At 47.0% G+C, this 57,671-nt stretch carries 52 protein-coding genes (2 of these 52 cut by a window edge); 36 read left to right on the forward strand and 16 right to left on the reverse strand.

Annotation, left to right across the window (positions count from 1 at the left end):
* Positions 1-1,012: the 3' portion of a high-affinity branched-chain amino acid ABC transporter substrate-binding protein gene (locus JHL22_RS08140; RefSeq protein ID WP_200235819.1), read on the forward strand. The gene continues 107 nt to the left of window position 1, outside the view; the window shows 1,012 of its 1,119 coding nt (coding positions 108-1,119); its start codon lies beyond the left edge, outside the window; the stop codon is at positions 1,010-1,012.
* Positions 1,013-1,147: 135 nt separating this feature from the next.
* Here the strand turns inward: JHL22_RS08140 and JHL22_RS08145 are convergent, their stop codons facing one another.
* The 4 genes from JHL22_RS08145 to ugpB all read right to left on the reverse strand — a co-directional run bounded on the left by JHL22_RS08145 (position 1,148) and on the right by ugpB (position 5,394).
* Positions 1,148-2,239 carry a sn-glycerol-3-phosphate import ATP-binding protein UgpC gene (locus JHL22_RS08145; protein ID WP_200235821.1) on the reverse strand — a complete coding sequence of 364 codons (1,092 nt, stop codon included), beginning with the start codon at positions 2,237-2,239 and terminating at the stop codon, positions 1,148-1,150.
* 16 nt (positions 2,240-2,255) lie between these two features.
* The gene (gene ugpE / locus JHL22_RS08150) at positions 2,256-3,101 is read right to left on the reverse strand and encodes a sn-glycerol-3-phosphate ABC transporter permease UgpE (protein ID WP_200235823.1); all 846 of its coding nucleotides are present in this window, start codon (positions 3,099-3,101) and stop codon (positions 2,256-2,258) included.
* Positions 3,102-3,124: 23 nt separating this feature from the next.
* Positions 3,125-4,006 carry a sn-glycerol-3-phosphate ABC transporter permease UgpA gene (gene ugpA, locus JHL22_RS08155; protein ID WP_200235826.1) on the reverse strand — a complete coding sequence of 294 codons (882 nt, stop codon included), beginning with the start codon at positions 4,004-4,006 and terminating at the stop codon, positions 3,125-3,127.
* A 77-nt stretch (positions 4,007-4,083) separates the two neighbouring features.
* The gene (gene ugpB / locus JHL22_RS08160) at positions 4,084-5,394 is read right to left on the reverse strand and encodes a sn-glycerol-3-phosphate ABC transporter substrate-binding protein UgpB (RefSeq protein WP_200235828.1); all 1,311 of its coding nucleotides are present in this window, start codon (positions 5,392-5,394) and stop codon (positions 4,084-4,086) included.
* A 369-nt stretch (positions 5,395-5,763) separates the two neighbouring features.
* Here ugpB and proC point away from each other — a divergent pair, with 369 nt between their 5' ends.
* The 6 genes from proC to JHL22_RS08190 all read left to right on the forward strand — a co-directional run bounded on the left by proC (position 5,764) and on the right by JHL22_RS08190 (position 10,877).
* Positions 5,764-6,600 (forward strand): pyrroline-5-carboxylate reductase, encoded by an 837-nt coding sequence (proC, locus tag JHL22_RS08165; RefSeq protein WP_200235830.1) that lies wholly within the window; start codon positions 5,764-5,766, stop codon positions 6,598-6,600.
* The gene (locus tag JHL22_RS08170; protein ID WP_200235832.1) at positions 6,600-7,163 is read left to right on the forward strand and encodes a queuosine precursor transporter; all 564 of its coding nucleotides are present in this window, start codon (positions 6,600-6,602) and stop codon (positions 7,161-7,163) included. Before proC ends, JHL22_RS08170 begins: the two co-directional genes overlap by 1 nt.
* A 90-nt stretch (positions 7,164-7,253) precedes the next feature.
* Complete coding sequence (livH, locus tag JHL22_RS08175; protein ID WP_200235834.1) at positions 7,254-8,183, forward strand: high-affinity branched-chain amino acid ABC transporter permease LivH; 930 nt, start codon at positions 7,254-7,256, stop codon at positions 8,181-8,183.
* Positions 8,183-9,415 carry a high-affinity branched-chain amino acid ABC transporter permease LivM gene (locus tag JHL22_RS08180; RefSeq protein ID WP_200235837.1) on the forward strand — a complete coding sequence of 411 codons (1,233 nt, stop codon included), beginning with the start codon at positions 8,183-8,185 and terminating at the stop codon, positions 9,413-9,415. Before livH ends, JHL22_RS08180 begins: the two co-directional genes overlap by 1 nt.
* Positions 9,408-10,175: a high-affinity branched-chain amino acid ABC transporter ATP-binding protein LivG gene (livG, locus tag JHL22_RS08185; protein ID WP_200235839.1), complete on the forward strand. Its 768-nt coding sequence runs from the start codon at positions 9,408-9,410 to the stop codon at positions 10,173-10,175. Before JHL22_RS08180 ends, livG begins: the two co-directional genes overlap by 8 nt.
* Positions 10,176-10,877, forward strand: a complete 702-nt coding sequence (locus JHL22_RS08190) for an ABC transporter ATP-binding protein (RefSeq protein ID WP_200235841.1) — start codon at positions 10,176-10,178, stop codon at positions 10,875-10,877.
* 172 nt (positions 10,878-11,049) lie between these two features.
* On the opposite strand, the gene JHL22_RS08195 is transcribed toward JHL22_RS08190, so the two are convergent.
* Genes JHL22_RS08195 through JHL22_RS08220 form a run of 6 tightly spaced genes read right to left on the reverse strand, consistent with a single transcriptional unit; the run spans position 11,050 to position 17,830 of the window.
* A complete protein-coding gene (locus tag JHL22_RS08195; protein ID WP_200235843.1) occupies positions 11,050-11,874 on the reverse strand; it encodes a glutathione S-transferase family protein in 825 nt (274 codons plus the stop codon).
* A gap of 22 nt (positions 11,875-11,896) precedes the next feature.
* Positions 11,897-12,514, reverse strand: a complete 618-nt coding sequence (locus JHL22_RS08200) for an SCO family protein (protein WP_200235845.1) — start codon at positions 12,512-12,514, stop codon at positions 11,897-11,899.
* Between the two features lie 22 nt (positions 12,515-12,536).
* The gene (locus JHL22_RS08205; RefSeq protein WP_200235847.1) at positions 12,537-14,591 is read right to left on the reverse strand and encodes a M3 family metallopeptidase; all 2,055 of its coding nucleotides are present in this window, start codon (positions 14,589-14,591) and stop codon (positions 12,537-12,539) included.
* A gap of 13 nt (positions 14,592-14,604) precedes the next feature.
* A complete protein-coding gene (folD, locus tag JHL22_RS08210) occupies positions 14,605-15,453 on the reverse strand; it encodes a bifunctional methylenetetrahydrofolate dehydrogenase/methenyltetrahydrofolate cyclohydrolase FolD (RefSeq protein WP_200235849.1) in 849 nt (282 codons plus the stop codon).
* Between the two features lie 21 nt (positions 15,454-15,474).
* Entirely contained in the window at positions 15,475-16,080 is a 606-nt protein-coding gene (locus JHL22_RS08215; RefSeq protein WP_200235851.1) for a response regulator transcription factor, read from the reverse strand.
* Between the two features lie 16 nt (positions 16,081-16,096).
* The gene (locus JHL22_RS08220) at positions 16,097-17,830 is read right to left on the reverse strand and encodes a PAS domain-containing sensor histidine kinase (RefSeq protein ID WP_200235853.1); all 1,734 of its coding nucleotides are present in this window, start codon (positions 17,828-17,830) and stop codon (positions 16,097-16,099) included.
* 336 nt (positions 17,831-18,166) lie between these two features.
* Between JHL22_RS08220 and aceE the strand changes: the two genes are divergently transcribed.
* The 7 genes from aceE to purF all read left to right on the forward strand — a co-directional run bounded on the left by aceE (position 18,167) and on the right by purF (position 28,770).
* On the forward strand, positions 18,167-20,875 hold the full coding sequence (gene aceE, locus JHL22_RS08225) for a pyruvate dehydrogenase (acetyl-transferring), homodimeric type (RefSeq protein ID WP_200235856.1): 2,709 nt from the start codon (positions 18,167-18,169) through the stop codon (positions 20,873-20,875).
* Between the two features lie 11 nt (positions 20,876-20,886).
* Positions 20,887-22,581, forward strand: a complete 1,695-nt coding sequence (gene aceF, locus JHL22_RS08230) for a dihydrolipoyllysine-residue acetyltransferase (protein ID WP_200235858.1) — start codon at positions 20,887-20,889, stop codon at positions 22,579-22,581.
* A 15-nt stretch (positions 22,582-22,596) separates the two neighbouring features.
* Positions 22,597-24,342: a dihydrolipoyl dehydrogenase gene (gene lpdA, locus JHL22_RS08235; protein ID WP_200235860.1), complete on the forward strand. Its 1,746-nt coding sequence runs from the start codon at positions 22,597-22,599 to the stop codon at positions 24,340-24,342.
* Positions 24,343-24,462: 120 nt separating this feature from the next.
* Entirely contained in the window at positions 24,463-25,758 is a 1,296-nt protein-coding gene (gene folC / locus JHL22_RS08240; protein WP_200235862.1) for a bifunctional tetrahydrofolate synthase/dihydrofolate synthase, read from the forward strand.
* Between the two features lie 35 nt (positions 25,759-25,793).
* Complete coding sequence (locus tag JHL22_RS15950; RefSeq protein WP_234041197.1) at positions 25,794-26,711, forward strand: SPOR domain-containing protein; 918 nt, start codon at positions 25,794-25,796, stop codon at positions 26,709-26,711.
* Between the two features lie 4 nt (positions 26,712-26,715).
* Positions 26,716-27,207: a CvpA family protein gene (locus tag JHL22_RS08250; protein WP_200235864.1), complete on the forward strand. Its 492-nt coding sequence runs from the start codon at positions 26,716-26,718 to the stop codon at positions 27,205-27,207.
* A 30-nt stretch (positions 27,208-27,237) separates the two neighbouring features.
* Positions 27,238-28,770, forward strand: a complete 1,533-nt coding sequence (purF, locus tag JHL22_RS08255; protein WP_200235866.1) for an amidophosphoribosyltransferase — start codon at positions 27,238-27,240, stop codon at positions 28,768-28,770.
* Positions 28,771-28,777: 7 nt separating this feature from the next.
* Here the strand turns inward: purF and JHL22_RS08260 are convergent, their stop codons facing one another.
* The 4 genes from JHL22_RS08260 to map are packed head-to-tail and all read right to left on the reverse strand — an operon-like array spanning position 28,778 to position 33,395.
* Entirely contained in the window at positions 28,778-29,260 is a 483-nt protein-coding gene (locus JHL22_RS08260) for a disulfide bond formation protein B (protein WP_200235868.1), read from the reverse strand.
* Positions 29,261-29,274: 14 nt separating this feature from the next.
* Positions 29,275-29,976: a MarC family protein gene (locus JHL22_RS08265; protein WP_200235870.1), complete on the reverse strand. Its 702-nt coding sequence runs from the start codon at positions 29,974-29,976 to the stop codon at positions 29,275-29,277.
* Complete coding sequence (locus JHL22_RS08270; RefSeq protein WP_200235872.1) at positions 29,973-32,591, reverse strand: [protein-PII] uridylyltransferase; 2,619 nt, start codon at positions 32,589-32,591, stop codon at positions 29,973-29,975. The genes JHL22_RS08265 and JHL22_RS08270 overlap by 4 nt, the downstream gene beginning before the upstream one ends.
* Positions 32,592-32,594: 3 nt before the next feature.
* On the reverse strand, positions 32,595-33,395 hold the full coding sequence (map, locus tag JHL22_RS08275) for a type I methionyl aminopeptidase (protein ID WP_200235874.1): 801 nt from the start codon (positions 33,393-33,395) through the stop codon (positions 32,595-32,597).
* A gap of 209 nt (positions 33,396-33,604) precedes the next feature.
* On the opposite strand from map, the gene rpsB reads away from it, so the two are divergent.
* From rpsB to JHL22_RS08360, 17 genes are all read left to right on the forward strand, one after another.
* On the forward strand, positions 33,605-34,360 hold the full coding sequence (gene rpsB, locus JHL22_RS08280) for a 30S ribosomal protein S2 (RefSeq protein WP_200235876.1): 756 nt from the start codon (positions 33,605-33,607) through the stop codon (positions 34,358-34,360).
* A 139-nt stretch (positions 34,361-34,499) separates the two neighbouring features.
* The gene (tsf, locus tag JHL22_RS08285) at positions 34,500-35,372 is read left to right on the forward strand and encodes a translation elongation factor Ts (protein WP_200235877.1); all 873 of its coding nucleotides are present in this window, start codon (positions 34,500-34,502) and stop codon (positions 35,370-35,372) included.
* A 120-nt stretch (positions 35,373-35,492) separates the two neighbouring features.
* Positions 35,493-36,209, forward strand: coding sequence for a UMP kinase (pyrH, locus tag JHL22_RS08290; protein ID WP_200235880.1), 717 nt, complete (start codon positions 35,493-35,495; stop codon positions 36,207-36,209).
* A gap of 10 nt (positions 36,210-36,219) precedes the next feature.
* A complete protein-coding gene (gene frr / locus JHL22_RS08295; protein ID WP_200235882.1) occupies positions 36,220-36,780 on the forward strand; it encodes a ribosome recycling factor in 561 nt (186 codons plus the stop codon).
* 46 nt (positions 36,781-36,826) lie between these two features.
* Positions 36,827-37,582, forward strand: coding sequence for a polyprenyl diphosphate synthase (gene uppS, locus JHL22_RS08300; protein WP_200235884.1), 756 nt, complete (start codon positions 36,827-36,829; stop codon positions 37,580-37,582).
* 12 nt (positions 37,583-37,594) lie between these two features.
* On the forward strand, positions 37,595-38,467 hold the full coding sequence (locus tag JHL22_RS08305; protein ID WP_200235886.1) for a phosphatidate cytidylyltransferase: 873 nt from the start codon (positions 37,595-37,597) through the stop codon (positions 38,465-38,467).
* 6 nt (positions 38,468-38,473) lie between these two features.
* On the forward strand, positions 38,474-39,649 hold the full coding sequence (locus JHL22_RS08310) for a 1-deoxy-D-xylulose-5-phosphate reductoisomerase (RefSeq protein WP_200235888.1): 1,176 nt from the start codon (positions 38,474-38,476) through the stop codon (positions 39,647-39,649).
* Positions 39,650-39,666: 17 nt separating this feature from the next.
* Positions 39,667-40,998, forward strand: coding sequence for an RIP metalloprotease RseP (gene rseP / locus JHL22_RS08315; protein ID WP_200235890.1), 1,332 nt, complete (start codon positions 39,667-39,669; stop codon positions 40,996-40,998).
* Positions 40,999-41,101: 103 nt separating this feature from the next.
* Complete coding sequence (gene bamA / locus JHL22_RS08320) at positions 41,102-43,471, forward strand: outer membrane protein assembly factor BamA (RefSeq protein ID WP_200235892.1); 2,370 nt, start codon at positions 41,102-41,104, stop codon at positions 43,469-43,471.
* Between the two features lie 105 nt (positions 43,472-43,576).
* Positions 43,577-44,182, forward strand: a complete 606-nt coding sequence (locus tag JHL22_RS08325) for an OmpH/Skp family outer membrane protein (protein ID WP_200235894.1) — start codon at positions 43,577-43,579, stop codon at positions 44,180-44,182.
* Between the two features lie 2 nt (positions 44,183-44,184).
* Entirely contained in the window at positions 44,185-45,270 is a 1,086-nt protein-coding gene (gene lpxD / locus JHL22_RS08330; RefSeq protein ID WP_200235896.1) for a UDP-3-O-(3-hydroxymyristoyl)glucosamine N-acyltransferase, read from the forward strand.
* A gap of 80 nt (positions 45,271-45,350) precedes the next feature.
* Positions 45,351-45,800, forward strand: coding sequence for a 3-hydroxyacyl-ACP dehydratase FabZ (gene fabZ / locus JHL22_RS08335; RefSeq protein ID WP_200235899.1), 450 nt, complete (start codon positions 45,351-45,353; stop codon positions 45,798-45,800).
* Between the two features lie 2 nt (positions 45,801-45,802).
* Entirely contained in the window at positions 45,803-46,594 is a 792-nt protein-coding gene (gene lpxA, locus JHL22_RS08340; RefSeq protein WP_200235901.1) for an acyl-ACP--UDP-N-acetylglucosamine O-acyltransferase, read from the forward strand.
* The gene (gene lpxB / locus JHL22_RS08345) at positions 46,594-47,769 is read left to right on the forward strand and encodes a lipid-A-disaccharide synthase (protein WP_200235903.1); all 1,176 of its coding nucleotides are present in this window, start codon (positions 46,594-46,596) and stop codon (positions 47,767-47,769) included. Before lpxA ends, lpxB begins: the two co-directional genes overlap by 1 nt.
* Before the next feature lie 4 nt (positions 47,770-47,773).
* On the forward strand, positions 47,774-48,379 hold the full coding sequence (gene rnhB, locus JHL22_RS08350; protein WP_200235905.1) for a ribonuclease HII: 606 nt from the start codon (positions 47,774-47,776) through the stop codon (positions 48,377-48,379).
* A gap of 139 nt (positions 48,380-48,518) precedes the next feature.
* On the forward strand, positions 48,519-49,592 hold the full coding sequence (locus JHL22_RS08355; RefSeq protein ID WP_200235907.1) for a fatty acid desaturase: 1,074 nt from the start codon (positions 48,519-48,521) through the stop codon (positions 49,590-49,592).
* A gap of 65 nt (positions 49,593-49,657) precedes the next feature.
* The gene (locus JHL22_RS08360) at positions 49,658-50,524 is read left to right on the forward strand and encodes a TrmH family RNA methyltransferase (RefSeq protein WP_200235908.1); all 867 of its coding nucleotides are present in this window, start codon (positions 49,658-49,660) and stop codon (positions 50,522-50,524) included.
* A 90-nt stretch (positions 50,525-50,614) separates the two neighbouring features.
* Here the strand turns inward: JHL22_RS08360 and ppsR are convergent, their stop codons facing one another.
* Positions 50,615-51,445: a posphoenolpyruvate synthetase regulatory kinase/phosphorylase PpsR gene (gene ppsR / locus JHL22_RS08365; protein WP_200235910.1), complete on the reverse strand. Its 831-nt coding sequence runs from the start codon at positions 51,443-51,445 to the stop codon at positions 50,615-50,617.
* A gap of 166 nt (positions 51,446-51,611) precedes the next feature.
* Here ppsR and ppsA point away from each other — a divergent pair, with 166 nt between their 5' ends.
* The 5 genes from ppsA to mdlC all read left to right on the forward strand — a co-directional run bounded on the left by ppsA (position 51,612) and on the right by mdlC (position 57,571).
* A complete protein-coding gene (gene ppsA / locus JHL22_RS08370; RefSeq protein WP_200235912.1) occupies positions 51,612-53,984 on the forward strand; it encodes a phosphoenolpyruvate synthase in 2,373 nt (790 codons plus the stop codon).
* Positions 53,985-54,167: 183 nt separating this feature from the next.
* Positions 54,168-54,497: an FKBP-type peptidyl-prolyl cis-trans isomerase gene (locus JHL22_RS08375; RefSeq protein ID WP_200235914.1), complete on the forward strand. Its 330-nt coding sequence runs from the start codon at positions 54,168-54,170 to the stop codon at positions 54,495-54,497.
* A gap of 38 nt (positions 54,498-54,535) precedes the next feature.
* Entirely contained in the window at positions 54,536-54,994 is a 459-nt protein-coding gene (locus tag JHL22_RS08380) for an NfeD family protein (protein WP_200235916.1), read from the forward strand.
* 10 nt (positions 54,995-55,004) lie between these two features.
* Positions 55,005-55,943 carry an SPFH domain-containing protein gene (locus JHL22_RS08385; RefSeq protein ID WP_329610655.1) on the forward strand — a complete coding sequence of 313 codons (939 nt, stop codon included), beginning with the start codon at positions 55,005-55,007 and terminating at the stop codon, positions 55,941-55,943.
* Entirely contained in the window at positions 55,940-57,571 is a 1,632-nt protein-coding gene (mdlC, locus tag JHL22_RS08390) for a benzoylformate decarboxylase (protein WP_200235920.1), read from the forward strand. Before JHL22_RS08385 ends, mdlC begins: the two co-directional genes overlap by 4 nt.
* 71 nt (positions 57,572-57,642) lie before the next feature.
* On the opposite strand, the gene smpB is transcribed toward mdlC, so the two are convergent.
* Positions 57,643-57,671, reverse strand: partial view of an SsrA-binding protein SmpB gene (gene smpB / locus JHL22_RS08395; protein WP_200235922.1) — the 3' portion only. 427 nt of this gene lie beyond the right edge of the window; the window shows 29 of its 456 coding nt (coding positions 428-456); the start codon falls outside the window, past its right edge — the gene reads right to left on this strand; the stop codon is at positions 57,643-57,645.

Here is a 57,671-nt window from a genome sequence, read left to right on the forward strand (position 1 = left end):
AACGGGTCCCGTTACGCAATATGGTGATATGGTACGTGAGGGTGTCAGGACCGCTGTTGAAATTACCAATGCCGCTGGTGGTGTTAATGGCAAGCAAATTCAATTGATTGAAGTTGATGATGCCTGCGAACCCAAGCAGGGGCCCATTGCCGCGAACAGTGTTGTCAACCAGGAAATCGGTTTTGTGGTGGGCCCGGTTTGTTCGGGTGCAACCGTTGGCGGAGCCGCAGTTTATGATGAGCAGGGCGTGGTCATGGTTACGCCTTCTGCCACGGCACCTAACGTAACCGATGGCAAGAATTTCACCTTTGTTTTCCGCACAATCGGGCGTGATGACCAGCAAGGTCCGGCTGCCGCCAAATACATTATTGACACTGTCAAACCTAAAAAAGTGGCTATTTTGCATGACAAGCAATCTTACGGCCAGGGTATTGCCAGCTCAGTTCAGGATAACCTTAAAAAAGCCAATGTAGAAGTATCCTTGTTCGAGGGTATTAATGCCGGTGAATCTGATTACTCTTCGGTTATTACCAAAATGAAATCCCAAGGGGTTGATTTTGTATATTATGGTGGCTATCACCCCGAGATGGGCCTGTTAATGCGTCAGGCGGCCGAGCAAGGCCTTGGTGTGACCTTCATGGGCCCAGAAGGCTCTGGTAACCCGGAAATTAACGCGATTGCTGGTGATGCGGTTGAGGGTATGCTGTTAACATTGCCCGCCGACTATTCCAGTCTGCCAGAAAACCAGGATATTGTTAAAGCCTTTACAGAAAAAGGCCGCAATGCAGCCGGTGCGTTCCAGTTAACCTCTTATGCGGCTACCCAGGCTATTATCAAAGCGATGCTTGAAACCAATAGCACCGATCCTGAGAAAGTGGCTGAATATCTGCATGCCAACTCTGTGCCCACTGTTATTGGTGACCTAAGCTGGAATGAGCAAGGCGATCTTAAAGATTTTAAATTTGATATTTATACCTGGCATAAAGACGGCAGTAAAACGGCTGTGAAATAATCCAGACATATTCCTTTAAACACGAAAAACGCTATCTACATCAGGTAGCGTTTTTTAATGCATTTTCAATTTAAATGGTTTTTACTGAATTTATGCATTGGCTTAAAAACTGGCTTTGCAATGCAGTCAACGGGTTTAATTTAAACGGTGGGTTGTTTCAGGGTCAAACCAATGCAAGGCATGATTTCCATCCGGGCGTACATAAATGATATTGCCGGGTTTAAGCGGTGCTTGTGCAGGTACATGGGCATGAACGTTTTGCCGGATAATAATATTTGTTTGATCAATCAAACCATGAATAAGCTGTTCAGATCCCAGTATTTCAACCATTTCAACTTTTACCGGTATCCCAGTCTCATGAAGCAGGCAATGTTCGGGTCTGAATCCCATAATGGCACGGTTTCTTCCTTTTATTGATGCCGGAATCTGGATGCCATTGACAGGCAAGTCTGTGCCATCTTCAGTCGTTATTTTTCCTTCATTATTAATATTGACATTAAGTAAATTCATGGGCGGAGAGCCAATGAAGCTGGCAACAAAGGTGGAGGCAGGGCGTTCGAATACTTCCATGGGGGTGCCGATTTGCTCTGCAATGCCTTTGTTCATCACAATCATGCGTTGTGCCAGGGTCATGGCTTCTACCTGATCGTGGGTGACATACAGGCTGGTTGTGTTAAGTCGGTGGTGCAGTTTTTGTATTTCAAGTCGCATTTGTACGCGTAATTTGGCGTCCAGGTTGGACAATGGCTCATCAAACAGGAAAACTTTTGGTTCGCGAACAATGGCCCTGCCCATGGCCACCCGCTGACGCTGGCCCCCTGACAATTGCTTGGGGCGACGGTCAAGCAAGTGGTCCAGTTCAAGTATTTCCGCCGTTTGCTGAACCCGCTCCTTGATTTGTTCTTTTGACATTTTACGTATTTTCAGGCCATAGGCCATATTGTCAAAGACCGACATATGTGGGTAAAGCGCGTAGTTCTGGAATACCATGGCAATATCCCGCTGTGCCGGTTCAAGTTGCTTGATACTGTGCGCATCGATCTGGATATCGCCTTCGGTTACCGTTTCAAGGCCAGCGACCATGCGCATCAGGGTTGATTTACCGCAGCCTGAAGGACCAACAATAACAATAAATTCTCCGTCTTTGATATCTATGCTAATGCCGTGGATAACGGCCACATTGCCCGGATAGGTTTTTTTGACATTTTTAAAGCTGAGTGTTGCCATTGTGAATAATCCTTTTCTATTTTTCTGAATCTACCAGGCCTTTAACAAACCATTTTTGCATGAGTACAACCACCAGACCAGGTGGAATCATGGCAAGCAGGGCGGTTGCCATAACCAGGTTCCATTCGGTAACGCTATCACCACCACCAATCATGGTTTTGATGCCCACCACAATGGGCGTCATGTCTTCAGAGGTTTTCATGACCAGTGGCCATAAGTACTGGTTCCAGCCATAGGTAAACTGAATGACGAAAAGCGCGGCAATGCTGGTTTTGGACAAGGGAAACAGAATGTCCTTGAAAAAACGGATGGGGCCGGCGCCATCAATGCGGGCGGCCTCGACCAGTTCGTCGGGGATAGTAAGGAAAAACTGCCTGAACAGGAAAGTCGCGGTGGCAGAGGCAATAAGCGGTAGGGTTAGCCCGGCGTAAGAGTTGGTGAGCCCTAATCCGGCAACCACTTCAAAGGTGGGGGAAATACGAACTTCTACAGGCAGCATCAGGGTGATGAAAATCATCCAGAAACAAAGCATGCGAAACGGGAAACGGAAATACACCACGGCAAATGCCGAGAGCATGGAAATGCTGATTTTTCCAATAGAGATAATCATGGCTATCACAAACGACACCCATAGCATGTTGCCAACCGGTGTGGTTTGTACTGAACTGCCCGTAAATAGTACTTGCGCGTAGTTTTCAAGGAAGTGTGTGCCAGGAAGCAGGGAAATGGGGGCACTAGTCACTTCCCGGGCGGTTTGGGTAGAGGCAACAAAAGCAATGTAAAGCGGGAAGGCAACAATAATCAAACCAATAAGCAGGATCAGGTGCGCCAGTAAATCAAGCCAGGGACGACGTTCAATCATAATGAATTCCTTTTTGGGCAGGACTAATATTGCACTTTGCGATCAACATAACGGAATTGCACAATGGTTAATAAAATAACAATAAACATCAGAATGACGGATTGCGCACCGGAAGAACCATAATCAAATGATTTGAACGCGGTTTTATAAACGTTGTAAACCAGAATATTGGTTGAGTTGCCTGGGCCGCCTTGCGTGGTGGTGTCAATAATGGCGAAGGTTTCAAAAAAAGCATAGACCATGTTAATAACCAGCAAAAAGAAGGTTGTTGGTGATAACAATGGAAAAATGATGGTCCAGAAACGACGGGCTGGTGAGGCCCCATCAATGGCAGCCGCTTCAATAAGTGATCGGGGAATGGATTGCAGGCCAGCCAGAAAGAACAGGAAATTGTAGGAGATCTGTTTCCAGACGGCCGCCATCGTCACCAGAATCATGGCATCGGTAGAGTCCAGTCGCGGGTTCCAGTCCAGGCCCATTTCGGTAAGGTAAACAGCCAATGTACCCACCGAAGGTGAAAACAGGAATGCCCACAGTACACCGACGACGGCAGGCGCCACCGCGTAAGGCCAGATCAGCATGGTTTTGTAAAGCATGGCCCCTTTAATCACCCGGTCGGCCATAACAGCCAGCATCAGTGATATTGACAAACCAATAACAGCAACGGCTATAGAAAAAACAAAGGTGACCTTGAATGAGTCGTAATAGTAAGAATCATTGAAGAGTGCAGTGTAATTGTCTAGCCCAACAAACTGTTGGTCACCGCCAAAAGCGGATTCGATGAAAAATGATTGCCAGATTGCCTGACCGGCAGGCAGGAAAAAAAATATCACCGTAATCAGAAGTTGGGGTGCAAGCAGGAGGTAGGGCAATAACTTATGATTAAAAACGACGCGTTTTTCCATTATGCCTCTTGATAAAAAATAGCGATAAACAGCGGGCAACTATGGTTTTGCCCGCTGTTTAAGCAGGTGGGCGCTAATTATTTATTGCTGTTTTCAAAGCGTTGCAGCAGTTCGTTGGCACGCTTTTGCATGTTTTCCAGACCTTCTTCAACAGAGACTTTCTGGGCAAAGATGTTTTCCATTTCAGCGTCCTGGATGTCGCGGATTTGCGGCAGGAAGCCTAAACGTACACCACGGGACTCGTCAGTGGTTTCAACGTTTAGCTGAATGAAAGGAACATCGGTACCCGGGTTTTTGTCATAGAAACCCGACTCTTTGGTAAGGTCATAGGCCGCTTTGACCACAGGAACATAACCGGTGTCCTGGTGCCATTTGGCAGCCACTTCGGGTGATGAGATATATTGGAAGAATTCAGTTATGCCTTTGTTGACATCGGGCGATTTATTATTGAATACCCACAAGGAAGCACCACCAATGACGCTGTTTTGGGGGGCACCGGGCACGTCGTCATAGTAGGGTAGGGTGGAAATGCCAAATTTGAATGGCGCGTTTTTGCTGAAATTGGCGCGTGATCCGCTTGATCCGGTAAACATGGCACATTTACCTGAGGAAAACAGGGCGTTGGCGGCATCACCACGGCCACCGTAAGTAAATGTACCGTCTTTGGCCATTTCGTTCAGGAAAGTGAAATGTTTGACAAAGCCGTCTTTGTTTAACTCAATACGGGCATCAAGACCATCGAAACCGTTATTTTTGCTGGCATAGGGCAAATTATGCAAGGCAGAGAAGTTTTCAACCAATACCCATGAGGGCCAGGCGGTTGTATACCCGCACTCAATACCGGCGTCTTTAAGCTTTTTGGCTGCTTCATGGATTTGGGTATAGGTTTTAGGAGGAGCATTTGGGTCAAGACCTGCTTTTTCAAAGAGGTCTTTGTTGTAATAGAAAACGGGCGTAGAGCTGTTAAAAGGCATGGAAGCCAGTTTTCCGTTTGGCTCGGAGTAATAACCTGCAATACCGGGAACAAAGTTTTTCGGGTCAATCGGGTTGCCGACTTCTTCTGACATTTCCTGAATGGGTTTAATGGCACCTTTGGAGAACATCATGGTTGCCGTACCTACTTCAAAGACCTGAATAATATCCGGAGCCTGGCCAGCCCGGTAGGCGGCAATGCCTGCATTCATGGATTCGCCATAGGCGCCTTTATAGGTAGGGTTTATTTTGTAATCGGATTGTTGTTGATTGAAATCGTTAACAATTTCGTTAACCCGTTCTCCAAGGGGGCCTTCCATGGAGTGCCAGAAATTGATGTCTGTTGCAGCATGAGCGCTGAAGCTGGCCAAGGTAAAAACGCTGCCCAGGATCATTGCCGATTTTTTGACTCGCATGTTACTTTCTCCGGTTATTTAATAACTACATTTTTTTGAATAGTTACTTCAGAAGTAAAGCAAAGATATTATGACTTGTTTATTACGATACGATGAATTTATAACCATTACTGAAGTTTTGCAAGCGCTTTAACTTCTTATCTTCGCTTAAATCGGGGGGGATTTTTCCTGTGAGAAACTCAAGCCCGGGCGCAAGCGTGTTCTTGGCGTCATTGGTATCCCTGCTAGAGCGTCGTATTACAGGTATGACTGAGCGGGATTTTATGGCTGATATGATAGAATCACACCATCTTATTTTTGCTTGGCCAGCGCTGGTTTTAGTTTGGATACTTTTTAAAACCGGGCTTTTCTCATAGAGTAAATTTTTTTATGAAACAAAATACCAAAATCGCCTTTATAGGCGGAGGCAATATGGCCATGGCCATGGCCAGCGGCATGATTGGCACAGTCTGCCAGGCCGAAGATATTCTGGTGATAGACATCAATACAGCTGGGCATGATCGCTGGCTTCAAAAGGGTGTTAAAACAAGTAGCCAGGTTAGCACCGACCTTGCGCAATGCAAGGTCTGGATTTACGCCGTCAAGCCACAAAACATACATGAAGCCATTGAAGGCAGCAAAATTCATTTACAGTCCGATACCCTGGTTATTAGTATTGCAGCGGGCTTGAATACACAATCCCTGTCCGCCTGGCTGGGGTCTCAGGATAATCCATGGCCTGGTTTGGTTCGGGTTATGCCCAATACGCCTGCTTTAATAGGCAAAGGGGTTACCGGTTTATATGCAATGGCATCACTGGGGGAAAAAGACGTTTTGCTGGCAGAACAAATTCTGACCTCAATTGGTTCAGTGGTTCGAGTTCACGATGAAAGCCTGCTTGATGCCGTAACCGCACTTTCAGGCAGTGGTCCGGCCTATGTGTTTTTATTAATAGAATCCCTGGTGGGCGGCGCCATGGCATTAGGCCTTGATGACAAGCAGGCCAAGAAACTGGCGATTGAAACCATTTTGGGTTCGGCAGAGCTTGCTGCTGTGTCAGACCAGGAACCCGCTGCCCTGCGTGAGAATGTCACCTCCAAAGGCGGCACAACGGCCGCTGCGCTGGCAGTGTTCGAGCAGCACAATTTCAGGGAAACGGTTAAACAGGCCATGCAGGCCGCTTCTGACAGGGCTATTGAAATGGCTGGGGAATTGGGTAAATCTTAATGAAACGAAGTGGTTACTTTGATCAAATATCGTCTTTGCAGGCTTTGCTTGCCATTGTGCTAATGAGCCTTATTGTGGTGGCTTCCAACGTACTGGTCCAGCCACAGTTTCATATTAATGAATGGCTTACCTGGGGAGCATTAACCTATCCGGTATCTTTTCTGGTTACTGATTTACTTAATCGCCGTTTTGGTCCGCAAGTGGCCAGAAAAATAGTACTGGTGGGTTTTGTAGTTGCGATTATCGTTTCATATTTACTGGCCGATGCCCGTATTGCCATCGCTTCAGGCAGTGCATTTTTATTTGCCCAGTTAGGTGATATTTTTATTTTCGACAAAATGCGGTCGCTAAGCTGGTGGAAAGCGCCATTTATAGCGGGTGTTTTGGCGTCAGTTACTGACACCTTTCTGTTCTTTGCCCTGGCGTTTGCCGGTACTGTAGTGCCTTGGGTGTCACTGGCATTGGGTGATATGGTGGTAAAACTGCTGGTCAGTACCTGTTTACTGCTCCCGTTCAGAATGCTGATGTGGAACATCGGGAAACCCAAAAATTGTACGGTTTAAGGCGGTTCTAATGGTTTTCAGGGCTTTACCCACCAACAGATTTTGTCTATCCTTTTGGGACTTACTTTTATTGGTATAACGAGAAAAAAAATGCAAGAATTCTTACCTCAGTTTATCCAGCAGCTGTTTAACGGCTTGTCGCTGGGTGCCATCTATGCATTGATTGCGATTGGCTACACTATGGTGTATGGCATCATTGGCATGATCAACTTTGCCCATGGTGAAATTTACATGATTGGCGGTTACGTAGGGCTGGTAACGCTGTCGGCGATTGGCGTCAATAGCGGCCTGCCTATTGCCGTTATTATTCTTTGCATGGTTCTGGTTGCCGTGGCCGTAACGGCTGTTTACGGTTATTCGGTAGAAAGAATCGCTTACCGGCCTGTACGGGGTGGCCCAAGGTTGGTGGCACTTATTACGGCTATTGGTATGTCCATTTTTTTGCAAAACTGGGTGGCAATTGGCCAGGGATCGCGAGATATGGCCGTTCCCAACCTTATTCCAGGCGCCTTGCAGTTTACCGTTGGGGCCTCTGATTTTACCGTAACGGTCACTTACGCCAGGCTTCTTATTATCACCACGGTTTTCTTCCTGATGGTTGGCCTTACTTTTTATATCAAGAACTCCAGAATGGGCCGGGCCTCGCGTGCCTGTTCCCAGGATATGCATATGGCCAACCTGTTAGGTATTGATACCAACAAGGTTATTTCCTTTACGTTTATTCTGGGTGCCATGCTGGCTGCCGTTGGAGGGGTGCTTATTGCCTTAACCATTGGCAAGCTTAATCCATTTATTGGCTTTATTGCCGGTATCAAGGCATTTACGGCTGCGGTACTGGGTGGAATTGGCAGTATTCCCGGGGCTATCCTGGGTGGGCTTTTATTAGGCGTGGCTGAAACAATGGCCGCGGCTTATTTGTCTTCCCAATACAAGGACATTGTTGCCTTTGGCCTGCTGATTTTCATTTTGCTGTTCAGGCCTAGTGGTTTGTTGGGTAAACCCGAAGTGGAAAAAGTGTAATGAATAATATAAAAAGTGCATTTTTTGCGGCCTTTTTAACAGGCATCATGATTGTTCCCATATTTGGGCTAAAACTTGAACGTAAGGGTATCAGCACTGAAATTGTTCCTCACTGGAGCATTGTGCTGTGGGGCATGTCCATTGTATTTGTGGTGCAATTGTTAAAACCTTATCTATTCAAAAAAAGACCGGGTGTACGTTTTAACTTGCCCCAACTGCCTTCACTTAATCCAAAGTCCAGTGCCCTGTTGTTGGGGCTGGTTTTTGTGGTGGCCGTGATCTGGCCATTTTTCAGTGGGCGCGGCCAGGTTGATATTGCCACCCTGGTGCTCATTTACGTCATGCTTGCGCTTGGCCTTAATATTGTGGTGGGTTTTGCCGGCTTGCTGGATTTGGGCTTCGTGGGTTTTTATGCGGTAGGCGCTTATACTTATGCTTTGCTATTCCATTGGGCAGGCTGGGGTTTTTGGGAAGCCTTGCCGGTGGCGGGTATTGTGTCGGCCTTTTTCGGGTTTTTGCTGGGCTTTCCGGTTTTGCGTCTGCGGGGCGATTACCTGGCTATTGTTACCTTGGGCTTTGGGGAAATCATCCGCCTGCTGTTAATCAATCTGTATGGGTTTACCGGTGGCCCCGATGGTATTTCAGGCATACCTAAACCCACTTTTTTTGGTTATGAATTAACGCGCCGGGCGTCTGTTGAAGGCGCCCAAACTTTCCACCAGCTAATGGGCTGGAAGTTCAGTACCATGGATGTGATTATTTACCTGTACTTGATGGCATTGGTACTGGCATTTATTACCCTTATTATATCCAACCGGCTGGTTCGCATGCCAATTGGGCGCGCCTGGGAAGCCTTGCGCGAAGATGAAATCGCCTGTCGTTCATTGGGCCTGAACCCTACCCGAATCAAATTGTCCGCCTTTACCCTGGGCGCAACCTTTGCCGGTCTGGGTGGTGCGTTTTTTGCTGCACGTCAAGGGTTGGTTAACCCCGAATCATTTACCTTTATTGAGTCGGCGCTTATTCTGGCTATTGTGGTGCTGGGTGGCATGGGCTCACAAATAGGTGTGATTCTGGCTGCCATTATTTTAACGGTGCTGCCAGAGCTGGCGCGTCAGTTTGCCGAATACCGGATGCTGATTTTTGGGTTGGTCATGGTATTAATGATGGTATGGCGCCCGCAGGGCTTGCTGCCGGTAAAACGTCCGCAAGTGGAGATTCCGAATGAGTAAGAAAATATTAAGCGTTGATGGCTTGATGATGCAGTTTGGCGGATTGCTGGCGGTTGACTCGGTAAGTTTTGATGTAAGCAAAAATGAGATTTTTGCTATTATTGGTCCTAACGGAGCAGGTAAAACAACTGTATTTAATTGTGTAAGCGGTTTTTATAAACCGACGGCAGGCAGCATTACGCTAAACGGCAAGTCCATTGCCGGTTATCCAAGTCATAAAGTTGCCCAGCATGGTCTGGTACGCACTTTCCAGAATGTGCGCCTGTTCAAGCATCTTACCGTTCTGGAAAACCTGCTGGTGGCACAGCATACCCAAATTAAATCCAGCCTGTTACCCGGTTTGCTTAATTTGCCATCGTATCGTCGCTCCGAAAAGGAAGCCTTGAGTAATGCGGTAAAGTGGCTGGATTTCATGGGCTTGAGGCAATTTGCCAATCGTGAGGCGGGTAATTTGGCCTATGGACACCAGCGTCGCCTGGAAATTGCGCGTTGCATGATTACCAACCCGTGTTTGCTACTGCTTGATGAACCTGCCGCCGGCTTGAACCCGCAAGAGAAAAAAGATCTGGCCGACTTAATTAACCAGCTGCGCAATGAGTTTGATATGTCTGTGCTGTTAATTGAACATGACATGAGCCTGATCATGGGTATTTCCGACCGTATTCTGGTGATGGAGCATGGCAAGCCTATTGTGACCGATAAACCCGAAACCGTCAGAACTGATCCGCGTGTCATTAAAGCCTATCTGGGAGAAGAATAAGTGTTAAAACTGGAAAAGGTGAGTACCTATTACGGTGCTATCCAGGCATTGGATGAAGTCAGTGTTGAAGTGAATCAGGGTGAAATCGTGACGCTGATTGGGGCCAACGGAGCCGGTAAAACGACCCTGCTCATGTCGGTTTGCGGCAATCCGCGTGCCAGAAGTGGTTCTATCACATTTCTTGATGAAGATATTACCAACGAATCTACCCATAAAATCATGCAAAAAGGTATTGCCATTTCGCCGGAAGGCCGGCGGGTTTTTCCTGATATGACGGTGGCAGAAAACTTGAAAATGGGAGGCTTTTACCTGAAGCCTCATGACATTGAAGAAGGGCTGGATCACGTCTTCAAATTGTTTCCCCGTCTTAAAGAACGTGCCAGTCAGCGTTCGGGAACCATGTCCGGGGGAGAGCAGCAAATGCTGGCAATTGGTCGGGCATTAATGAGTAAGCCACGCTTGTTGCTGCTTGATGAACCCACACTGGGTTTGGCGCCTTTAATTATTGCCCAGATTTTTGAAATTATCAGAACCATTCGCGATGAAGGGGTAACCGTTTTCCTGGTAGAGCAAAATGCCAATAAGGCATTGCAGCTTGCTGACCGGGGTTACGTGCTTGAAACCGGCAAAGTGGTGCTTTCCGATACGGGTGCCAATCTATTGGTTAATGATGATGTGCGCAAGGCTTATTTGGGGCACTAATAAAAAAATATGGCGGTTTGAAACGCATTATCTGGTTTGGCTAAAAAAATCCTGGTGCCGTTTTTTACGGTTGCCAGGATTTTTTTGTTTATACCATTTAATAAATATTGGCTGTTATTTTTTGAGCTGGTATTGCCTGAAACAATATTAACAGGACCGGTGTTTAAATAATTCAGTTTTTAACGTCGACACTGGACTTTTCGGCCTGTTGGTCTTCTTGATCATGCGTATTTTCATGATTATTATTGTTTGCCTGGTTGAGATCAGCAGACCCGTTTTTGGCATCGTTATTATCATCGGTTTCATGCTGCTCAGCGACCGAATGATCCAAAGACAAGGTGAGATGGCCAGATTTTTCTTTGGCGATTCTATAAGCAGGTCTTTCCTGTACCGCGCTTAGAAAGGATTGGATATTTTGCATATCTGCGGTAATGCAGCCACGGGCTTCTGCCAGTTCCAGCGGATAACACATCTGGATGTCTGCTGCGGTAAACTGGCTGCCACAGAACCAGCCATGTTGACCCAGTTCGGTATCAATATAATTGAGCTTTTTCTCAATTTCAGGAACAACGTTTGCGTTGATGGTGCCGTTGACGGCTTTTTTAAGGATGGAACGGGCAAAAAAGGGTACACGAGTGGTACCCATTTTTAATAAAGCCTGGTGTTTGGACAATGCAGGCATAAGAGAACCTTCTGCAAAATGCATCCACATGGAATATTGGTTGTAATCAGCAGAGGCGATGGGTGGGCGCAAGCCACTGCGATCATAGTGATTCAGCAGATATTCAATAATTGCGCCTGATTCTATTAGGGTCAGGCCATTATCATTAAGTACGGGTGCCACACCCAAGGGGTGTATGTCGTGCAGGGAAGTATCCGCCTTTGAGGTTTCTGCGTTTCTGCGATGATGCTTTATTTGGTATGAAAGCCCCAACTCTTCTAAAAGCCAGACAATACGAAAAGATCTTGAAGACTCCAGGAGATGAATAGTAAGCATAATAAGACTCCGGTTTTGAAAATTAAGAGGACGATGGCAGAATATCGCGGATTTTGCCTACTAGCATTTCAGGTTCTTCGCTGTCAGAAGCCAAAAACTGGACTTTGCCATTGGCATCAAAGACGTAGATCCCACGTGCGTGCATAACTTCATAATTATTGGGATCGCTGCCGGGCTGGGGTTTTTCTATTTGGTAAGCAACACGATAGCGCCGTGCAATATCAGCAATTTGTTTTTCAGTGCCCGTCAGGCCAATAGCGCCATTATCGAAGGCATCAACGTAAGCTTGCAGAACTTCTGGCGTGTCCCGGTGTGGGTCGACACTGAGAAATATAATCTGGATATTATCGGCGTTTTCGCCGAGTATGCTTTTGACCGCAGTCAATTGCGCCATGGTGGTGGGGCAAATGTCGGGGCAGCTGGCGTAGCCAAAAAACAAAAGCACGACTTTACCCCTGACATCCTTTTCTGTAATGGTTTTGTCTTGAGCACCGTTTAAACTAAATTTTAAGTCGGGCAGCCGGCCTGTTATTTTATAAATAACACTGGGCTTGGCCAAGTCCTGTTCCTGCGCTTGGGCAGGAACAGAATGTATCAAAGCCACCGCCAATATAGATGAAAGCAGGGTTTTCTTGATCATTAAGCGAGATACCAAAATTTTATCAGGCTACTTCGGTCATGCCGCAATGCCGTAATAATGCATCGGGGCTGGGTTCACGGCCACGGAAAGCCTTGAAGGATTCTGCAGCAGGACGGGAGCCGCCAACCGCCAGGATTTCTTGCCTGAATTTGTTACCGATGATAGGGTTAAGCGTACCATGATTATCAAGGGTATTTTCTTCAAACAGGCTATAAGCATCAGATGAAAGCACTTCTGCCCATTTATAACTGTAATAACCGGCCCCATAGCCACCGGCAAATAAATGGGAAAAATTGTGTGGAAAGCGGTGCCATGCCGGAGGAATAATAACCGCTACCTCTTGACGCACTTCATTGAGGAGCGCAAGGACATCGGCAATGGAAGTTTGGCTGGTACGTTGGTGCAAAAGCATGTCAAACAGGGAAAATTCTATCTGACGCACGGTTTGCATGCCGCTTTGATAATTTTTTGCTGCCAGCATTTTCTGGTAAAGGGATTCAGGCAACGGTTCCTGGGTTTCCCAATGGCCAGACAACTTTTGCAGAACAGACCATTCCCAGCAGAAGTTTTCCATGAACTGGGAAGGCAATTCTATGGCATCCCACTCTACACTTGCAAACGGCGAGGCTGCCGGCTCATTGACCTTGGAAAGCAGCGCATGCAGGGCATGTCCTGATTCATGGAACAGGGTGATGACGTCGTCATGGGTGAGCAGGGCGGGTTTGTTGTCTTGTGGCGGGGGGAAGTTACAGGTTAGGTAAACCACCGGCGTATGCAGATTGTCGCCATGCAGGTGACGGGTGCGTTCGCTGTCTACCCAGGCACCACTTTGTTTGCCGGCACGGGCATATAGGTCAGTGTATAGATAACCAATAAGGTTATTGTTTTCTTTAACGGCATAGACAGCCACGCTTTCGTGCCAGACAGGTGCCTTGAATGGCTCAAGCTCAACATTGAACAGGGTACCAATGACATAAAACAACCCGTCAATAACTTTGGGTTCTGGCAGATACTGCTTTACTTCTTCATCGGAGTAAGCATAACGGGACTGGCGCAATTGTTCGGATACATAGGCATAGTCCCAGGGTTGGAGATCATCCATGCCTAATGACTGGCTGGCAAATTGCTTAAGCGCATCGACATCGTTTTGAGCAAAGGGTTTGGCTTTTGCGGCAAGGTTGCGCAGGAAGTCCACAACCTGAGTGGCATTGTCTGCCATGCGGGTTTCGAGGCGCATCTGGGCAAAGTCGCCGTAACCCAGCAAGTGAGCCTCTTCGGTTCTGAGTGCCAGCAGTTTTTCAATGTTTGATGAGTTGTCGAATTGGGCGTCACCTTGCTCTGATGCAATGGTGGCGTAGCCACGATAGAGTCTTTCACGCAAGGCCTGGCTTTTGGCGTATTGCATAACAGGCAGGTACGAAGGCATTTTAAGCGTGAACTTCCAGCCTTCCTTGTTTTCTGCCTGGGCGGCTTGTCTGGCGGCATTAATTGCATCTTGAGGCAAGCCTTCAAGCTCTTTTTCATCAGATACGATTAACTCCCAGGAGTCAACGGCATCCAGGGAGTTTTCGGAAAATTTTTGTGAGGTTAAGGCAATTTTTTCACTAATTTTGGCATAGCGCTCTTTGTTTTCACCTTCAAGTTCTACACCGCTAAGGCGGAAGTTTCTTAGTGCCAGTTCGATAATGCGTTTGCGGGTTGGCGTAAAATGGTTAAAGGCTTCGCATTGTGAGAGTTTGAGGTATTGCTGGTACAGTTCTTTGTTAAGGCCGATCCAGGTTGAAAATTCGGTTATTTTGGGCAGCATGGCATTGTATGCATCGCGCAACTCTGGTGTGTTAACAACCGAATTCAAATGACCGGCTACCGACCATGCCCGCCATAAGCGGGCAGAGTCGTATTCCAAAGGCTCTATGAAAGAATCCCAGGTTGGCTCTTTAACCTTTTCAACAATTTCATTAATGGCAAGACGGGTCTCGTCAAGCAGACTGTTTAATGCCGGGGCCAGATGTTCCGGCTTGATGGCACTGTAATCGATGAGTTCGGATAAGGGGGCTAATAAGGGATTGCTATTCATGGATTCTTTTAAGTTAAAGTTTACGTTCTGCGGCTTCGATGGTGTTAACCAGCAGCATGACAATGGTCATGGGGCCAACGCCACCTGGGACAGGTGTGATTGCGCCGGCAACATTCTTGGCAGAAGAAAATTCTACATCACCCTTGAGTTTACCATCTGCGCCACGGTTGATACCAACGTCGATGACAATGGCACCCGGTTTAATCATGTCACCGGTAACCATGCCAGGACGTCCGGTGGCAACCACCAGGATATCAGCGCGTTTGGTATGTGCAGCCAGATCTTTGGTTTTGGAGTTGCAAATGGTAACGGTGGCACCCGCTTTTTGCAAGAGCAGTGCCATGGGTTTGCCTACGATGTTGCTGGCCCCAATGACGACTGCTTCGGCACCGCGCAGTTCAACATTTTCAGATTCAAGCATTTTCATGACGCCATAAGGCGTGCATGGAATGAACAGGGGACGGCCAGTCATTAATGCACCCGCATTGCTGATATGAAATCCATCAACATCTTTTTCGGGGCTGATGGTTTCAATGACCTTGTTGGCGTCAAGGTTGGCAGGCAAGGGCAGTTGAACCAATATACCGTGAACGGAAGGGTCGTTATTAAGTTCTCGAATCCGGTCGCACAGGGCTTCTTCGCTTAAGCTTGCCGGGTATTGTTCGACCGATGAGTTAAGACCTAACTTGGTAAATGTATTAGCCTTGTTCCTGACATAAACCTGGGAGGCCGGGTCATCACCAACCAGAATCACGGTAAGGCCGGGAATAATATCCTTTTCTTTCAGTGCGTTGATGCGATCCGCCAGATTCAGTTTGATTGTTTCGGCGAGTTTTTTTCCGTCAATAATGCGAGCAGTCATTCAAGTGTCCTTGCGTTTCAATTACTTAGCCAGTGCCACTTTCATTAAGTCAGCGACAGTGGTTACTTCGAGTTTTTCCATAATATTGGCACGATGGGCCTCAACGGTTTTAATGCTGATATTGAGGTCATCGGCAATTTGCTTGTTAAGCCGGCCAGCGACAATTCGACCCAGTACCTGTTGTTCGCGTGATGTCAGCCGGGCAAGAAGTGCCTGATGGTTCTTTTGTTGTTCGGCAATAGAAGCCTTGTCTTGGGCCTGCACCACCATATGGGCAATGACTTCACGCAAATCGGCTTCATTGAAGGGTTTTTCCAGGAAGTCGACAGCCCCTTTTTTCATGGTTGATACTGCCATGGGCACATCACCGTGACCGGTAATAAAGACAATCGGAAGTGGGACATCCCGTTTGATGAGTTCTTCCTGCAGTTCCAGCCCTGTCATGCCAGGCATGCGAACGTCCGCAATCAGCACGCTGATGATTGACGGGTCATAGCTGTCGAGAAATTTCTCTCCACTTTCAAACGCCTGGACCTGATAGCCATTGGCTTCCAGTAACCAGCGCAGCGAATCCCTGACTGCCTCGTCATCGTCCACGATAAAAATTGTGCAATTGGTTGTTGTCATAGTTTGCTTCCTTTAATCATTGTTCTTGGTTTTGCTCTTTTGGAGCACAGGGGAGTAAGAAGCGGAATATAGTTCCGCCTTCGGGGTTTGCTTCAGCCCAGAGCCTTCCATGGTGGGATTCAATAATTGTTCTGCAAATATTGAGCCCCATGCCAAGCCCCTCTGACTTTGTGCTGAAGAATGGTTCAAATAAACGTTCCGGCTCTTTCAGGCCGTGCCCACGGTCAACAACGCGTACTTCAATTTGCTTGTCATGCAGGTAGGCATTAACGTAAAGTGAATCGACTTCACTGTTGGTCATGGCCTCGAGGCCATTTTTTACCAGATTAAGCAATACCTGTTCGATAAGAATGGGGTCAGCCAATACATTGGGCAGATTATCGGGTACGTTGGCCTCGATTTTTATGCCGCGTTTGCGGGCGTCAATATCGGCAAGATCCAGTGTATTGTCGATAATATCGGAGACGGACGTGCTTTGACGACGAGGTTCGCTTCGTTTGACGAATTCACGTATGCGGCTGATGATTTTACCGGCCCGTTCAGCCTGGTTGGCTGACTTTTCAAGGGCGGACAGGAGCTTTTCCTGGGATATATTGCCTGATTTGATCATGGCTACAATGGCCATATTGTAATTGGCAATGGCGGTTAGGGGCTGGTTTAGTTCGTGTGCCAGCGAAGAGGCCATTTCCCCCATGGTGGTAAGCCGGCTGGTAAGCTGGATTTTTTCCTGCTGGATCCGGGAGTCTTCTTCGTGTTTCCGTCTTTCGGTAATATCCCGGGCAACCTGCATGCGTACTTTTCTGCCGTCGGTCCAGATTAGCATGCGGTGGTGCACTTCAAACCAGCAGTCTGCCGACGGGGCGTACTGCTCAATAGTTATGCCACTGAAACGGCCACGGCGACCGCCCATCAGTTCGCTGTGGCCGTTTGGTTGGGAACCAAAAAGACGACGGTAGGTGCGGTTTGCAAATAACAGTTCAAGCCCGGCTGGTGTGTCTGCCACAACGGAAATGGCATCATCAAGTCCTTCAAGTACCGTCATGAAGCGTTCATGGGCGGCAGTCAGGGCCTCACGAACCCGTTTGGGCTCTGTGATGTCGGTCATGGAGGTCATCCAGCCAATTTGTTCTCCGTTGGGGTCCCGTAGGGGGGATACATACATGCGGGAAGTAAATCGTGAACCATCGCGTCGTTGGGCTTCGACTTCCAGCCCGGTACTGGGTGTTTTTCCCGACATGAGGGTGTCCAGAATACGCTGGTGTTCGTCATATTTGCCGGGTACCCAGTAGGGATAAGGAATACTTTTGCCTAATAAGTCGGCTTCGTTCCAGCCCATCATGCGACAGAAAGCCGGATTGACATAGGCAATGCGGCCTTGCATGTCCAGGACGCGCATGCCTGTAGACATGGAGTTTTCCATGGCGCGACGAAAACTGGTTTCCGCCAATAGTGCGGCTTCTGCATTTGAGCGAAAACGCGTATAGCGCCATAAAGCCAGTAAGCTGATAATAATAATAAGGGAAAGCGCCATGACAAAGAACAGCAGGCGTTCCTGTTTGGTTTCTTCATCGACGGTAACAAACATGACGCTTTCTTTGTGTATTTGCTGGAGCCAGAAGAAGCCGGTCATGACAAGCAGATACAAGACAAGCACGAATACAGGCGTAATCCAATAAAGGCCTTTTTTTGTTATTTTTGCATTGTCGTAAAACGACGAAGCCAGCAGGGATTTATTGGGCAAGTCAGACATTGATGTTACAGAAATTCTTGAAAATAAATGGGTATTGTAATAGAGACATTTACCTATGATACTGGTTTTAGGCTATCAGGTAAATTTTAATGATAGTTGTAAAAATCTCAGATAATTTCACAATATGAAAAGTTATACCATTATATAAAATTTAGCTTGTGCGAATGGTGTCAGTCTCTTAGAATGTAAGTCGCATTATTTATATTTGGCTGCCGGTAAATTGGTAGTTTGCATTGCCGTATTCTGCTTTTAAGGTACAGTGTGCTTTAATTGGGGCAGAACAATATTAGAAAATAAGTGATTTGCGTATAAAGCAAATCTTCACAGGAGAAAACGATGTCATCGCCTGATCTCAAACAGCAAATTGCACAACTCGCTGATGTTGATACAGTTGAAACGCAAGAATGGCTTGAAGCGCTTGAAGCCGTATTGGACCGGGAAGGTCCTGACAGGGCGCACTTTTTACTGGAAAAATTGATTGATTTGGCCCGTCGTTCAGGATCGAATATTCCGTTTTCTCCACATACAGCTTATGTAAATACCATTCCTCCCGGATTGGAACCACCAAACCCAGGTAATTTGGCTCTTGAAGAGCGCATCCGTTCGTATGTTCGCTGGAATGCGATGGCAATGGTGGTTAAAGCCAATAGCCATGAGCCGGTTGATGGTGGTGATTTAGGTGGTCACATTGCATCGTTTGCTTCGCTTGCTACCATGATCGGATGTGGCCAGAACCACTTCTGGCACGGTGAAACCGCCGAGCATGGTGGTGACCTGGTGTATTTCCAGGGTCACTCTTCACCGGGTGTTTACGGTCGCGCTTACCTTGAAGGTCGCCTCACCGAAGAGCAACTGGATAATTTCCGCCAGGAAGTGGGTGGCAAGGGCTTGTCTTCCTATCCTCACCCTAAATTGATGCCGAATTTCTGGCAGTTTCCAACGGTTTCAATGGGCCTTGGCCCGTTGATGGCCATTTATCAGGCACGTTTCCTGAAATACCTGCACGCACGCGGTATTGCAGATACCAGCAATCGTAAGGTATGGGTATTTTGCGGTGATGGTGAAATGGATGAGCCGGAATCCCTGGGCGCCATCAGCCTGGCTTCCCGCGAAAAACTGGATAATCTTGTTTTTGTGATTAACTGCAACCTGCAGCGCCTGGACGGCCCTGTTCGCGGTAACGGTAAAATCATCCAGGAACTGGAAGGTGATTTTCGCGGTAGTGGCTGGAACGTCATTAAACTGATTTGGGGTAGTTACTGGGATCCGCTACTGGCACGTGATAAAGAAGGTATTTTACGCCGTGTCATGGAAGAAACCGTTGATGGTGAATATCAGGCTTACAAAGCCAATGATGGCGCCTATGTGCGTGAACATTTCTTTGGTAAAGACCCCAAATTGCTGGAGATGGTCAGCCGACTGAGCGATCAGGAAATCTGGCGCCTGAACCGTGGTGGCCATGATCCCAATAAGGTATACGCTGCCTTTGATGCTGCGGTGAAAACCAAGGGACAACCCACTGTGATTCTGGCCAAAACCATCAAGGGTTACGGCCTGGGTCATGTTGCACAAGGCAAAAACCCTGCCCATCAGCAGAAAAAACTGGATCTGGATTCCATTCGCGAATTCCGTGACCGTTTCAATATTCCAATTCCCGATGACAAACTTGCCGATTTGCCATACTTCAAACCTTCTGAAGATTCAGCAGAAATGAAGTACCTCAGGGAGCAGCGCCAGAAACTGGGTGGCTATTTGCCAGCCCGAAGAGCAGTGGCAGAAGAAAAGCTGAAAGTCCCTGATCTGGATAAATTTAATGCGATCCTTGAGCCAACGGCAGAAGGACGTGAAATTTCAACCACACAGGCTTTTGTGCGTTTCCTGAATCAGTTGCTCCGTGACAAGAGTATCAGTGACCGTATTGTGCCCATTCTGGCTGATGAGTCACGTACTTTCGGTATGGAAGGGCTATTCCGCCAAATTGGTATTTATGCGCCAGAAGGTCAAAAATACACCCCTGTCGATAAGAGTCAGGTGATGTATTACAAGGAAACCGCCAACGGGCAGCTATTGCAGGAAGGCATTAACGAAGCGGGTGCATTTGCGTCATGGATTGCCGCAGCTACTTCATATTCCACCAACAACCGCATCATGATTCCATTCTTCATCTACTACTCGATGTTTGGATTCCAGCGGATTGGCGACCTTGCCTGGGCTGCTGGCGACATGCAGGCCCGTGGTTTCCTGTTGGGCGGTACCGCCGGCCGCACCACGCTTAATGGTGAAGGTTTGCAGCACGAAGACGGGCACAGCCATATTATGTCTTCCACTATCCCCAATTGTGTTTCTTATGATCCGGCTTTTGCACATGAACTGGTTGTCATTATGCAAGACGGCCTGAAACGCATGGTTGAAAACCAGGAAAACGTTTATTACTACCTGACTGTCATGAACGAGAATTATGTTCAACCTGGCTTGCAGGTAGGTGACGAAGAAGGCATTATCAAGGGTATTTACAAATTCCGCTCTACCGATAAGGGTGAACTTCGCGTACAGTTACTGGGTTCTGGCACAATTTTGCTTGAAGTGATTGAGGCACAGAAACTCCTTGAACAGGATTGGGGTATCGCCTCTGATGTCTGGAGTGTTACCAGCTTTACAGAACTTCGTCGTGATGGTCTGGATTGCAATCGCTACAACTTGCTTAACCCAACCGCCAAGAAACAAAAAGTTCCTTATGTCACCCGCAAGCTGCAGGAGTCAGATGGCCCGATTATCGCTTCCACTGATTACATGAAGCTTTTTGCTGACCAGATTCGTGAGTTTATTCCAACTGACCGTGCCTATAAAGTGCTGGGTACCGATGGTTTTGGACGCTCCGACTTCCGGTTCAAGTTAAGAGAGCACTTTGAAGTTGATCGTCATTTTGTGGTGTTGTCTGCATTGAAGGCGCTTGCTGATGAAGGCAAGATTCCTGCTACCAAACTTGCCGAGGCCATCAAGAAATATGATGTTAATCCAGGCAAATCCAATCCCCATCACGCATAAGGTCTTTCGATATGAGTAAATTGTTAGAAATTAAAGTGCCGGATATCGGAGATTTCAGCGAAGTCGAGGTCATTGAGTTGCTGGTTGCTGTTGGAGATCGGGTAGAGGCTGAACAAAGCCTTATCACGGTTGAATCAGACAAGGCTTCAATGGAAATCCCGTCTTCTGATGCAGGTGTTGTTAAAAGCCTGAAAATTAAACTTGGTGACAAGGTCAAGGAAGGTAGTGTTATTCTTGAGCTTGAGGTTGCTGGTGACGTGGCCGAGCAGGCAGCACCAGTTACTGCTGCTGCCCAGACATCAGCGGCAGTCAGCCAGGAGCCTGCTGACGCTCCTGGGGCAGAGCAAGCGGTGCCTGTGGCGGCAGGTGGCACGGTAAGTGTTGTTGTGCCCGATATCGGTGACTTCAGTGAAGTTGAAGTTATTGAGGTGTTGGTGGCGGTTGGCGATAAGGTGGAAGTGGAGTCAAGCCTGATTACGGTAGAGTCCGATAAGGCCTCTATGGAAATCCCGTCATCTCATGCCGGTACAGTAACTGCAGTGGCGGTAAAAGTAGGTGACAAGGTTGCCAAAGGATCACTGGTTCTTGAGTTAAGCACCATTGGTGCCCAAGCCAGTACTGCGCCCGTGGCGGCACCTGCACAGGCACAGCAGGCAGGGCAAGCGGCTGAAACCATGGTAAAACTGCCAAGCTCGGACCGTATTGATGAAACAGCAACGATTCCCTCCGAGTTCAGGGTTTCACCCACGGCTTCCTATGCGCCTACCGCACTGCCAAGCCGTAACTTGCCTCATGCTTCTCCTTCGGTTCGCAAGTTTGCACGTGAACTGGGTGTGGATCTTGCGCAAGTGACCGGTACTGGTGATAAACACCGGATTACGCAGGATGATGTCCGCAAGTATGTGAAGGCAGCCCTAACGGCAGCCATGAGTACGCGTTCCACCACCACCAGCACAAGTGTTGGCGGTAGTGGTTTGTCTGTGCTGGGTTGGCCAAAAGTGGATTTTGCCAAATTTGGCCCGATCGAGGCCAAGCCCTTGTCACGCATCAAGAAAATTTCCGGCGCCAACCTGCATCGTAACTGGGTCATGATTCCTCATGTGACCAATAATGACGAGGCAGATATTACCGAGTTGGAAGCGCTTCGTGTGAAGTTGAACAAAGAGAATGAGAAATCCGGTATCAAGTTCACCATGCTGGCTTTCATTATCAAGGCAGTGGTTGCTGCCCTGAAAAAATTTCCTGAATTCAATGCATCGCTTGATGGTGATCAACTGGTTCTGAAAAAGTATTTTCATATCGGTTTTGCTGCCGATACGCCAAATGGGCTGGTTGTTCCTGTTCTCAAAGATGCAGACAAAAAGTCCATTTCCAACATTGCCAAAGAAACGTCTGAACTGGCCAAGCTGGCTCGGGATGGAAAACTTGCTCCTTCACAGATGCAGGGTGGGTGCTTTACCATTTCTTCATTGGGTGGTATCGGTGGTACAACTTTCACACCGATTATCAATGCGCCTGAAGTGGCTATTCTGGGTGTATGCCGCTCTTCATATAAACCGGTATGGAACGGGCAAACCTTTGAGCCACGCCTTATTATACCTCTGTCATTGTCGTACGATCACCGGGTGATTGATGGTGCCCTGGCGGCTCGTTTTAACGCCTATTTGGGTTCATTGCTGGCGGACTTCCGTCGGGTATTAATCTAAGGGTAGGGGTTAAAAATGAGTCAAATTGAAATTAAAGTGCCTGATATTGGTGATTTTGAAAGCGTTGAAGTAATTGAGATCTTGGTGGCCCCCGGTGATGTTGTTGCCGAGGAGCAAAGCCTGATGACTGTGGAGTCCGATAAGGCCTCTATGGAAATCCCTTCACCTGCAGCAGGAAAAGTGGTAGCGCTTAATATCAAGCTGGGTGACAAGGTAGCTCAAGGCAGTGTGATTTTAACACTTGAGAGCAGTGGTGCCGTATCAAACACCGAACCAGCTGCCAGCAGTGTGCCCGCTGCAACGGTAACCCCTGCGGTTGCAGCGCCAGTTGCTTCTGCAGGTGTTTCAGAAGATGCCTATGATGTCCTGGTGCTTGGCGCTGGGCCAGGTGGATATTCAGCCGCGTTCCGTGCGGCAGACCTGGGTCTGAAAGTGGTGCTGGTTGAGCGATACAGCACTCTGGGTGGTGTCTGCCTTAATGTGGGTTGTATTCCATCTAAGGCTTTGCTACACAATGTGGCTGTACTGGAAGAGGCCAAACATTTGGCTGCCAATGGTATTGTTTTTGGCGAGCCAGTTATTGATCTTGATAAACTGCGCGGATACAAAGACAGCGTTATTGGCAAGCTTACAGGTGGCTTGGCTGGTATGGCCAAAGCCCGCAAGGTTACTATAGTAACCGGTGTTGGTGAGTTTACAGACAGCCATCATCTTGCCGTTGCCAAGCCAGACGGCACCTCGGAAGTGCTGGCATTTAAAAATGCCATTATCGCAGCAGGTAGCCAGTCGGTAAAATTGCCTTTTCTGCCCGAGGATGACCGTATTGTTGATTCAACCGGTGCCTTGCAACTCAAGTCTATCCCCAATAAAATGCTGATTGTGGGTGGTGGTATTATCGGTCTTGAAATGGGCACGGTGTATTCTGCCTTGGGTTCCCGTCTTGATGTCGTTGAAATGCAGGATGGTTTAATGCAGGGGGCAGACCGTGATCTGGTTAAGGTCTGGCAAAAAATGAATACCCCCCGTTTTGACAACATTATGTTGAATACCAAAACGGTTGGTGCCGAAGTAAAAGAGGACGGTATTTGGGTTAAGTTTGAAGGCGAAAGCGCACCCAAGGAACCACAACGCTACGATTTGGTATTGCAAGCGGTGGGGCGTTCACCCAATGGTAAAAAAATAGGTGCTGAAAAGGCGGGTGTGCAGGTTAGTGACCGTGGCTTCATTACGGTTGATCAGCAAATGCGCACCAATATTCCTCATATTTATGCAATTGGGGATTTAGTGGGGCAACCCATGCTGGCTCATAAGGCCGTTCATGAAGCGCATGTAGCTGCCGAAGTGATTGCCGGACAAAAAAGCTTTTTTGATGCTCGTGTCATTCCTTCTGTTGCCTACACCGATCCTGAAGTGGCATGGGTTGGGCTAACCGAAGAACAGGCTAAAAAAGAGGGGATCAAGATTGAAAAAGGCCTTTTCCCCTGGGCCGCTTCGGGCCGGGCCATTGCCAATGGTCGTGATGAAGGTTTCACCAAGCTTATCTTTGATGCGCAAACCGGCCGTATTCTGGGCGGTGGCATCGTAGGTACCCACGCGGGTGACCTGATTAGCGAAGTGGCGCTGGCCATCGAAATGGGTGCAGATATGGTGGATATTGGCAAGACTATTCACCCGCACCCGACTTTAGGCGAGTCTATTGGCATGGCAGCAGAAGCCGCTCATGGCAGTTGTACTGACTTGCCGCCTGCCCGACGCAAATAATATCGTTTTGTGTCAGGATTAAAGCTCTCTTATTTTCCGGTTTTCCGGAAAATCAAGAGAGTTTTTTCTTGGTGTCGCTTAAAATAAGCAATTAACCGTTAAGTATTTAAAAATATTGCAATGACTGCCGTACCTACAGAACAGCATTCCCTTGATGAATGGCTGGCTTATCTTGAATCCATTCATTCCACTTCCATTGACATGGGTCTGGATCGTGTTAGTGAAGTGGCCAAGCGCCTGGAAATCAATACGTCCAGTATAAAAATTATTGTAGGTGGTACCAATGGAAAGGGTTCTACCTGCGCCATGCTTGAATCCATCTACCTGGCTGCCGGTTATTCTGTTGGCATGTACACCTCGCCGCATTTAATTCATTTCAATGAGCGTATTCGTTTAGATGGCAGTATTGTCCAGGATGCCGCCATCATTGCGCAACTTGCCCATATCGAGAAGGCGCGCGGTGAAATTTCCCTGACTTATTTTGAATACACAACGCTGGCGGCTTTATTGCTGTTCAAACAGCACAATGTTGATGTGGCCGTGCTTGAGGTAGGTCTGGGTGGCCGGCTTGATGCGGTCAATATTATTGATGCCGACTGTTCTATTGTTACCAGCGTTAATGTAGACCATACTCAGTGGCTGGGTAATACCCGGGAAGAAATCGGATTTGAAAAGGCGCATATTTTCAGGGCAGGAAAGCCCGCTATTTGCAGCGACCCTGAGCCGCCTCAATCCCTGCTTGATTATGCCAGCAACACCGGTGCCGACCTATGGCTGTTTGGCAAAGATTTCAATTACTCTGGCGATAAACAGCAATGGGCGTTTGCAGGACGCACGCAGCGGCGCAATGCATTGGCCTATCCGGCCCTGCGTGGTGGCAACCAGCTGTTAAACGCTTCTGCCGCATTGGCGGCCATTGAGTCACTTCGTGATCGTTTGGCTGTTCCCATTCAGGCCATCCGTGAAGGCTTGTTGCAGGCATCCTTGCCCGGTCGTTTCCAGATATTGCCCGGCCAGCCAACCGTGATTCTTGATGTGGCCCATAATCCGCACGCGGCTGCGGTTTTGGCGCATAACCTTGATGGCATGGCTTATTTCCCATATACCCATGGTGTTATCGGGATGCTAAATGATAAAGATTGTGATGAAGTCCTAAAAAACATGGGCAGGCGCATCGATCACTGGTATTGTGCAAGTTTGCCCGGTGACCGGGCGCGCTCGGGGCAGGAAATTGCCAATAAAATCACGGCTCTTTTTCCTGCCGATCAAGATGGTTTACCAACCGTTACGGTCTATGATACGCCAGTAAGTGCCTATGAAGCGGCACAAGAAAAAATGACTGACAATGATAGGGTTGTGGTCTTTGGTTCATTTGTAACGGTGGCAACTGTTATGCAAAAATTAAACAAAAGGTAAGTTAGCGGTCAAGTTAACGCTCAACAAGGATTTTTATGGGATTGTTCAATTCACAAAATAACCAGAATCAGCTCCATCGGTCACGTACACGCATAAGCGAATCAGAGCAGCAGGCGCTTAAGGCCAAGGCTCGTAACCGGCTGGTGGGTGCCATCGTATTGATTATTTTGGCAATTATCGTGGTTCCCGCTGTTCTTGATACAAACGACACCCCCGAGATTCAGCAACTGCCATCAGTGGCTCCTTTGGTAGCGGGCGGCCATAATGATTCAAATGTGGCTGGAACCCTGTCGGTAACCACTGCTCCCGGTGTCGAGTCCAATGGCAGCACCTCAACCTCCCAGCTTGTTAATACCGATGGGACCGTTTCTGGCGATATACAAGTAACCGGCTCGGTTGCTTCCGACACTGCCCTGATTCCCGAACAAACACAGGATATGCCAGTCGAATCAGTGGCCTCAGGCACTGCAACAGCATCAGCTAACAACACGCAAAACCTGGCTGGGCAAGCGTCCACAACACCAGACCGTCAGCCAGAATCCAAAGAAGTGGTCAAAAAACAGGTACCTGAACGGACCAAGCCGGTTGAGATTAAAAAGCCCGATAATCGGATTACCATCAAAGAGGCTGAACGCACCGATGATGGTTCACGTGCCCTGGCATTGCTAGAGGGACGCAGTCCTTCTGTCAAACCCAAAAGTTCAACCAAGGTAACCAGTGGCAATTATTCCTTGCAAATCGCCTCTTATTCGTCATCCAAAGACGCACAAGACAGGCGTGAAAAATTAATTACCTCGGGCGTTTCCAATGCTTACGTGCAAAGTGCGATGGTTAATGGCAAACAGCAATACCGCCTCCGCGTAGGGCCATTTAACTCACGCGAAGCTGCGCAGGCAGCCCAAACCCGTTTGCGTACGCTAGGTTACGATAACGGGTTTATTTCATCCAACTAACATTGTGACCGAATTTGATTATGTCGCGCTGGCTATCGTTGCCGTATCCGGCTTGCTGGGGTTGTTAAGAGGGTTCCTGAAAGAGTTTTTCTCTTTGATTGCCTATGTCGCTGCATTTATTGGCGCTGTCTGGTGGGGCCCCCATGTATACCCCTGGTTCCAGGCATTAATAGATAACTCTCTTTTAAGCATGGGTATCGGTTATGGCTTGATCTTTATCGGTGTTTTGTTGGTGGTGGGCTTGCTTAATCTGACTCTCGGGACGCTCATTGAAAAAACCGGTCTTGGGCCAGCTGATCGGGGGCTTGGTATTTTATTTGGTCTGGCACGGGGCATTCTTATTGTTCTTGTGCTGGTGGTTATAGCAGGATACACTGCGTTTCCTGAGGAACAATGGTGGGTAAATGCACGTTTTTCAGAGCCCGCAGTCAATCTGGTCAAACAGATCACGCTGCTGTTGCCCGAAGATGTGGGGTCTTACCTGCCTTATCAGTAGTTTTCATCGTTAAAAATAGGTATACACAATATGTGTGGAATAGTCGGGATCGTCGGTCGCTCTCCTGTTAATCAATTGATATATGACAGCCTGCTTTTATTGCAGCATCGTGGCCAGGATGCTGCGGGGATAGCAACAGCAAACGGCAATAATTTTAATATGTTCAAGGCACATGGCCTGGTCAGGGATGTGTTCAGAACGCGTAATATGAGGTCATTGCCCGGCAATTCCGGCATCGGCCAGGTGCGTTACCCCACGGCTGGCTCAAGTGACAGTCTCGAAGAGGCGCAGCCTTTTTATGTAAACGCACCGTTTGGTATCACTTTTGCCCATAATGGCAACCTGACCAACTGGCGTGAATTGCGCGAGTCGCTGTTTAAGGTAGATCGCCGCCACATCAACACCAATTCCGACTCTGAAGTCCTGCTAAATGTCCTTGCCAACGAACTGCAAAATGCGGCACATGGTATCTCTTTAGATACGGATACGATTTTCAAGGCAGTAGCGGCGGTTCATAAACGGGTAAAAGGCGCCTATACCGTTATCGCCCATATTTCAGGCTATGGCATGCTGGCTTTCCGTGATCCGTTTGGAATTCGTCCTTTATGTCTGGGTCGTTCAGAGTCCGAACAGGGTGCCGAGTGGATTGTGGCATCAGAGTCTGTAGCCATCGAAGGTATCGGGTTTGATTTTGTTCGCGATGTACAGCCTGGTGAGGCGGTCTTTATTGATCTTGATGGGAATGTATCGTCACAACAATGTGCTGAAAATCCTGTCTTGACGCCCTGTTTGTTCGAGTATGTCTATTTTGCCCGACCTGACTCAACCATTGATGGGATAAACGTTTATAATGCCCGCCTTAAAATGGGGGAATATCTGGCCATCAAGGTTGCCAAGCAATTGCGTTTAAGCGATGTTGATGTGGTGATGCCAATCCCTGATTCCTCCCGGCCTGCCGCCATGGAACTGGCTTCTCACCTGAAACTGGAATACCGTGAAGGCTTTATCAAGAACCGTTATGTGGGGCGTACATTTATTATGCCTGGCCAGGCAGTACGTAAAAAATCAGTACGTCAAAAATTAAATGCCATGGGCATGGAATTCAAAGGTAAAAATATTTTACTGGTTGATGATTCTATTGTACGTGGCACGACAAGTCGTGAAATTGTGGATATGGCCAGGGCAGCGGGTGCCAACAAGGTGTATTTTGCATCTGCTGCGCCAGCCGTGCGTTACCCTAATGTGTATGGCATTGACATGCCTTCACAGGATGACCTGATCGCCAACGGAAGAACGCCCGAGGAAGTGGCCAGAGAAATTGGCGCCGATGGCCTGGTTTATCAGGATCTTGCTGATCTTAAACGGGCCATTCATGATTTGAATCCAACTATTAGCCAGTATGAGGCTTCTTGTTTTGACGGAAAATATGTGACGGGTGATATAGACGAAGCCTATCTAAAACGTCTGCATGACAGCCGCCACCAAGAGAATAATAGCTCAGAGCCACAGGGTGGTTTGCAATTCAATATGGGGTATGCGGCCAATAACGGCTCTAATAACTAAATTGTCTTTATTTGGCAGTGTTGTTTTTAATGAATAATACTGCCAAAGAAGCGATAACAATGACAGCAGATAACAACAGACTCCATAGGGCGTACTCAATACCCAGGAATTCTACCCGGGCGTCCATGCAGCTGGCATAAATGCCAAACAGCCAGGGTATGGCACCATCCAAGCCGGTGGTTCGCGACATAAACCGGTCAGCAAAAGTCAGGTCACAAGAAAACATTTCAGCGGCTACGCTGTATTGGTACCAAGCGGCAAAAACACCACTAATGCCTAATCCTGCGCTAGTCAAGGCGGCTATTTTCTTGATAACCCTGGCATTGAATAAATTGGCTAGCAGGCATACTGCCGCAATGCACAAAAATATCAGGCGCTGCAAGACGCACCATGCGCAGGGCGGCATGTCAAGGACGTGCTGCGAAAACAGGGCGATACCCACCGCAGATAAGCAGGCTAAGGCAATGAAATTTAATGTTTTTTGTGTCATGGCTGACTTTGTTTTTAGGATTTAAGTTTGGCAATATCGCCTGAAAGGGTCATTATAAGCTCATAAGCACCATTCCAGACAATTTGCACGCCAATGCAAAACAGGATAAAGGCGGACAGGCGCATGAAAACAGCGGTTCCTGTTGAGCCCAGCTTATAAAGAAATTGAGCCGCATATCGCAGGCAGAGATAGACAACCACTGCCACAACGATAATCCCCGTTAAGGTGCCCGTTAAATTAAGCAGGCTGTCAGCAGGGCTGGTGCTTTGCAGGGTTGCGCCAACCGTAATGGCGGCGGCAATGCTGCCAGGGCCGCAAGTAATAGGAAAGGTCAAGGGAAAAAAAGCATGAGCCTTAACTTTTTCCAGTGTGAATTGCTCAGCCAGTTTTTCTGCATGAACAGTATCGTTGTCTTTGGCATTAAGCAATTGCCATGCGCTGGCAACCACCAGCAGCCCGCCCGCCACGCTTACAATAGGCAGGGAAATACCAAAGAAGCTTAGGATAACATTGCCCGCCACCGTAGCAAAAATAAGCATAATAAGCACATTAATGGCAATTCTTTTGGCCAGTAAGGCGCGGGTTGAATTGCTGGCGCCACTGGTCATGGCCCAAAATATGGGCGTTACTGCCGGTGGATTTACAATAGGCAGCAGGGTACCGACAACAAACAGAAAGCTGCGGCCGATAAAATAAACATACTCGTTAATCATCATTTGATGCGGGTATCCGGATAAGTAATGGTTTTCAGGGTTTCAAGCAGGTCACGTTCAAACAGAAGTTGCGTACGCGGATTTTCAAGTGCTACGCCATCAATGATGAAAACGTCTTCCACGCGTTCGCCCAGCGTCATGACTTTGGCCATTTGAAGGTTGATATTATGTCTGCTGAAAGTGGCAGCGAGGCTGTATAGTATACCCGGTGTATCGGTGGCTGTAATTGAAAGTCGCCATGACTTGCTTTGTTCGTCTGGCTGTAATTCTATGCTGGGCACAATTGGAAAGGTGCGGGACCGGCGAATGCCTGCGGTCATGTTGAATCGGCTTCGTCGAATGAGTTCGCACTGAAAGTTTTCCAGCAATTTTTTGGTAATTTTATTAACCAGACCATGTTCGATAATGGGCACATAAGAACGGGTATCCTCACCAAAGGCAAGGCTCTCAATGATAAAACTGTCTAGCGCGTAGCCGTCATTGCTGGTATGGATACGGGCGTCAAGAATATTAATCTGGTTTTCGTAGAAATAGGAACAAATCAACTCAAACAGGTTTTCTTTGTCTTTGGTGTAGACCAATAACTGAATCCCTTCGTTTTTTTCAGTGGGGCGGGCTTTCACAACGGTCTGTTCAGTAGAAACGGTTTTATATAGTTGCCGGGTATGCCAGGCAATTTCCTGGGGTTCATGTCGCAAGAAGTAGGCAACATCCATTTTTGACCAGAATGCCTCGCGGTCTTCATCGTCAAGTCCGGCAAGACTGATTAATGCCATGGCTTCATTTTTTCGTTGCGCCAAAATACTGCTGCGATCCAATTGTGCACCGCCCAGGGCAGCCAGTGCACGATGGTATAAATCTTCAAGCAGCTTGCCTTTCCAGGCGCTCCAGACTTTAGGGCTGGTGCCGCGGATATCTGCCACAGTAAGCAGATAAAGTGCACTCAGGCTGCGCTCTGACTTTACTAAATCGATAAAATTCTGGATAACTTGTGGGTCAGATAAATCCTGCTTTTGAGCAACCCTGGACATGACAAGGTGGTTTTCAACCAGGAACTCAACCAAGCGGGCGTCTTCTGGTTCGAGCTTGTGATCTTTGGCAAATTTGCGTGCTTCAAGTGCCCCCAGTTCAGAGTGATCGCCACCACGCCCTTTGGCGATATCGTGAAACAGGGCGGCCACATACAGCAACCAATGTTTTTCAAAAGAAGCAATCAGATGGCTGGCCAGGGGATATTCGCGGGCGTGTTCGGGCATGGTAAAGCGTCGCAGGTTGCGAATAACCATCAAGGTGTGTTGATCTACGGTGTATACATGGAATAAGTCATGTTGCATCTGGCCAACCACATTTTTGAATGCCGGGATATACATGGGGAGCACATTAAGCATGGTCATGCGTCGCAGGTTATGTACGATGCCGGTGGGAGATTGCAGGATTTGCAAAAACAGCCAGCGGTTAACCGGGTTGCGCCTGAATTGGGCGTCTATCCTGAAACGCGAGCTCCAGATGGCCCGCTGTGTACGGACGGTCATGTCGGTTAATTCGGGATGTTGTTGCATAACCAGAAACGACTTCAACAGTAGCTGGGGCTTACGCTCAAAGGCGTCATCAGCCTTGATGTCCAGTCTTTGCTGGATGCTGCAAAAATCTTCATCAATATCAATTATCCTGGGGTTGGTAACCGGAAAAAAATAATCCTGAAAATTTTGCATCATGAATTGGGTAAGCTGGTAAACAACACGGGCCGAATTATAATACCGTTGCATGAGTACTTCACTGGGGCGCTTGCTGCCCTGGGGTTTTATTTTATAAGTTTCAGCCAAGACGGGTTGCGTATGAAACAGTAAGCGATCATCACGTTTATTGGCCAGCAAATGAAGTTCAATACGCAGTCGCTTGAATTCCTGTTCGGCTTTTTTCAGTTTGCTGGATTCGTCATCGGTCATTAAACCTGCGGTAACCAGATTGCGCCAACTGGCCCCCATTCCGGCTGCCTTTGCCAGCCAGTGTATTTGCTGCATGTCTCTGTGGCCACCAGGTGATTCTTTGCAATTGGGTTCAAGAGAGTAGGGGGTGTCGCTGAAGCGGGCATGACGTTGTTGTAATTCAAGTTTTTTAGCCAGAAAAAATTCGCGAGGATTTAGTCTGTCATGAAACTGCCGGTCCAGTTCAAGAGCCAGTTTTCGGTTACCCAGCAAGAAACGCAACTCCAGCAATGAGGTTTCTATGGTTATATCTGTTTTGGCGGTTTCAAGGCATTGATCAATCGTTCGCACGCTATGACCAATTTCAAGACCAAGGTCCCATAGCAGGGCAACAAATGATTCAAGCGTGATTTTTTCTTTTGCTGACGGATCTTCTTTAAGGAGAATCAGGATGTCAATATCTGAAAACGGGTAGAGCTCTCCTCGGCCATAACCGCCTACGGCGCATAGGGCCGCATTTTGGGGAAGCGGATGGAATTCGACCAGATTTCTGAACGCCTGGTCGATGATTTTACGAAGTGATACCAGCAAAGTATCCGGTCTTATTTTTTGTTGCCTGTATAAATTGAACAAATGCTTTTGTTGTTCATTAAGTAGTTGTTTGGCAAGCAAAGCTTTGCTGGGAATATTCATTTTTTATTGCTTGATAAAAGCCGGTGGCGCCGGCATGTCGGGGGATGTGGTAAGGACTTCGTAGCCGGTGTCGGTGATGATGATAGTATGCTCCCATTGGGCTGAAAGGCTGTGGTCGCGAGTCACAACGGTCCATTGGTCGGCCAATATGCGTGACTCTTTACGACCTGCGTTAATCATGGGTTCTATGGTAAAAACCATGCCTTTTTCCAGCTTCAGGCCTTCTCCGGGCTTGCCAAAATGCAATACCTGGGGCTCTTCGTGGAAATTACGGCCTATACCGTGTCCGCAATACTCACGAACCACAGAAAATCCGTTGGATTCAGCATGTTTTTGAATGGCATGGCCGATATCGCCAAGCGTTGCGCCGGGCTTGACTTGCTGTATACCCAGCCACATGCACTCGTAGGCATTTTCGATAAGGCGCTTTGCCAGAATAGAAGGGGGGCCTACATAAAACATGCGACTGGTGTCGCCATACCAGCCGTTTTGAATAATAGTGACATCAATATTAAGGATGTCTCCGTTCTTGAGTTTTTTGTTGCCAGGAATGCCATGGCAAATGACATGATTGACTGAAATGCAGACGCTTCCAGGATAAGGCGGGTGACCCGGTGGAGCGTAGCCAATGGTGGCTGATTTAACCTTGAGTACATCGGTCATGTAGGTTAGGCACAGGCGGTCGATTTCACCGGTTGTTACACCTGCCTTGACAAAAGGTGCAATATAATCCAGTACAGAGGCGGCTGTTTGGCAGGCGTCTCTCATTTGGTCGATGTCATTTTGGTTTGTTAAAATTGGCATAACTGCTTGAGTAAATTATAAAAAAGATAGTACAATAATGGGCTTACCTGAAATTTTCGGGTAAGAAGCAATAAAAGTATAGATTGTACCATCTATTTTTATTTTTTATTATGCAGTAAATCGCGTGTATTTTTTCCTAGGGTGTTGATTTTAAAAGATAAAGTCAATACTAAAAATACACAGGAACTAACCCTTTGGAGTTTTATATCATGTCATTGATGCGTGAAATGCTGGAAGCAGGTGTACACTTTGGTCACCAAACCCGTTACTGGAATCCCAAAATGTCTCAGTACATTTTTGGTAGCCGTAACAAAATTCATATCATCAATCTGGAAAAAACCGTAGGTAACTACCTGGAAGCAATGAAATTTGTTCGCCAGACAGCTGCCCGTGGCGGTAAAATCCTGTTTGTTGGTACAAAACGTGCTGCACGTGAAACCATAGCAGCTGAAGCCGCACGCGCAGGCATGCCTTATGTTGACAGCCGCTGGCTTGGCGGCATGATGACCAACTTTAAAACGGTCAAAAGCTCTATCAAGCGTCTGAAAGAAATGGAAGTGGCTGTTGCTGATGGCAGCACCGAAGGCATGAGCAAGAAAGAAGCCCTGATGTTCGATCGTGAACTGGAAAAGCTGAACAAATCCATCGGTGGTATCAAGGATATGAACAACCTTCCCGATGTGTTGTTTGTTATTGACGTTGGCTACCACAAAATTGCCATCCAGGAAGCTCGCACACTGGGTATCCCCGTGGTTGCCGTGGTTGATACCAATCACTCACCTGATGGTATTGATTATGTTATTCCTGGTAACGATGACTCTGCAAAAGCAATTGCCCTTTACGCAAAAGGCGTGGCTGATGCCTGCCTTGAAGGCCGAGAGCAAAGCCTGAATGGTTTGGTTGAAACCATTGTTGAAGGTGAAGAAGAGTTCGTTGAAGAAGTTCAGGAAGACGACAACAACTAATAGACAGCATCTTGCCCGATATTCAGTTGTCATGAGAATCGGGTATGTTGTCCATTGATCCCGCTAGGCTGATCAATTATATTTGTAAATTCAATTCGCCCCGCCTAGTCGGGGCGACTTAAAAAATACTGGAGTGAAAATGGCTGCGATTACTGCTGCGATGGTAAAGGAACTGCGCGAGAAAACAGATGCGCCCATGATGGAGTGCAAAAAAGCACTAACAGAAGCTGATGGCGACATGGCTCGTGCTGAAGAAATTCTGCGTGTCAAACTGGGTAGCAAAGCCAGCAAGGCCGCTTCACGTGTTACGGCTGAAGGTCTGGTTGGTCTGTATATTGCTGAAGATGGCAAAACCGGTGCTGTGGTTGAGATCAACTGTGAAACCGACTTTGTTGCTAAAAATGACGATTTCATAAACTTTGTCAATCAGATGGCAGAGTTGGTGGCAAAAGAAAATCCTGCCAACGTTGAAGCATTGTCTGCACTGCCATTTGCTGAAGGTACCGTAGAGTCCACACGCTCAGCCCTGATTGGTAAAATCGGCGAAAACATGTCTATTCGCCGTTTCCAGCGTATCGCAACAGAAAACCTGTTGTCCAGCTACATTCACGGCGGCCGTATTGGTGTGTTGGTAGAGTTCTCTGGTGATCAGGAAGTAGGTAAAGACCTGGCCATGCACATTGCGGCTACCAAGCCTAAAGCTATTGATGCTACGGGTGTACCTGCCGAGGAAATTGAAAAAGAGCGTTCTGTAGCCGAGCAAAAGGCGTCTGAATCCGGTAAGCCCGCAGAGATCGTTACTAAAATGGTCGAGGGTTCTATTGCCAAATTCCTCAAGGAAGTTACCTTGCTGACCCAGCCATTTGTTAAAAATGACAAACAAACCGTTGAGCAAATGCTGAAAGAAAATAAAGCTTCTATTTCCAGTTTTGCCATCTTTGTAGTTGGTGAAGGGATAGAGAAGCAAGTCAGTGATTTTGCCTCTGAAGTGGCTGCCGCTACTGGCAACTAATTCAAGCAATTTGGCCTGATGAAAATAATCCCCTGTTAAGGGGATTATTTTTGAAAACTGCAAAAATCTTCTCCTAGGCTTGTTACAATAACATGTTAATTTTTTTAAGGATGCCTTGGCATGAATGGCAATAAATTTAAACGCGTTCTTTTAAAGCTTTCTGGCGAAGCCTTAATGGGCGAAGATGCGTATGGTATTAATCGAGCAACGATTATACGCATGACAGAAGAAATTGCTGAAGTTGCAAAAATGGGTATAGAGCTTTCTATTGTCATTGGCGGGGGTAATATTTTCCGCGGTGTGGCACCCGGTGCACAAGGCATGGACAGGGCAACCGCAGATTATATGGGTATGATGGCCACAGTCATGAACGCGCTTGCCCTGCAGGACGCGCTTAAAAACCACGGTGTTGTAGCGCGGGTTCAGTCTGCCCTGAATATCGACCAGGTGGTTGAGCCTTATATTCGCCCTAAGGCATTGCGTTATCTCGAAGAGAAAAAAGTGGTTATTTTTGCTGCGGGAACAGGCAATCCATTTTTTACCACTGATACCGCTGCAGCATTGCGTGGTGCTGAAATGGGGGTTGAAATTGTCTTGAAAGCCACAAAAGTAGATGGTATTTATTCTGCTGACCCCAATAAAGATCCTACCGCCACAAGATACTCCCGTATCAGTTTTGATGAGGCAATTTCACGCCGGCTTGAAGTCATGGATGCAACGGCATTTGCCTTGTGTCGCGACCAGAAACTGCCAATTATGGTCTTTTCAATTAACAAGCCGGGTGCCCTGAAAAGAGCAATATGCGGTGAAGATGAAGGCACGTTAGTTCACGTATAAAGGATATGTAATGAGTATTTCAGAAGTAAAAAAATCAGCTGAAACCAGGATGAACAAATCCATTGAAACGCTGAAAAACAATTTATCAAAAATTCGTACCGGCCGCGCCACAGCTGCGCTACTTGATCATGTGCAGGTTGACTATTACGGTTCAATGGTTCCTGTTAGCCAAGTTGCGGCAGTCAATGTTATTGACGCCCGCACGCTTAGCGTGCAACCATGGGAAAAACAAATGGCGGCTCCCCTGGAAAAAGCTATTCGTGAATCCGATCTTGGCCTGAATCCTGTGGCATTAGGTGAACTATTGCGTGTGCCCATGCCAGCCTTAACAGAAGAACGTCGCCGTGATCTGAGTAAAGTGGTCAAGAATGAAGGCGAAGATGCAAAAATTGCCATCCGTAACCTGCGTCGGGATGCCAATGACACCTTCAAGAAAATGGTTAAGGACAAAGAAATTTCTGAAGATGATGAGCGTCGCGCCCAAGATGATATCCAGAAAATGACGGATAAATTTGTTTCTGAAATTGATGCCCTGATTTCTCAAAAAGAAATCGAAATCATGAAAGTTTAAGCATTGGCTTATTATTCATAATATTTACATTTATTGAAGCTAGCTAATGATCCTAAGCTCGACACTTGAAATTCCGGAAACCCATGGTGTGCCAAAACATATTGCCATTATTATGGATGGCAACGGCCGTTGGGCAACCGACAGAAAGCTACCACGGACAGCAGGGCATGTTCGTGGTGTGCAAGCCGTACGTAAAGTTGTCGAGCACTGTGCCAAAAGCGGCGTCAGCTACCTGACCTTGTTTGCATTCAGTTCAGAAAACTGGCGTCGCCCGAAAGATGAAGTTTCTTTGCTCATGCGACTTTTTATTCGCACTCTGGAGCGGGAAGTCAAACGTCTGAACCAAAATGGCATATGCTTGAAAGTTGTGGGTGATTTGTCTCAGTTTGAGCCAAAATTACAGCAACTTATCCTTCAATCACAAGAAAAAACCAGCGCTAACACCACAATGACCCTGACGATTGCCGCCAACTATGGTGGCCGTTGGGATATCTTGCAGGCAATGAGGCGTCTTGTGGCCGAAAATCCACAAGCAGCCCATTCCCCAGAATTAATCAATGAGCAATTGCTTAATAGTTATCTTGCCATGTCCTGGGCACCCGAGCCTGATTTATTCATCAGGACAGGCGGTGAAAGCCGTATTTCAAATTTTATGATTTGGCAGCTGGCGTACACAGAGCTTTATTTTACCAATACTTATTGGCCCGACTTCAAGGAAAAAGACTTGGAGTTGGCTTTTGAGTGGTACCGGAGCCGGGAACGCCGGTTTGGGCGAACCAGTGCTCAGCTTAAAACAAAATAATAGGGGGCACTCATGCTTGGCCAAAGAATTATAACGGCCATTGTTCTTTTGGTGGTTTTAACCGTAGCTGTTTCAATGGCTAACCCAGTATATTTTAACGGCTTTGTCAGTATTGCCGCTGCCGCAGCATTCTGGGAATGGTTGCGGCTTGCCTTGCCAAAAGAAAGTCGTGGTAAAGGGCATGAATATATTGGTGCCGTTGTTCTGTTTATACTATTTTTAACCGGTGCCATTTTTCTTCCTGACATGATGGTTGCCGGTACGCCGTATTATTCTATCCTCAACAAGGTGGGGCTGCTTTTTGTTGTGATTAGCGCACTGGCCTGGCTGTTAGTGATACCGATTGTGCTTTATCGGGCACAAATGGATCCAGCCGGACAAAATTTCTTTCATGCCTTGTTTGGTTTTATTACCATTGTAGCAACATGGTATGCCATTATTACCATGTATGCTATGCATGGTGCCTGGTTTGTTTTTTCTTATCTGGTTCTTATCTGGTGTGCTGATATATTTGCCTATTTTGGAGGCAAATATTTTGGTGGTGCAAAGCTTGCACCGAAAATCAGCCCGGGAAAAACCCGTTCGGGTGCCTTGTGCGGTATTTTGGCATCCATCATCTGGATGATAGCCAGTGCATTCATAGAAAACAGTTTTTCCCATTTCATGCTGCAACAATCTTCTATCTTGCTCATTTCGGCAGTGGGTTTATTGCTGGCAGTTTATTCCATTTTTGGAGACCTGTATGAATCGCTCATGAAGCGCCGGGCAGGTTTCAAGGATTCCAGCAGTTTATTGCCTGGCCATGGTGGTGTCTGGGATCGGCTGGACTCGGTATTGTCGGTCAGTCCGATTGCAATGCTGATCTGGTATTTACTTATTCATTAATTTATTATGCAAAACATAGCAATATTTGGCGCCACCGGTTCCATTGGTGACAGTACGCTGGATGTTATAGGCAAACACGCGGAGCGTTTTTCCGTTTACGCGCTTAGTGCGCATAGCCGCATTCAAAAATTGCTGGCACTTTGTCTGGTTCATCACCCGAAGGTTGTGATTGTTCCTGATGAGATCGCTGAAAAAAAATTCAGGCAGCTTTGGCCCGCAAATATAGCCATGCCTGAAATTCGTGTAGGTTCCAAAGGATTGTGTGAGACTGCCCGTGACCCAGAGGTGGATGCGGTTGTTGCTGCAATTGTGGGGACAGCAGGTTTACCATCTGCATTTGCCGCTGCGCAGGCCGGCAAGCGAATTTTACTGGCTAACAAAGAAGCGCTGGTTGCTGCCGGTTCCCTGTTTATGGAAACGGTTAAAAAAAATAATGCCATTTTATTGCCACTTGATAGTGAACATAATGCGATTTTTCAATGTTTACCTGGCGGCAAAAACAATTCACAGGTAAAACGTCTTGTTCTTACCGCTTCAGGTGGGCCGTTTCGTAATATAGATCCGTCCCGGCTTTCTGCAGTAACCCCCGAGCAGGCGTGCAAACATCCAAACTGGTCCATGGGAAGAAAAATATCCATTGATTCGGCCACTATGTTAAATAAAGGGCTGGAAGTGATCGAGGCAAAATGGATGTTTGATGTTGATGCCTCAAAAATTGATGTTCTGGTTCATCCTGAAAGCACAATTCATTCAATGGTTGAGTATATTGACGGCTCATTGTTAGCGCAATTGGGTAATCCGGATATGCGTATTCCCATCTCGTATGCGCTAGGTTACCCCGACAGAATTGAAAGCAATACCGAAAATTTTGATTTATCCCGTTTATTGCAGCTTAATTTCGAGTTGCCTGATTACAAGCGGTTTCCCTGTCTGAAGCTGGCTTTTGATGCGCTGCAATCAAGCCAGTCGGACTGTGTGGTGCTTAATGCGTCAAATGAAATAGCGGTTGATTATTTCCTGAAAAACAGAATAAAGTTTACCGACATTGCCGTTACAATCGAAAAGATGCTTGATGGATTTGCAGGAACTGTCAAGGGATCATTGGGTCATATAGATGATGTCTTCGAACTTGATGCCCTAACCAGAAGCCATACCAGTGAACTGTTAAACAATACCCATTGACCTGCCCGAGGATCTTGATGTTTTTAAATCTGCTTTTCTTTATTATTACCATCAGTATTGTGGTTGTCTTCCATGAGTTGGGGCATTATCTTGCAGCCCGTTATTACAACGTAAGGGTAGAGCGGTTTTCACTGGGTTTTGGGAAGGTCCTTTTCAGAAAAACAGATAAACACGGCACCGAATGGGCCGTATCGGCCTTGCCGCTGGGCGGGTATGTCAAGCCGCTTGCCGAGCCACCGGCAGGAGCAACTGCACGGGAAGCTGCGCAGGCCATTAGCCAGAAAACTGCCTGGCAACGGTTTGTTATATTTGGCGCGGGGCCGTTTTTTAGCTTTTTATTGGCCATTATTATTTATTCTGGCATGAAAATAAGTGGTACGACAGAACCCATGCCGTCTCTTGCCCAGCCCGAGCCCAATACTGCCGCCTATGTGGCAGGAATACAAGGCGGAGATAGTTTGCTGGCGGTGGACGGGGTTAAGGTGCAAGGGTGGGCTGAAGCCCGTTTGGCCTTGCTTGAGCCACTTGCTTCGGGGGCCACAACTACACTAGAACTTCAGACTGAAAATGGCGTAACGCGCAATGCAGCCATACAGTTTCCCAAAGTAACCGGCACCCTGGAAGGTGTTGATTTAATGGGACAGGCTGGTCTTGCCCTGATGGCACCAAAGCCACGTGTCGCCAATGTTCTTGAGGGCGGGGCAGGAAAGCAGGCAGGCCTTCGTGATGGTGACCTGGTTTTACGAGCAGGAAACCATGAAGAAATAACCATTATTGGCTTGATTGAACTTATCCAGAACAGTCCTGAAGAGACCCTGCCATTGCTTATATCAAGAGATAACACCGAATTGTCACTTAATATTACGCCGCGCGCAGAGGTTAATGAAAATAACCAGACAGTTGGTAAAATAGGCGTGGCTTTTTCAGGTCAATATCCTACGCTTACTGTACGTTACGGCATTTTTGAAAGTGTTTATCTGGCTACCGTGCAAACTTTTGATACAGCCTGGTTCTCCCTGAAAATGCTTGGCAAAATGGTAACAGGGCAACTTTCCTGGAAAAATATCAGTGGCCCCATAGCCATTGCCGATTACGCCGGTCAATCCGCACAGGTCGGGCTAGACAAATTTATTGAATTTATCGCACTTATTACCGTGAGTATTGGTGTCCTGAACTTGCTTCCCATTCCTGGTCTTGATGGTGGACAAATGGTTTTTTGCCTTATTGAAATGGTCAGAAAAAAAGCTTTGTCCGAACAGGTGCAGGAAAAAAGCCTGATGGTCGGCTATTCATTATTGCTGTTTTTAATGATATTTGCATTTGTAAATGATATTGCCCGTGTTTTATGATTTTTTGATGCGCTAAAGAACGGGTTTTTGCTGGCAAATAAGGAATTTCTGCCTTACAATCGCATGTTATGTTCTAACTGAATATTAATCAAGGATAGTCCTAATGTCTTTTCGTCCGATGACATATATAAGAAAAAAAGCGATTCCAACGTTAATCGCCTCACTATTAATACCTCATGCTGCATTTGCTTTCTCTCCCTTTGTCATCAAGGATATTCAGGTTACAGGCCTGGAAAGTACAGAGCCTTCAATGGTATTCAGTTACATGCCTGTACAAATCGGTAATACCTTTACCGAAGAGCAGGCCTCAGATGTAATCCGTCGCTTGTATGCAACGGGGCTTTTCAATGACGTTAAAATCAATACAACTAATAATATTGTCCAGATTAACGTCATAGAGCGTCCGCTTATTACCTCCATTACTTTTGAAGGGATGCGTGCTTTTGATAACAAGGCCATTACCAAGGCATTGTCTGATGTCGGTTTTGGTGTTGGCAGGGCACTTGATCCCGCACTCCTGGACCGTGCTACCACAGAAATTCGCCAGCAATATGTTGTCAAAGGGCATTATGGCGTTGATGTCAGTTCAACCCTTACACCATTGCCCAATAGCCGGGTAGGGGTCAGTTTTACGGTTAACGAAGGCGTTTCCTCCCGGATTAAAGATATCAATATCGTTGGTAACAAGGCATTTTCAGAAAGTGAACTGCTTGATGAGTTAAGCCTGACCACACCTGGTTTCATGACCTGGTATACAGGCACACATAAATACTCACGAGAAAAACTCGAGCAGGATACAGAAACCATTAAGGGTTTCTATCTTGATCGTGGTTACCTGGATTTTTCCATGGAGCCACCACAAGTCACCATTTCTCCCAACCGGGAAGATATCTCCATCAACATGACCGTTAGCGAAGGTCAGCCTTACACGCTACGCAAAGTTCAGCTTGCCGGTGATCTACTTGACTTGAATACAGAGCTTGAGTCATTGGTTTCCTCGAAATCCGGTGAGGTATTCAATGCCTCAAAGGCACGTGATACGGTGGCTGCCATTAAAACCCGCCTGGGGGAGCTGGGCTATGCATTTGCAACGGTAACGCCCAACCCGGTTGCCGTTACTGGCACAACCGAAGCCGACCTGACTTTTTTTGTTGATCCGGGCAAACGTGTTTATGTGCGTCGCATCGATATTGGTGGCAACGTACGTACACGTGACCAGGTTATCCGTCGTGAAGTACGTCAACAGGAAGCCGCCTGGTATGATGCCGCTCAATTGGCAACATCCCGTGAGCGAATAGACCGTCTGGGCTATTTTAACGAAGTTCAGGTTGGCCAGGCTCCCGTGTCAGGAACCGATGATCAGGTCGATATCATTGTTGACGTCAAAGAAAAGCCAACTGGCATGATTAACCTGGGTGTGGGTTATGGCTCTACCGATAAACTTTCATTTACCGGTGGTATCAGTCAGGAAAATATTTTCGGTAGTGGTACCGATTTAGGTTTGCAGGTTAATACCAGCAAACGCAATCGGGCTGCTGTTATTACCCACACAGACCCTTACTGGACGTCAAGCGGTATTAGCCGTACCACTTCCCTGTATTATCGTATCGACAGGCCCTATAACTCAAACGTAGACCAGGACGAAGACAACTACCGTACCCGTTCTATCGGTTTTGGTATGAACTTTGGTGTGCCTATTTCGGAAAATGACCGTATTTTCATGGGTCTGACCTTTGAAAACAACAAAATCGAATTACCTAATAAAGACGCTGGTTATATTATTCCCCAGGCCTATCGTGACTTCGTGGATATTTATGGTGAATCCACCAATACATTCCTGTTTAACCTTGGCTGGGCCAAAGATACGCGTGATAGCGCATTGGCGCCAACCAGGGGTTACTATACATCGCTTATGGCAACTGCTGGCGTAGGCGATCTAAAATACTATATGCTTAGTGCCCAGCAACAATACTATTTGCCACTGGGTAAAGACTATACGCTTGCCTTCAATCTGGGTGCCGATTACGGTAAAAGTTTTGACAGCAAGAAGCCTTTCCCGGTCATTAAGAACCTTTATGCGGGTGGTATCGGTTCCGTTCGAGGTTACGAAGGTGCCTCATTAGGCCCCCGCGATCTGGAGTCGGGTGACTATCTGGGTGGTTCTACCCGGGTAATTGCTAATTTGCAGTTGTTTTTGCCTTTCCCTGGTACACAAAATGACCGTACCTTGCGCTGGTTTGTATTTGCCGATGCCGGTAAGGTTGGTGTTTCAGGAAAAACCAAATGTACCGACGGTAATGCAAATTATGGTGGCCTGGTAGATAAACCGTGTGGCTGGCGTTATTCAGCCGGTGTCGGTTTGTCATGGCAGTCACCCTTGGGACCATTGCAAATTTCATATGCACGTCCAATTAGTGCAAAACCAGGTGACAATAAAGAATCCTTCCAGTTCCAGATTGGTACTGCATTCTAAGGTTGTTTACAAACTTTAACAGTTATTTAATCGTCAGGCTGATATTAAAACTATCCTGACGAACGCTATTTTATATAATTCCTTTTTTATTATAAGGTTGTTTTCATGAGTTCAAGTTTGGTAAAAAATACTTTCGGCAAACGTAAAGTTGGCATGTTGCTTGCAACGTCAGTGATCGGTCTTACATTAACAGCACCGGCTGTATTCGCACAAGCAAATAAAACAACCGCAGGGGCAGAAAAGAAAACCGAGGCTGCCGCTGAAGTTTCCAGCAATAGCCCATTAAAAATTGGTTTTGTTAATACTGAAAAAATTCTTCGCGATTCAGCACCCGCAAAAGAAGCCCAGGAAAAAATTGAAGCCGAATTCAAGAAAAGGGATGAGGAACTGCAAAAACTGGCCAACTCGCTGCGCAGCAAAGCAGAAGAATTTGATAAAAACGTACCTGTCATGACTGATGCAGAACGCAGCAAAGCTCAGCGTGAACTGGCCGATATCGATACCGATCTTCAACGTAAACGCCGTGAATTCCAAGAGGATTTCAACCGTCGTCGCAATGAGGCTTTTTCAGGTATTGTCGATAAAGCCAATGCCGCGATTCGTGAAATTGCTGAAAAAGACAACTATGATCTTATTGTTCAGGATGCTGTAACTGTCAGTGCGCGAATTGATATTACCGAGACTATTATTCAAGTATTGGATAAAAAATAAGTATGGCAATTGTATTGAATCAGGATCAGGCAGTTACGCTGGACAAGCTGCTTGAACAGGTTGATACGAAAGGCCTGGATTGGCAGATAAAAAAAAGTTCGAATCAGCCGCTGCCATTTATTTTTGGCCTGGGTTCCCTTAATAATGCAGGGAAGACTGAAATCAGTTTTCTTTCAAATGCAAAGTTTTTTCCACATTTGTTAAAAACTGATGCGGCTGCCGTTATTTTGCCGCAAAAAGCAGTTGACCATTTGCCTGACTCTGTTCCATTTACGATGGTGGTATGTGAAAACCCCTATTTGCTGTATGCCCGCATTGCGCAATGGTTTGACCGCTTCAGGTTAAATGCGATCCCAAAACAAATACATCCTTCGGCGATTGTCGCGCCTGACGCCCATATCGAACAGGGGGTATCTATTGGCCCGCTGGCCGTTATTGAGTCCAATGCCAGCATTGCAGCAGGCAGCATCATTGGTGCTTCCTGTGTTATTGGCAAAAATACGGTTATTGGAAAAAACACCATTTTGTACGCTAATGTTACGCTTTACCATGATGTGATTATTGGCGAACGCTGTATTTTGCACAGTGGTTCGGTGATTGGTGCTGACGGCTTCGGTTTCGCACCTGATAACACCCATGCAAAAGGAGCCTGGTGCAAAATCTCCCAACTTGGGCGGGTTATTCTTGGGAATGATGTTGAAATAGGTGCCTGCACTACGGTAGACCGTGGAGCCCTTGAGGATACAATTATTGGCAATGGTGTCAAACTGGACAACCAGATCATGATTGGCCATAACGTTAAGGTCGGAGACCATACTGCAATGGCTGCCTGTGTGGGTATTGCGGGCTCTACCCAAATAGGAACCCGTTGTACCGTTGCGGGAGCCGGCATGGTTTCAGGTCACATTACCATTGGCGATGATGTGCATGTTTCGGGTGGATCTGCCGTTACTTCTGATATTCTGGAGCCGGGTCGTTACACAGGGGTTTTTCCCATCGCGGCACATGGTGTCTGGCAAAAAAATGCCGCTGTGCTTCAGCAGCTGGCTCAGCTCAGAAGACGTATTCAGCAATTGGAAAAAAAATAATTCAACCTGATCAAGCTGGCAGCTTCTTTACAAGTCCAGTTTGGTTTGCAAGTTTTTAAATATAAATAACAGGAAAATTTATGGTAATCGATATTCAAGGCATTATGGATCGCATCCCTCATCGTTATCCAATGCTGCTGGTTGATCGTGTCCTTGAAATGGTTCCAGGAAAAAGTATTGTTGCTGTCAAAAATGTAACTATTAATGAACCCTTTTTTCAAGGTCATTTCCCACACTTGCCAGTTATGCCAGGCGTGCTTATTATCGAGGCATTAGCCCAGGCAGCAGCAATTTTTTCATTTTCGAATGAAGATGGTACCATGCTGGATAGCTCAAAAACAGCTTATTACCTGGTAGGGGTAGATGGGGCTCGTTTTCGTAAACCGGTTGTTCCCGGTGATCAGTTAATGTTGCATGCCGAAGCAGAACGCATCAGTAAAGTTATTTGCAAATACAAGGCCAAGGCCATTGTTGATGGCGAAGTAGTTGCTGAAGCAAAAATCATGTGTGCAATAAGGGACTTAGGCTGATAATGTCAAACAATATCCATCCAACAGCAATTGTTTATGATGGGGCACAGCTCCATCCCAGTGTTATTGTTGGTCCTTATGCGATTATCCATAAAGATGTTCGCATCGGTGAAGGAACAACAGTTGGTGCCCATTGTATTATTGATGGATGTACCACGATTGGTAAAAACAATAATTTTTATCGGTTTTCATCTATTGGTGGCATGCCCCAGGATAAGAAATACAACGGAGAGCCTACCTGGCTTGAAATTGGCGATAACAACACCATTCGTGAATATGTGACGATTAATACGGGTACCGTGCAGGATGTGGGTACGACCCGTATCGGCAACGACAACTGGATCATGGCTTATGTGCATATTGCGCACGACTGTCAAATTGGCAATCACACCATCATTGCCAATTCAGTTCAATTGGCGGGGCATATTCATATTGGTGACTGGGCGATTGTGGGTGGTGGTACGGCCGCGCATCAGTTTATCCGTATCGGAGAGCACTCCATGACGGGCGGCATGAGCGCCATTCGCCAGGATGTGCCTCCTTATGTTCTTGGTGCCGGCCAGCCATACCGCCCGGCAGGTATTAATTCAGAAGGCCTCAAGCGCCGTGGATTTTCTCCTGAACAGATTTCCGCCATTAAAGAAGCCTATAAAATTATTTACATGCGCAAGCTGTCTACCGAGCAGGCACTTAAAGAAATCAAGGACTATCAAGAGCAACACACAGATAGCGGCTCGGTGCTGAAACCATTTGTGGACTTTTTTGAAAGCCACTCTCGCGGGATTGTCCGTTAATGGGTCTGAAAATTGCAATGGTTGCCGGAGAACCTTCTGGCGATCTGCTGGCCTCGCGAATTATTGATGGTATTAAGCAAGTTCAGCCAGACGCTTATTTTACGGGCATAGGCGGGCCAAACATGCTGTCCCGGGGAATGCAAATCCAGCACCCCATGGACAAGTTAAGTGTTTTTGGTTATGCCGATGCCATCAAGCAACTGCCTTCTTTAATCAGAACGTATTCCAGCCTTAAAAACAATTTAATGGCTCACAAACCTGATGTGTTTGTGGGCGTGGATGCACCTGATTTCAATTTACGACTAGAGCAAAAACTGCGTGAACAGGGGGTGCCCACCGTCCATTTTGTGGGGCCGTCTATTTGGGCATGGCGTTATGAACGTATTCATGCCATCAAAAAAGCAGTATCCCATATGCTGGTGTTGTTTCCTTTTGAGGTAGATATCTATCGCAAGGAAGGTATTCCCGTTACCTTTGTGGGTCACCCTTTGGCCAGCCAGATTCCCCTTAAACCCGATAGGCAGGCCGCAAGGCTTCGTTTGGGTCTGGATTCTGACGCCCGCATTCTGGCGATTTTGCCCGGAAGCAGAGCTTCTGAGGTTAAACTTCTGGCTCCCCGTTTTCTGCAAACGGCCAAGCAGTTGCTTGAACATGATCCAAATTTGCAGTTCATCGTTCCAATCGTCAACGAGAAAAGGCAGAAAGATTTTGATGAGATTTTTTCCGGCATTCCGGTTAATAATCTGAAAACCTTTGCGACTACCGATACAGAACGGCCTATTGCCTGGGATGTCATGGAAGCCTGTGATGCGGCATTAGTGGCTAGTGGCACCGCTTCACTTGAAATGGCTTTATTTAAAAGACCCATGGTCATTTCCTATGTGATTTCTCCCTTAATGAAAAAATTGATGGAGTGGAAGTCGGGGCAGCTCAAGCCTTATGTACCGTGGGTTGGCTTGCCAAATATACTATTAAATGAATTTGCCGTACCTGAAATCCTTCAGGATGAAGCAAGCCCTGAAAATCTGGCTGCCGCCTGTATCAATACGCTGGAAAATACGGCTTATATTCAGGAAATTCAACAGAAATTCTTGTTGCTTCATGAAAGCTTGCGCCAGGATACGGCTCGCCTTGCGGCCGAAGCCATTTTAAGTGCCGCGCATTCACCCGTGTAACGCCATGAGTCATAACCTTGATTTATTTGCAGACGCTGGTGCCGGTTTATTGGTCGCTGGAATAGATGAAGCGGGCAGGGGGCCATTGGCTGGTTCTGTGTATGCAGCTGCCGTTATACTTGATCCATTAAAACCGATCAATGGCCTAATGGATTCAAAAAAACTGTCTGAGAAAAAACGCGATCAATTGGCCCTTGAAATCAGGGAAAACGCACTGTCATGGTCAATTGCCCACGCCAATGTGGAAGAAATTGATAATATCAATATATTACAGGCAACCATGCTGGCTATGAAAAGGGCTTTTTCAGGTTTGCCCATCGTGCCGGGCCTGGTACTTATTGATGGTAACCGGGTGCCTGCGGATATGCCAGTAACGTGCCGGGCCATTATCAAAGGAGATGCCCTTGAATCCAGTATTTCCGCTGCTTCCATCCTGGCTAAAACAGCACGTGACGCTTCATTGAAAGTGTTGCATGAACAATACCCCGAGTATGGTTTTGACCAGCATAAAGGATATGGCACGGCACTTCACCTTGAACGCTTACGTTTGCACGGGGCATGCCCTGAACACAGGCGCAGTTTTGCCCCGGTAAGAAAGGTTTTGGTGTGAAAGTACATGTTATTATTACTTTTTTATATTAATTAAGCTAATTTTAAGTTTTGAAATTGATTTGCTCAAAAAAGAAAGTACAATTAGTTGCTTTCATTGTAAAGAATTACAGCCTTTTGTTATTGGATAGATATAATTTATGACCACACCTTTAACGCCAATTCCACCGAGTAACGAACTGCCCCATCGTAAAATTATTCGGAGCTGGTTAACACCATTGTCAGAGAAAAACACGCTTCGCGCGATTGTTCTGATGATTATTGATATTGCCTTGTTTTTTGCGCTTATTGCGGGGGCAATTATTTTTGAACCCTGGTGGGCAAAATTAATTTGCGCGCTGGTTTGCGGTTTTGTTATCGGCCGCCTGTTTATTATCGGGCATGACGCCTGCCACCAAAGTCTTACCCCCCACAGAAAATTGAATAAATGGCTGGGACGTATTGCCTTTTTGCCATCAGTATCCCCCTATAGCTTATGGGATGTAGGTCATAATGTTGTGCATCATGGGTACACCAACCTGAAAGGGATGGATTTTGTATGGTGTCCTCATACACAAGAAGAGTATGCGGCCATGTCCAAAGGACGCCAATTAATGGAACGCTTCTATCGTAGTGGATGGGGAGCCGGCATCTATTATCTTGTTGAAATCTGGTGGAATCGCATGATGTTCCCAGCCAAGGCCTATATGGGAACACAGCGTAAAGTCTTTTTTTGGGACGGTTTGCTATCTAGCGTGTTTGGTATTTCCTGGGCACTTATCGTGATTGTTGCCGCTATCCAAACCGATCAGTCCATTCTTTCCTTACTGTTTTTTGCCTGGTTTGTACCGCTGCTCTTCTGGTTTTACATGATCGGCTGGGTGGTGTATGTACAGCACACGCACACAAAAGTGGTTTGGCATGACAACAAGGCCGAATGGGCCAAAGCACAACCGTTTGTTTCCACAACCGTACATCTTACTTTCAACTTTTATTTTGGCGCACTAATGCATCATATTCTTGAGCATACTGCCCACCACGTTGATATGAGTATTCCCCTGTACAAATTAAAGGCTGCCCAGGCACGCCTGGAAGAAATGCTGCCAGAACGAATCGTTGTGCAGAAATTCAGCTGGAGATGGTATTTCAAAACAGCCAAGGCAACCAAGCTGTATGATTACGAAAACAAGCAATGGCTTGACTTCAACGGCAAGCCAACATTACAGGTAGTGTAATCTGTCTGGCTAAATAAAAATATTAGGCTTTGATATTATCCCGCTTATGCGGGATAATTTTTTGTATGAAACATATTTCCTCCAAAGAAAATCCCTTGTATAAGCAATTGCTGAAAACGCATCTTGGCAAAATCAAGGGTCAAGTCCTTATTGAGGGCGTTCATCTTTGCCATTCCTGGCTTGAGTGCTATGCTCATCCCTTGCTGGCGGTTTTCAATGCTGCCGTTCTGGATCGTGTTGAGACAGATACTTCTGCCCAGAATGCCACTGCTTATTCAGAAAATGCACCTATTCAGGAAAGCAAGTCAGCATTGCAGTCGTCAAGAAATGAAGTGGGGCACTTATTCAGTTTATTGAATGAGGAGCAATGCATTGTTGTTCCCGATAAGTTGTTTCGAAACTTGACGCATGTTGATTCACCACAGGGTGTGCTATTCCTGGTGAATATACCGTCTCACGAAGTGCCGGCAGTTATTAACGAAAGCTCGGTTTTTCTGGACAGACTGCAAGATCCGGGTAATGCAGGAACGATCCTGCGTTCAGCTGCGGCTGCCGGCATTCGTCATATATACCTGTCAAAAGGCAGTGTTTCTGCTTGGTCATCCAAGGTCTTGCGCAGTGCCCAGGGGGCACATTTTTCTCTTAATATATACGAGCAGCAGGATTTATCAGGATTAATCAGCCAGGCTTGCATTCCGGTCATGGCAACTGCTTTGTCTGGCAAGGCAAAAAATCTGTATGAAACACGCTTGCCTGATCAATGCATATGGTTAATGGGCCATGAAGGCCAGGGGGTAGATCCGGCTTTGTTAAGCAAGGCAAGCCACCTGGTATTTATTCCCCAAACGGACTTGGTGGAATCCTTGAATGTTGGTGTTGCTGCTGGCATTGTGCTGTTTGAGCATCGGCGTCAGCGCCTTTATCAAATTTAAAGCTATAAGCTCGTTCTGTTTATAAAAAATACCTGCCGGCAATACGAGTATTGCGAACAGGTATTAGTCGATGGAAGAACTGTTTTTTCTTTAATAGCTTGATTTGTTTAATCCCAGTATTTGCAAAACCGTGGTTGAAATTTCTTCAATTGATTTAGTGGTGGTTGATAACCATTCAATTTCTTCCCGTCGCATTAGTCTTTCCGCTTCAGCTACTTCATAAAAACATTGCTCTAGCGTGGCGTAACGGCTATTGGGGCGACGTTCATTGCGTACTTCACTTAGGCGTTCGGGCTGGATTGACAAGCCAAATAGTTTCTTGCGAAAAGGCTGGAGTGTTTTAGGCAGGGTGCCGCGCTCGAAGTCTTCGGGAATTAACGGGAAGTTGGCGGCCTTGATGGCGTATTGCATGGCAAGGTAAAGGCTGGTTGGCGTTTTTCCGCAACGTGAAACCCCCACAAGAATAACATCCGCTTCCTTAAGGCCATGGATGAATTGGCCGTCATCATGAGCCAGGCTAAAGTTGATGGCTTCTATGCGATTCCGATAGGCTTCTGAGCTGGCGCTTAAATGCGACATGCCAATGGTGGGTTCGGATTTTGTTTCCAGTGCCATTTCCAACTGGTTAACACAGGTGCCGAAGATGTCAATAAAAATGCAATTGCTTTCTTTGACATAGGCAAGAATTTCTTGTTTAATCAGCGTGCTGAAGACGATGGGGGGCTTTTGTTCACGTTCAGCAATATCATTGATTTTCTTTGCAACTTCCTTGGCTTTTTCATCACTAGTGATAAAAGGCTCGCGTATTTGCTGGAATTCAAAAGACTTATTGAACTGGGAAAGTACTGAGTGACTGAAGGTTTCTGCTGTAATGCCGGTGCTATCCGACACAATAAATACGGTTCTTCGATTAAGTTGCATTGTTATTACCTAAAAAACACCCAAAAAAAACCGTTAAACGGTACAATTCAGTCCATGATTGTAATCGACATCATCAGCTTGTCATATTAAAGGCCTATTTGCTTGAAGAATTTAGTTGTTTTTCAAACAAATATGCTTTCATTTTTTTATCTTAAGGGTGACTTTAATGTCGTATGTTGTTCCATTTGAAAATCTCCGTATTACGGATGTTGACTCGGTTGGTGGTAAAAATGCCTCACTGGGTGAAATGATTAGCCAACTGTCTACAGCAGGCGTTCGTGTTCCCGGCGGTTTTGCCACCACTGCAGATGCGTTTCGGGATTTTCTCAAGGTTTCAGGTCTTGATGCACGCATTGCCAATCGGCTTAGTACATTAAATCCGGAAGATGTGCGTGCATTGGCCGAAGCCGGTGCCGAAATCCGCCAGTGGATTATCGATGAGCCATTTTCTGCCGAATTTGAAAACCAGATCCGTGAGGCTTATGGCGAACTGGATGCCGATGGCAATGGTTCTTTTGCGGTTCGTTCTTCAGCAACTGCAGAAGACTTGCCCGATGCCTCATTTGCCGGCCAGCAGGAAACTTTCCTGAACGTTGCAGGCATTGATGATGTTCTGGATAAGATCCGTCACGTTTTTGCTTCACTGTACAACGATCGTGCCATTTCCTATCGTGTTCACAAAGGTTACGCTCACGCTGAAGTGGCCCTGTCTGCCGGTATCCAGCGTATGGTCCGCTCAGACAAGGGTAGTGCCGGTGTAATGTTCACCCTGGATACCGAATCCGGTTTTGATGACGTCGTGTTCATCACCTCTTCTTACGGACTGGGTGAAACCGTTGTACAGGGTGCCGTTAACCCTGACGAATTCTACGTATTCAAGCCTACACTCGAGTCTGGCAAATATCCTATTGTTAGCCGCCGTATTGGCTCAAAACTGCTAAAAATGGAATTCAACCCAGAGCGACGCCCTGGTGAAAATGCAGTGTTAACGCTGGATGTTCCCGTTTCAGAAAGAAACCGTTACTCTTTAACTGATGATGAGGTTATTGAGCTGGCCCGTTATGCAGTCATTATTGAAAAACACTACCAGCGCCCTATGGATATCGAGTGGGGCCGTGACGGCATCGATGGCAAGCTGTATATCCTGCAAGCACGCCCTGAAACCGTCAAGTCACAACAGGGTGCTCATGACGTACAACAACGTTACAAACTGAAGGCAACAGGCCAGGTCTTGATTACCGGTCGTGCTATCGGACAAAAAATCGGTTCTGGCAAGGTTCGCATCATTAACGATATTGCCCAAATGGATCAGGTAGAAGCCGGTGATGTATTGGTGACCGATATGACCGACCCTAACTGGGAGCCGGTCATGAAGCGTGCTGCCGCGATTGTAACCAATCGGGGTGGACGCACTTGCCACGCTGCAATTATTGCGCGTGAACTGGGTATTCCAGCTGTTGTCGGCTGCGGTGAAGCAACCGAAGTGCTTGCCAATGGTTCTGAGGTTACCGTGTCTTGCGCAGAAGGTGATGAGGGCCGTATTTATGAAGGCTTGCTGGAAACCGAAATTGAAGAAGTCCGTCGTGGTGAAATGCCTGAGGTTGACGTAAAAATCATGATGAACGTGGGTAATCCCCAGTTGGCCTTTGATTTCTCACAAATCCCCAACGCAGGTGTTGGCCTGGCGCGTCTTGAATTTATTATCAACAACAACATCAACATTCACCCTAAAGCGGTGCTTGATTACCCCAATGTTGACAGCGACCTGAAAAAAGCGGTTGAATCTGCCGCCCGTGGCTATGCAAGCCCACGCGCTTTCTTTGTTGAAAAACTGTCAGAGGGTGTTGCCACCATTGCGGCAGCATTCTATCCAAAACCGGTTATTGTTCGCATGTCCGACTTCAAGTCCAACGAATATCGCAAGCTGGTTGGCGGTTCCCGCTACGAGCCCGAGGAAGAAAACCCGATGTTGGGTTTCCGCGGTGCCGCACGCTATGTTTCCGACGACTTTGCCGAATGCTTCCGCATGGAATGCGAGGCACTGCGCTTCGTTCGCGAGGAAATGGGGCTGACCAACGTTGAAATCATGATTCCTTTTGTACGTACCCTTAAGCAGGCAGAGCGCGTCATTGGTTTGCTGGCTGAGAACGGTCTGAAACGCGGCGAGAATGGCCTGCGTGTGGTCATGATGTGCGAAGTGCCTTCCAATGCTATTCTTGCCGAGCAGTTCCTTGAGTACTTCGATGGGTTCTCTATCGGTTCAAACGACATGACCCAGTTAACCCTTGGTCTTGACCGTGATTCTGGCATGGAGTTGCTGGCGGCTGATTTCGACGAGCGCGATGAAGCGGTTCAATTTATGTTGTCACGTGCTATTCAGGCATGCCTGAAAGCGGGCAAGTATGTTGGCATTTGCGGCCAGGGTCCCAGCGATCACCCGGATCTGGCGGTATGGCTGAAAGAGCAGGGTATTTTGTCAATGTCCCTTAACCCCGATACGGTGGTTGATACCTGGCAAAAACTGGCGCTAATCAAGTAATTCCAAAAGCGGTTATAAAAACAGGCTCTTTTTCAAGGGCCTGTTTTTTTGTGGTAACAATTAAAAAATACGACAAACTTATTTTCTGGATTCCATAACAATGAGTATTTCATTTTTTTAATAAAACCAAGGGTGAATTAAGTTACACTTAACGAATAAACATTTGTATTTAAGGAAATTGAAATGAGTGAATTGATTATTGAAGATATTGAAGTGGGTGGCGGTGAAGAGGCCAGGAACGGTCAGCACGTAACCGTACACTATACTGGGTGGTTGCTGGATAATGGTGCAAAATTTGATTCCAGCAAAGACCGTAACCAGCCATTTTCTTTCCCTTTGGGCGCAGGTCACGTCATTAAAGGATGGGACCAGGGCGTGGCAGGCATGAAAATTGGTGGTAAACGAAAATTAACCATTCCTGCATCGTTAGGTTATGGTGCTCGTGGCGCAGGGGGTGTTATTCCGCCTAATGCAACCCTTGTCTTTGAGGTTGAATTACTCGAGTTGTCTTAAAAGTACGCTTATTAACGGGTTTTGCTATAGGTGATAATATGCTTTGGGTCTGGTTTGGTCTTGCGGTTATGGCACTTATTGCTGAACTGCTTTCGGGCACATTCTATATGTTGCTGGTGGCGTTCGGGCTGGCCGCTTCAGGTATTGTCGCCTATTTTGGTTTTAGCCTGGCCGCACAAGTGGCAACCTGTAGCATTATCGGCATGGCCGGGCTGGTTATTCTTAAAAAAACAGGCGTGCTGTTAAAAAAAGGGCATCTTAAGGCAACCAGCGACAGCAATGTCAATCTGGATATTGGCCAGCACGTAGAGGTAAAGTCATGGACAGATAACCGCACATCAACGGTTTATTACAGAGGTGCCCAGTGGCAGGTAAAACTGGATCCTTCCATTTCTGAAGCACCTTTGCCTGGGCAATATGTCATTGTCGATATCCAAAGTGTCACCCTTGTTTTAAAACCGGTGCATAAGTCGTCGCCAGTTCCAGCCAATCCATAGGAGAATGACCGTGGAATTCGATACATCCATTATTTTCTGGCTTATTGTCTTTATATTAGCCCTGATTATCTTCATTAAAACCATTGCTATTGTTCCCCAACAACATGCATGGATCGTAGAGCGGTTGGGCAAATTCGACAGAACCCTGTCTCCGGGTGCAAAATTTGTTATCCCTTTCATAGAAAAAATTGCCTATAAGCATTCATTAAAAGAAATCCCCCTTGATGTTCCCAGCCAAGTTTGTATTACCCGTGACAATACGCAGTTGCAGGTGGATGGCGTTATTTTCTTTCAGGTTACCGATCCCATGCGGGCCTCGTACGGCTCGTCAAACTACATTGTGGCCATTACCCAGCTTGCGCAAACCACTTTGCGTTCAGTCATTGGCCGTATGGAACTTGATCGCACTTTCGAGGAACGCGATGCGATTAATAGTACTATTGTGTCCTCACTTGATGAAGCCGCGACAAACTGGGGTGTCAAGGTGTTGCGCTATGAAATCAAGGACTTGACACCACCTAGCGAAATTTTACGTGCCATGCAGGCACAAATTACAGCTGAACGTGAAAAACGGGCCCTGATTGCGGCTTCTGAAGGTCGCCGCCAAGAGCAAATCAATATTGCAACCGGTGAGCGTGAAGCGGCCATTGCGCGCTCTGAAGGTGAAAAACAGGCACAAATCAATAATGCCGAGGGTGAAGCCAAGGCAGTTACCACCATTGCAACCGCAACGGCTGAGGCGATTATTAAAGTAGCCAATGCCATTGAGCAGCCGGGTGGTCTTGCCGCCGTTAACTTACAGGTGGCAGAAAATTACGTAGAGGCCTTTGGCAATCTGGCCAAGGAAGGTAATACCCTGATTCTGCCGGGTAATCTGTCAGATATGGGCGGCATGATCGCTTCTGCCATGACGATTATTAAAAATACCAATAAAACACCTACGCCATGAAAAAGAATATCCGCCAGGTAACATTCGATTTACTGCGCAAGTTGGATATCACTACTGTTTTTGGTAATCCGGGGTCTACGGAAGAAACGTTCCTTAAAGAATTTCCGGCTGATTTCCGCTATATCCAAACATTACATGAGGCATCCGCGGTGGCTGCCGCGGATGCCTATGCACAATCCATGCGTAAGGTAGCGCTAGTAAACGTCCATACCTCAGCAGGACTCAGCAATGCCATGAGCAATATGTTAACGGCCTATATGAATCGGACACCCCTGATCATCACAGCTGGTAACCAAACCCGTGAAATGCTCTTAATGGAGCCATGGCTAAGCAATATAGAGCCCGAAACATTACCCAAGCCGTGGGTTAAATGGAGCTACCAGCCCGTTCGGGCAGAAGATGTGCCCGCCGCCTTCATGCGCGCGTATGCCATGGCGTTGCAGCCACCGGCCGGGCCTGTGTTTTTATCAATTCCACTTGATGATTGGGATAAAACGGCCCAAGAAGAGCAGGCGGTTATACGTTCTGTGCCACAGCGTATTGGGTACGATCCGCTACGATTGAAAGCGTTTGCAGATGCAATTATGGCTGCGGAAAATCCTGTCCTGATCTACGGTTCTGCCATTGCCAGAGGGCAGGGCTGGGAAGCTGGCATCACACTGGCCGAGAAATTAAATATTCCTGTTTGGGCCGCGCCAGCATCCGAACGCCCGTCTTTTCCTGAAACCCACCCTTTGTATGTGGGCAGTTTGCCCTTTGCCATTCAACCGCTATCTGAAAAGCTGGAAGGCCATGATCTGGCCGTTGTGATTGGGGCGCCGGTTTTCCGGTATTATCCTTATGTGGCAGGCTCTTATATTCCTGAAGGCTTGCGCCTGTTACATATTTCCGATGATCCGTTAGAAATCGGGCGCGCCCCAGTGGGGGGCGGCCTGTTAAGCGATGCAATCCTGGCGCTTGAAGGTTTGATTGACCTGGTATCTGCCAAAGGGGAGAAACCGCCAGTTGTTGCCAGACAGGTACATAATATGGCTGCCCATCCACCGGTAGTTACACCGGCAACCAACCCGGATACCTTAAGTGCTGCCGGGCTATTCCGTATTTTGCGGGAAGTTTCGCCCAAAGACACTATTCTGATCGAGGAATCCCCGTCCAATCTGGCTGAATTGCATCGTGAATGGCCCATTGAAGCACCGGATTCATTTTATACCTTTGCCAGCGGGTCTTTAGGATGGGGGTTGCCTGCCAGTGTTGGGATTGCGCTGGGTGAAAAAGACAGTGGCCGTAATCGCCCGGTACTTGCCATTATTGGTGATGGTTCAATGCAATACTCAATTCAAGGGCTTTGGAGCGCTGCACAACAGCAATTGCCAATTGTGTATGTCATCCCGAAAAACGGCGAATATACCATTCTGAAATCGTTTGCCGTATTGGAAAAAACACCAAATGTGCCAGGTCTTGACATTCCTGGACTGGATATTGTTGCTTTGGCCAAAGGTTACGGCTGTTATGCCGTGTATGCTGAAACCGCTGAGCAAGTGAAAGCGGCTTGTCAGGAAGCCTTTAAGCGGCAAGGCCCGACGGTCATTGAAGTACCTGTTTTACCGTCTATCCCGCCATTAATTTAATGAGTTAAATTTTTCCTATGCCAAAGAAGGCTCTCTGGAGCCTTCTGTTTTATTGGCGGGTAAGTTCTTTCTTATTGGCGGCGAGTGTCGTGCTTCATGA

It is taken from the genome of Advenella mandrilli (genome assembly GCF_016595155.1).
Classification (GTDB): domain Bacteria; phylum Pseudomonadota; class Gammaproteobacteria; order Burkholderiales; family Burkholderiaceae_B; genus Advenella; species Advenella mandrilli.

Excerpts from the sequence above, each read along its gene's own strand:
- JHL22_RS08145 (WP_200235821.1), bottom strand. The coding sequence starts at position 2,239 with ATGGCAACACTCAGCTTTAAAAATGTCAAAAAAACCTATCCGGGCAAT.
- ugpE (WP_200235823.1), bottom strand. The coding sequence starts at position 3,101 with ATGATTGAACGTCGTCCCTGGCTTGATTTACTGGCGCACCTGATCCTG.
- ugpA (WP_200235826.1), bottom strand. The coding sequence starts at position 4,006 with ATGGAAAAACGCGTCGTTTTTAATCATAAGTTATTGCCCTACCTCCTG.
- ugpB (WP_200235828.1), bottom strand. The coding sequence starts at position 5,394 with ATGCGAGTCAAAAAATCGGCAATGATCCTGGGCAGCGTTTTTACCTTG.
- proC (WP_200235830.1), top strand. The coding sequence starts at position 5,764 with ATGAAACAAAATACCAAAATCGCCTTTATAGGCGGAGGCAATATGGCC.
- JHL22_RS08170 (WP_200235832.1), top strand. The coding sequence starts at position 6,600 with ATGAAACGAAGTGGTTACTTTGATCAAATATCGTCTTTGCAGGCTTTG.
- livH (WP_200235834.1), top strand. The coding sequence starts at position 7,254 with ATGCAAGAATTCTTACCTCAGTTTATCCAGCAGCTGTTTAACGGCTTG.
- JHL22_RS08180 (WP_200235837.1), top strand. The coding sequence starts at position 8,183 with ATGAATAATATAAAAAGTGCATTTTTTGCGGCCTTTTTAACAGGCATC.
- livG (WP_200235839.1), top strand. The coding sequence starts at position 9,408 with ATGAGTAAGAAAATATTAAGCGTTGATGGCTTGATGATGCAGTTTGGC.
- JHL22_RS08195 (WP_200235843.1), bottom strand. The coding sequence starts at position 11,874 with ATGCTTACTATTCATCTCCTGGAGTCTTCAAGATCTTTTCGTATTGTC.
- JHL22_RS08200 (WP_200235845.1), bottom strand. The coding sequence starts at position 12,514 with ATGATCAAGAAAACCCTGCTTTCATCTATATTGGCGGTGGCTTTGATA.
- JHL22_RS08205 (WP_200235847.1), bottom strand. The coding sequence starts at position 14,591 with ATGAATAGCAATCCCTTATTAGCCCCCTTATCCGAACTCATCGATTAC.
- folD (WP_200235849.1), bottom strand. The coding sequence starts at position 15,453 with ATGACTGCTCGCATTATTGACGGAAAAAAACTCGCCGAAACAATCAAA.
- JHL22_RS08215 (WP_200235851.1), bottom strand. The coding sequence starts at position 16,080 with ATGACAACAACCAATTGCACAATTTTTATCGTGGACGATGACGAGGCA.
- JHL22_RS08220 (WP_200235853.1), bottom strand. The coding sequence starts at position 17,830 with ATGTCTGACTTGCCCAATAAATCCCTGCTGGCTTCGTCGTTTTACGAC.
- aceE (WP_200235856.1), top strand. The coding sequence starts at position 18,167 with ATGTCATCGCCTGATCTCAAACAGCAAATTGCACAACTCGCTGATGTT.
- aceF (WP_200235858.1), top strand. The coding sequence starts at position 20,887 with ATGAGTAAATTGTTAGAAATTAAAGTGCCGGATATCGGAGATTTCAGC.
- lpdA (WP_200235860.1), top strand. The coding sequence starts at position 22,597 with ATGAGTCAAATTGAAATTAAAGTGCCTGATATTGGTGATTTTGAAAGC.
- folC (WP_200235862.1), top strand. The coding sequence starts at position 24,463 with ATGACTGCCGTACCTACAGAACAGCATTCCCTTGATGAATGGCTGGCT.
- JHL22_RS15950 (WP_234041197.1), top strand. The coding sequence starts at position 25,794 with ATGGGATTGTTCAATTCACAAAATAACCAGAATCAGCTCCATCGGTCA.
- purF (WP_200235866.1), top strand. The coding sequence starts at position 27,238 with ATGTGTGGAATAGTCGGGATCGTCGGTCGCTCTCCTGTTAATCAATTG.
- JHL22_RS08260 (WP_200235868.1), bottom strand. The coding sequence starts at position 29,260 with ATGACACAAAAAACATTAAATTTCATTGCCTTAGCCTGCTTATCTGCG.
- JHL22_RS08265 (WP_200235870.1), bottom strand. The coding sequence starts at position 29,976 with ATGATGATTAACGAGTATGTTTATTTTATCGGCCGCAGCTTTCTGTTT.
- JHL22_RS08270 (WP_200235872.1), bottom strand. The coding sequence starts at position 32,591 with ATGAATATTCCCAGCAAAGCTTTGCTTGCCAAACAACTACTTAATGAA.
- map (WP_200235874.1), bottom strand. The coding sequence starts at position 33,395 with ATGCCAATTTTAACAAACCAAAATGACATCGACCAAATGAGAGACGCC.
- rpsB (WP_200235876.1), top strand. The coding sequence starts at position 33,605 with ATGTCATTGATGCGTGAAATGCTGGAAGCAGGTGTACACTTTGGTCAC.
- tsf (WP_200235877.1), top strand. The coding sequence starts at position 34,500 with ATGGCTGCGATTACTGCTGCGATGGTAAAGGAACTGCGCGAGAAAACA.
- pyrH (WP_200235880.1), top strand. The coding sequence starts at position 35,493 with ATGAATGGCAATAAATTTAAACGCGTTCTTTTAAAGCTTTCTGGCGAA.
- frr (WP_200235882.1), top strand. The coding sequence starts at position 36,220 with ATGAGTATTTCAGAAGTAAAAAAATCAGCTGAAACCAGGATGAACAAA.
- uppS (WP_200235884.1), top strand. The coding sequence starts at position 36,827 with ATGATCCTAAGCTCGACACTTGAAATTCCGGAAACCCATGGTGTGCCA.
- JHL22_RS08305 (WP_200235886.1), top strand. The coding sequence starts at position 37,595 with ATGCTTGGCCAAAGAATTATAACGGCCATTGTTCTTTTGGTGGTTTTA.
- JHL22_RS08310 (WP_200235888.1), top strand. The coding sequence starts at position 38,474 with ATGCAAAACATAGCAATATTTGGCGCCACCGGTTCCATTGGTGACAGT.
- rseP (WP_200235890.1), top strand. The coding sequence starts at position 39,667 with ATGTTTTTAAATCTGCTTTTCTTTATTATTACCATCAGTATTGTGGTT.
- bamA (WP_200235892.1), top strand. The coding sequence starts at position 41,102 with ATGTCTTTTCGTCCGATGACATATATAAGAAAAAAAGCGATTCCAACG.
- JHL22_RS08325 (WP_200235894.1), top strand. The coding sequence starts at position 43,577 with ATGAGTTCAAGTTTGGTAAAAAATACTTTCGGCAAACGTAAAGTTGGC.
- lpxD (WP_200235896.1), top strand. The coding sequence starts at position 44,185 with ATGGCAATTGTATTGAATCAGGATCAGGCAGTTACGCTGGACAAGCTG.
- fabZ (WP_200235899.1), top strand. The coding sequence starts at position 45,351 with ATGGTAATCGATATTCAAGGCATTATGGATCGCATCCCTCATCGTTAT.
- lpxA (WP_200235901.1), top strand. The coding sequence starts at position 45,803 with ATGTCAAACAATATCCATCCAACAGCAATTGTTTATGATGGGGCACAG.
- lpxB (WP_200235903.1), top strand. The coding sequence starts at position 46,594 with ATGGGTCTGAAAATTGCAATGGTTGCCGGAGAACCTTCTGGCGATCTG.
- rnhB (WP_200235905.1), top strand. The coding sequence starts at position 47,774 with ATGAGTCATAACCTTGATTTATTTGCAGACGCTGGTGCCGGTTTATTG.
- JHL22_RS08355 (WP_200235907.1), top strand. The coding sequence starts at position 48,519 with ATGACCACACCTTTAACGCCAATTCCACCGAGTAACGAACTGCCCCAT.
- JHL22_RS08360 (WP_200235908.1), top strand. The coding sequence starts at position 49,658 with ATGAAACATATTTCCTCCAAAGAAAATCCCTTGTATAAGCAATTGCTG.
- ppsR (WP_200235910.1), bottom strand. The coding sequence starts at position 51,445 with ATGCAACTTAATCGAAGAACCGTATTTATTGTGTCGGATAGCACCGGC.
- ppsA (WP_200235912.1), top strand. The coding sequence starts at position 51,612 with ATGTCGTATGTTGTTCCATTTGAAAATCTCCGTATTACGGATGTTGAC.
- JHL22_RS08375 (WP_200235914.1), top strand. The coding sequence starts at position 54,168 with ATGAGTGAATTGATTATTGAAGATATTGAAGTGGGTGGCGGTGAAGAG.
- JHL22_RS08380 (WP_200235916.1), top strand. The coding sequence starts at position 54,536 with ATGCTTTGGGTCTGGTTTGGTCTTGCGGTTATGGCACTTATTGCTGAA.
- mdlC (WP_200235920.1), top strand. The coding sequence starts at position 55,940 with ATGAAAAAGAATATCCGCCAGGTAACATTCGATTTACTGCGCAAGTTG.